The organism is Kitasatospora sp. NPDC096204, assembly GCF_044763205.1.
Lineage (GTDB): Bacteria > Actinomycetota > Actinomycetes > Streptomycetales > Streptomycetaceae > Kitasatospora.
Genome location: NZ_JBIWFT010000004.1, coordinates 283523 through 339439 on the forward strand (window position 1 = coordinate 283523; position 55917 = coordinate 339439).

General features: G+C 74.5%; 51 protein-coding genes and 1 pseudogene (1 of these 52 running past the window's edge). 28 read left to right on the forward strand and 24 right to left on the reverse strand.

Annotated features, from left to right (window positions below):
- The 5 genes from ACIQ87_RS06665 to ACIQ87_RS06685 all read left to right on the forward strand — a co-directional run.
- A protein-coding gene (locus tag ACIQ87_RS06665) for an ATP-binding cassette domain-containing protein (RefSeq protein WP_402402542.1) crosses the window boundary here: on the forward strand, positions 1–934 show its 3' portion. Its footprint begins 20 nt before the window's first position; only the last 934 of its 954 coding nucleotides appear in the window; its start codon lies off the left edge, out of view; it ends in the stop codon at positions 932–934.
- Positions 931–1779: an ABC transporter permease gene (locus tag ACIQ87_RS06670; RefSeq protein ID WP_402402545.1), complete on the forward strand. Its 849-nt coding sequence runs from the start codon at positions 931–933 to the stop codon at positions 1777–1779. The genes ACIQ87_RS06665 and ACIQ87_RS06670 overlap by 4 nt, the downstream gene beginning before the upstream one ends.
- 205 nt (positions 1780–1984) lie before the next feature.
- Positions 1985–3394 carry a histidine kinase gene (locus tag ACIQ87_RS06675; protein WP_402402743.1) on the forward strand — a complete coding sequence of 470 codons (1410 nt, stop codon included), beginning with the start codon at positions 1985–1987 and terminating at the stop codon, positions 3392–3394.
- Complete coding sequence (locus ACIQ87_RS06680) at positions 3391–4068, forward strand: response regulator (protein ID WP_402402547.1); 678 nt, start codon at positions 3391–3393, stop codon at positions 4066–4068. Before ACIQ87_RS06675 ends, ACIQ87_RS06680 begins: the two co-directional genes overlap by 4 nt.
- Positions 4069–4224: 156 nt before the next feature.
- Positions 4225–6285 carry an ATP-binding protein gene (locus tag ACIQ87_RS06685; protein WP_402402549.1) on the forward strand — a complete coding sequence of 687 codons (2061 nt, stop codon included), beginning with the start codon at positions 4225–4227 and terminating at the stop codon, positions 6283–6285.
- Between the two features lie 111 nt (positions 6286–6396).
- Here the strand turns inward: ACIQ87_RS06685 and ACIQ87_RS06690 are convergent, their stop codons facing one another.
- A complete protein-coding gene (locus tag ACIQ87_RS06690; RefSeq protein WP_402402552.1) occupies positions 6397–6591 on the reverse strand; it encodes a hypothetical protein in 195 nt (64 codons plus the stop codon).
- Between the two features lie 337 nt (positions 6592–6928).
- Between ACIQ87_RS06690 and ACIQ87_RS06695 the strand changes: the two genes are divergently transcribed.
- Positions 6929–7546, forward strand: a complete 618-nt coding sequence (locus ACIQ87_RS06695) for a TetR-like C-terminal domain-containing protein (RefSeq protein ID WP_402402554.1) — start codon at positions 6929–6931, stop codon at positions 7544–7546.
- Positions 7547–7709: 163 nt separating this feature from the next.
- Here the strand turns inward: ACIQ87_RS06695 and ACIQ87_RS06700 are convergent, their stop codons facing one another.
- The 3 genes from ACIQ87_RS06700 to ACIQ87_RS06710 all read right to left on the reverse strand — a co-directional run bounded on the left by ACIQ87_RS06700 (position 7710) and on the right by ACIQ87_RS06710 (position 11650).
- Positions 7710–9074, reverse strand: coding sequence for an FAD-dependent oxidoreductase (locus tag ACIQ87_RS06700; protein ID WP_402402557.1), 1365 nt, complete (start codon positions 9072–9074; stop codon positions 7710–7712).
- Between the two features lie 114 nt (positions 9075–9188).
- Positions 9189–9959, reverse strand: a complete 771-nt coding sequence (locus ACIQ87_RS06705) for a slipin family protein (protein ID WP_402402746.1) — start codon at positions 9957–9959, stop codon at positions 9189–9191.
- A 188-nt stretch (positions 9960–10147) separates the two neighbouring features.
- Complete coding sequence (locus tag ACIQ87_RS06710) at positions 10148–11650, reverse strand: FAD-binding oxidoreductase (RefSeq protein ID WP_402402559.1); 1503 nt, start codon at positions 11648–11650, stop codon at positions 10148–10150.
- Positions 11651–11981: 331 nt separating this feature from the next.
- Here ACIQ87_RS06710 and ACIQ87_RS06715 point away from each other — a divergent pair, with 331 nt between their 5' ends.
- From ACIQ87_RS06715 to lanL, 6 genes are all read left to right on the forward strand, one after another.
- Complete coding sequence (locus ACIQ87_RS06715) at positions 11982–12632, forward strand: pyridoxamine 5'-phosphate oxidase family protein (RefSeq protein WP_402402561.1); 651 nt, start codon at positions 11982–11984, stop codon at positions 12630–12632.
- Positions 12633–12786: 154 nt separating this feature from the next.
- Positions 12787–14037, forward strand: coding sequence for a styrene monooxygenase/indole monooxygenase family protein (locus tag ACIQ87_RS06720; protein ID WP_402402563.1), 1251 nt, complete (start codon positions 12787–12789; stop codon positions 14035–14037).
- A gap of 152 nt (positions 14038–14189) precedes the next feature.
- Positions 14190–14714: a hypothetical protein gene (locus ACIQ87_RS06725; RefSeq protein WP_402402566.1), complete on the forward strand. Its 525-nt coding sequence runs from the start codon at positions 14190–14192 to the stop codon at positions 14712–14714.
- A 90-nt stretch (positions 14715–14804) separates the two neighbouring features.
- Positions 14805–15716 (forward strand): phytoene/squalene synthase family protein, encoded by a 912-nt coding sequence (locus tag ACIQ87_RS06730; RefSeq protein WP_402402568.1) that lies wholly within the window; start codon positions 14805–14807, stop codon positions 15714–15716.
- 188 nt (positions 15717–15904) lie between these two features.
- Positions 15905–16072 (forward strand): SflA family class IV lanthipeptide, encoded by a 168-nt coding sequence (locus ACIQ87_RS06735; protein WP_392877140.1) that lies wholly within the window; start codon positions 15905–15907, stop codon positions 16070–16072.
- A gap of 55 nt (positions 16073–16127) precedes the next feature.
- Positions 16128–18683 carry a class IV lanthionine synthetase LanL gene (lanL, locus tag ACIQ87_RS06740; RefSeq protein ID WP_402402571.1) on the forward strand — a complete coding sequence of 852 codons (2556 nt, stop codon included), beginning with the start codon at positions 16128–16130 and terminating at the stop codon, positions 18681–18683.
- A 42-nt stretch (positions 18684–18725) separates the two neighbouring features.
- On the opposite strand, the gene ACIQ87_RS06745 is transcribed toward lanL, so the two are convergent.
- The 4 genes from ACIQ87_RS06745 to ACIQ87_RS06760 all read right to left on the reverse strand — a co-directional run bounded on the left by ACIQ87_RS06745 (position 18726) and on the right by ACIQ87_RS06760 (position 21358).
- On the reverse strand, positions 18726–19088 hold the full coding sequence (locus ACIQ87_RS06745; protein ID WP_402402574.1) for a S26 family signal peptidase: 363 nt from the start codon (positions 19086–19088) through the stop codon (positions 18726–18728).
- Positions 19089–19257: 169 nt separating this feature from the next.
- Positions 19258–19605, reverse strand: coding sequence for a nuclear transport factor 2 family protein (locus tag ACIQ87_RS06750; RefSeq protein ID WP_402402576.1), 348 nt, complete (start codon positions 19603–19605; stop codon positions 19258–19260).
- A gap of 20 nt (positions 19606–19625) precedes the next feature.
- Positions 19626–20369: an SOS response-associated peptidase gene (locus ACIQ87_RS06755; protein ID WP_402402579.1), complete on the reverse strand. Its 744-nt coding sequence runs from the start codon at positions 20367–20369 to the stop codon at positions 19626–19628.
- Positions 20370–20509: 140 nt separating this feature from the next.
- A complete protein-coding gene (locus ACIQ87_RS06760) occupies positions 20510–21358 on the reverse strand; it encodes a PaaX family transcriptional regulator C-terminal domain-containing protein (protein ID WP_402402581.1) in 849 nt (282 codons plus the stop codon).
- Between the two features lie 69 nt (positions 21359–21427).
- Between ACIQ87_RS06760 and ACIQ87_RS06765 the strand changes: the two genes are divergently transcribed.
- Together ACIQ87_RS06765 and ACIQ87_RS06770 are read left to right on the forward strand one after the other, a co-directional pair.
- A complete protein-coding gene (locus ACIQ87_RS06765; protein ID WP_402402748.1) occupies positions 21428–22465 on the forward strand; it encodes an alpha/beta hydrolase family protein in 1038 nt (345 codons plus the stop codon).
- 6 nt (positions 22466–22471) lie between these two features.
- On the forward strand, positions 22472–23644 hold the full coding sequence (locus tag ACIQ87_RS06770; protein ID WP_402402583.1) for a saccharopine dehydrogenase family protein: 1173 nt from the start codon (positions 22472–22474) through the stop codon (positions 23642–23644).
- A 13-nt stretch (positions 23645–23657) separates the two neighbouring features.
- Here ACIQ87_RS06770 and sigJ read toward each other — a convergent pair whose 3' ends face one another.
- Positions 23658–24566, reverse strand: a complete 909-nt coding sequence (gene sigJ / locus ACIQ87_RS06775) for an RNA polymerase sigma factor SigJ (protein ID WP_402402585.1) — start codon at positions 24564–24566, stop codon at positions 23658–23660.
- Between the two features lie 180 nt (positions 24567–24746).
- Here sigJ and ACIQ87_RS06780 point away from each other — a divergent pair, with 180 nt between their 5' ends.
- Positions 24747–25187, forward strand: coding sequence for a hypothetical protein (locus ACIQ87_RS06780; RefSeq protein ID WP_402402588.1), 441 nt, complete (start codon positions 24747–24749; stop codon positions 25185–25187).
- 1 nt (position 25188) lies between these two features.
- Here the strand turns inward: ACIQ87_RS06780 and ACIQ87_RS06785 are convergent, their stop codons facing one another.
- From ACIQ87_RS06785 to ACIQ87_RS06805, 5 genes are all read right to left on the reverse strand, one after another.
- Positions 25189–27276, reverse strand: a complete 2088-nt coding sequence (locus ACIQ87_RS06785; protein ID WP_402402590.1) for an alpha-galactosidase — start codon at positions 27274–27276, stop codon at positions 25189–25191.
- A 108-nt stretch (positions 27277–27384) separates the two neighbouring features.
- Positions 27385–29808: an RICIN domain-containing protein gene (locus ACIQ87_RS06790; protein WP_402402593.1), complete on the reverse strand. Its 2424-nt coding sequence runs from the start codon at positions 29806–29808 to the stop codon at positions 27385–27387.
- A 248-nt stretch (positions 29809–30056) separates the two neighbouring features.
- Positions 30057–30623, reverse strand: coding sequence for a rhodanese-like domain-containing protein (locus tag ACIQ87_RS06795; RefSeq protein WP_402402596.1), 567 nt, complete (start codon positions 30621–30623; stop codon positions 30057–30059).
- A 109-nt stretch (positions 30624–30732) separates the two neighbouring features.
- Positions 30733–31482: a sulfite exporter TauE/SafE family protein gene (locus ACIQ87_RS06800; RefSeq protein WP_402402599.1), complete on the reverse strand. Its 750-nt coding sequence runs from the start codon at positions 31480–31482 to the stop codon at positions 30733–30735.
- Complete coding sequence (locus ACIQ87_RS06805) at positions 31479–31868, reverse strand: rhodanese-like domain-containing protein (protein ID WP_402402601.1); 390 nt, start codon at positions 31866–31868, stop codon at positions 31479–31481. The genes ACIQ87_RS06800 and ACIQ87_RS06805 overlap by 4 nt, the downstream gene beginning before the upstream one ends.
- Positions 31869–32301: 433 nt before the next feature.
- Between ACIQ87_RS06805 and ACIQ87_RS06810 the strand changes: the two genes are divergently transcribed.
- The 5 genes from ACIQ87_RS06810 to ACIQ87_RS06830 all read left to right on the forward strand — a co-directional run bounded on the left by ACIQ87_RS06810 (position 32302) and on the right by ACIQ87_RS06830 (position 38110).
- The gene (locus ACIQ87_RS06810; protein WP_402402604.1) at positions 32302–33687 is read left to right on the forward strand and encodes a rhodanese-like domain-containing protein; all 1386 of its coding nucleotides are present in this window, start codon (positions 32302–32304) and stop codon (positions 33685–33687) included.
- Positions 33688–34043: 356 nt separating this feature from the next.
- On the forward strand, positions 34044–34655 hold the full coding sequence (locus ACIQ87_RS06815; protein ID WP_402402607.1) for a hypothetical protein: 612 nt from the start codon (positions 34044–34046) through the stop codon (positions 34653–34655).
- Between the two features lie 100 nt (positions 34656–34755).
- Positions 34756–35685 carry a peptidase gene (locus ACIQ87_RS06820; RefSeq protein ID WP_402402609.1) on the forward strand — a complete coding sequence of 310 codons (930 nt, stop codon included), beginning with the start codon at positions 34756–34758 and terminating at the stop codon, positions 35683–35685.
- 338 nt (positions 35686–36023) lie between these two features.
- On the forward strand, positions 36024–36686 hold the full coding sequence (locus ACIQ87_RS06825; protein WP_402402612.1) for a hypothetical protein: 663 nt from the start codon (positions 36024–36026) through the stop codon (positions 36684–36686).
- Between the two features lie 869 nt (positions 36687–37555).
- Positions 37556–38110, forward strand: coding sequence for a hypothetical protein (locus ACIQ87_RS06830; protein ID WP_402402615.1), 555 nt, complete (start codon positions 37556–37558; stop codon positions 38108–38110).
- 194 nt (positions 38111–38304) lie between these two features.
- Here ACIQ87_RS06830 and ACIQ87_RS06835 read toward each other — a convergent pair whose 3' ends face one another.
- The 3 genes from ACIQ87_RS06835 to ACIQ87_RS06845 form a co-directional block, all read right to left on the reverse strand.
- The gene (locus ACIQ87_RS06835) at positions 38305–38793 is read right to left on the reverse strand and encodes a universal stress protein (protein ID WP_402402617.1); all 489 of its coding nucleotides are present in this window, start codon (positions 38791–38793) and stop codon (positions 38305–38307) included.
- Between the two features lie 4 nt (positions 38794–38797).
- The gene (locus tag ACIQ87_RS06840; protein WP_402402751.1) at positions 38798–40054 is read right to left on the reverse strand and encodes an SLC13 family permease; all 1257 of its coding nucleotides are present in this window, start codon (positions 40052–40054) and stop codon (positions 38798–38800) included.
- A 558-nt stretch (positions 40055–40612) separates the two neighbouring features.
- The gene (locus ACIQ87_RS06845) at positions 40613–41431 is read right to left on the reverse strand and encodes a class I SAM-dependent methyltransferase (RefSeq protein WP_402402620.1); all 819 of its coding nucleotides are present in this window, start codon (positions 41429–41431) and stop codon (positions 40613–40615) included.
- A gap of 210 nt (positions 41432–41641) precedes the next feature.
- On the opposite strand from ACIQ87_RS06845, the gene ACIQ87_RS06850 reads away from it, so the two are divergent.
- Complete coding sequence (locus ACIQ87_RS06850) at positions 41642–42583, forward strand: TIGR01777 family oxidoreductase (RefSeq protein ID WP_402402623.1); 942 nt, start codon at positions 41642–41644, stop codon at positions 42581–42583.
- Between the two features lie 153 nt (positions 42584–42736).
- Positions 42737–43597 carry a PH domain-containing protein gene (locus tag ACIQ87_RS06855; RefSeq protein ID WP_402402626.1) on the forward strand — a complete coding sequence of 287 codons (861 nt, stop codon included), beginning with the start codon at positions 42737–42739 and terminating at the stop codon, positions 43595–43597.
- Positions 43598–43667: 70 nt separating this feature from the next.
- On the opposite strand, the gene ACIQ87_RS06860 is transcribed toward ACIQ87_RS06855, so the two are convergent.
- Positions 43668–44708: an SDR family oxidoreductase gene (locus ACIQ87_RS06860; protein ID WP_402402629.1), complete on the reverse strand. Its 1041-nt coding sequence runs from the start codon at positions 44706–44708 to the stop codon at positions 43668–43670.
- Complete coding sequence (locus tag ACIQ87_RS06865; RefSeq protein WP_402402631.1) at positions 44705–45301, reverse strand: DUF6328 family protein; 597 nt, start codon at positions 45299–45301, stop codon at positions 44705–44707. The genes ACIQ87_RS06860 and ACIQ87_RS06865 overlap by 4 nt, the downstream gene beginning before the upstream one ends.
- Positions 45302–45487: 186 nt before the next feature.
- On the opposite strand from ACIQ87_RS06865, the gene ACIQ87_RS06870 reads away from it, so the two are divergent.
- The 4 genes and pseudogenes from ACIQ87_RS06870 (at position 45488) to ACIQ87_RS06885 (ending at position 50014) form a co-directional block, all read left to right on the forward strand.
- Positions 45488–47293 (forward strand): thiamine pyrophosphate-requiring protein, encoded by a 1806-nt coding sequence (locus ACIQ87_RS06870; protein WP_402402634.1) that lies wholly within the window; start codon positions 45488–45490, stop codon positions 47291–47293.
- Positions 47280–47738, forward strand: a complete 459-nt coding sequence (locus tag ACIQ87_RS06875) for a hypothetical protein (RefSeq protein WP_402402637.1) — start codon at positions 47280–47282, stop codon at positions 47736–47738. The genes ACIQ87_RS06870 and ACIQ87_RS06875 overlap by 14 nt, the downstream gene beginning before the upstream one ends.
- Positions 47731–49329: pseudogene (locus ACIQ87_RS06880) on the forward strand (gluconate 2-dehydrogenase subunit 3 family protein); the annotation flags it as partial. The gene ACIQ87_RS06875 and the pseudogene ACIQ87_RS06880, both read left to right, overlap by 8 nt.
- A gap of 421 nt (positions 49330–49750) precedes the next feature.
- The gene (locus ACIQ87_RS06885; protein ID WP_402402753.1) at positions 49751–50014 is read left to right on the forward strand and encodes an HAD family hydrolase; all 264 of its coding nucleotides are present in this window, start codon (positions 49751–49753) and stop codon (positions 50012–50014) included.
- Between the two features lie 15 nt (positions 50015–50029).
- On the opposite strand, the gene ACIQ87_RS06890 is transcribed toward ACIQ87_RS06885, so the two are convergent.
- Positions 50030–51793 (reverse strand): glycoside hydrolase family 15 protein, encoded by a 1764-nt coding sequence (locus tag ACIQ87_RS06890; RefSeq protein ID WP_402402639.1) that lies wholly within the window; start codon positions 51791–51793, stop codon positions 50030–50032.
- Between the two features lie 17 nt (positions 51794–51810).
- Entirely contained in the window at positions 51811–52764 is a 954-nt protein-coding gene (locus tag ACIQ87_RS06895; RefSeq protein WP_402402642.1) for a TIGR03557 family F420-dependent LLM class oxidoreductase, read from the reverse strand.
- A gap of 139 nt (positions 52765–52903) precedes the next feature.
- Between ACIQ87_RS06895 and ACIQ87_RS06900 the strand changes: the two genes are divergently transcribed.
- Together ACIQ87_RS06900 and ACIQ87_RS06905 are read left to right on the forward strand one after the other, a co-directional pair.
- A complete protein-coding gene (locus ACIQ87_RS06900; RefSeq protein ID WP_402402645.1) occupies positions 52904–53320 on the forward strand; it encodes a hypothetical protein in 417 nt (138 codons plus the stop codon).
- 204 nt (positions 53321–53524) lie between these two features.
- Positions 53525–53887 carry a cupin domain-containing protein gene (locus ACIQ87_RS06905; RefSeq protein WP_402402648.1) on the forward strand — a complete coding sequence of 121 codons (363 nt, stop codon included), beginning with the start codon at positions 53525–53527 and terminating at the stop codon, positions 53885–53887.
- A 23-nt stretch (positions 53888–53910) separates the two neighbouring features.
- On the opposite strand, the gene ACIQ87_RS06910 is transcribed toward ACIQ87_RS06905, so the two are convergent.
- The 3 genes from ACIQ87_RS06910 to ACIQ87_RS06920 all read right to left on the reverse strand — a co-directional run bounded on the left by ACIQ87_RS06910 (position 53911) and on the right by ACIQ87_RS06920 (position 55821).
- Entirely contained in the window at positions 53911–54375 is a 465-nt protein-coding gene (locus tag ACIQ87_RS06910) for an SRPBCC family protein (RefSeq protein WP_402402651.1), read from the reverse strand.
- A gap of 124 nt (positions 54376–54499) precedes the next feature.
- Entirely contained in the window at positions 54500–55147 is a 648-nt protein-coding gene (locus ACIQ87_RS06915) for an RICIN domain-containing protein (protein ID WP_402402654.1), read from the reverse strand.
- 32 nt (positions 55148–55179) lie between these two features.
- Complete coding sequence (locus ACIQ87_RS06920; protein WP_402402657.1) at positions 55180–55821, reverse strand: hypothetical protein; 642 nt, start codon at positions 55819–55821, stop codon at positions 55180–55182.
- Positions 55822–55917 lie beyond the last annotated feature (96 nt).

Here is a 55917-nt window from a genome sequence, read left to right on the forward strand (position 1 = left end):
GACGAAGCGGTACGGGGAGAAGACGGCCGTGGACCAGCTGGACTTCACGGTCCGGCCGGGGACGGTGACGGGCTTCCTCGGGCCGAACGGCGCGGGCAAGTCCACCACGATGCGGATGATCGTCGGGCTGGACGCGCCCACCAGCGGCTCGGTGCGGGTGAACGGCCGCCGTTACGCCGAGCACGCGGCACCGCTCCAGGAGGTCGGCGCGCTGCTGGAGGCCAAGTCGATCCACCCGGGCCGCTCCGCCTTCAACCACCTGATGGCCCAGGCCCACACCCACGGCATCCCGCGCCGCCGGGTCGAGGAGGTCATCGAGCTGACGGGCCTCTCCTCGGTGGCCCGCAAGCGCGCCGGGGCGTTCTCGCTCGGCATGGGCCAGCGGCTCGGGATCGCCTCGGCCCTGCTGGGGGATCCGGCCACGGTGATGCTGGACGAACCGGTCAACGGCCTCGACCCCGAGGGCGTGCTGTGGATCCGCAACCTGCTCACCTCGCTCGCCGCCGAGGGCCGCACCGTCTTCGTCTCCTCGCACCTGATGAGCGAGATGGCCCTGGTCGCCGACCACCTGATCGTCGTCGGCCGCGGCCGGCTGCTGGCCGACACGACGGTGCAGGACCTGGTCCGCCAGGCCGGCGGCGACGTGGTCAAGGTCGTCAGCGCCGACCCGGCCCGGCTGCGCGCCGCGCTGGCCGGCCCCGGCGTGGAGGTCACCGGCCGGGCGGGCTCGGAGGAGCTGCTGGTCACCGGCCGCACGGCCCGCGAGATCGGCCTGGCCGCCGCCGAGCAGGGCATCGCGCTGTTCGAGCTCACCCCCCGGGCGGTCTCCCTGGAGGAGGCGTTCATGGACCTGACCCGCGACGCCGTCGAGTACCACGGCACGATCACCACCGCCGACGGCACCGCCGCCGAGACTTCGAGGAGTGTGGCATGAGCACCATCGCACCGAGCCCGGTCCCCGCCCCCGGTGGCGTGCGGCCCGCCCGCCCCGCGTACCGGGTGACGCCCCTGCGGGTGCTGCGTTCCGAGTGGGCGAAGCTGTGGTCGCTGCGCTCCAGCTGGATCACCCTCGGGCTGGCACTGCTCTTCCTGGTCGCCTTCGGCCTGATCGCCGCCTACCAGTTCAAGTCGCGGATGTCCTCCGGCCGCCCGATGGACCGGGACTTCGCGGGCGCGAGCGCGCTGAGCCTGTCCCTGTTCGGCACCAACTTCGCCCAGCTGGCACTCGGCATCCTCGGCGTGCTGGTCGCCGCCGGGGAGTACTCCACCGGCATGATCCGCTCGACGCTGGCCGCCGTGCCGCGCCGCCTCCCGGTGCTCTGGTCCAAGGCCGCCGTGTACGGGCTGATCGCGCTGGTGCTCGGCACCGTCGGGGTGTTCGCGGTTTTCGGCGCCGATACCCGGGTGCTGTCCGGCACCCGCGTGGCGATGAGCTTCTCCGACGCCGGGGTGGTCCGCGGACTGCTGGGGGCCGGGCTCTACCTCGCGCTGGTCGGCGTGATCGGCGTCGCGCTCGGCGCGCTGCTGCGCTCGGTGGCCGGCGGCATCGCGGTGCTGGTGGCCACGCTGATGCTGATCCCGGGGCTCACCTCGCTGCTGCCCAGCTCCTGGCAGAGCCACCTCAGCCCCTACCTGCCCAGCCACGCGGGCGAGGCGATGTTCGCCCTGCACCACGACTCGACCACGCTCTCGCCGACGGTGGGGCTGGCCGTCTTCCTCGGCTGGACGGTCCTCGCCCTCGGGGCGGCGGCCGTGCGGCTGGTACGCACCGACGCCTGAGAGACTCGGGAGGAGTCCATCCACCGCGGCGCCGGGAGCCACCGGCGCCGCGGACACGACCACGACAGCCCGGCCGACCAGGGAGGTGCCACCGGTGAGCGACCCCGCCACCACCACGACGAGCCCGTTCGCGGCCGCGGGCACCCCGGCCGCGGGCACCCCGGCCGCCGACCCGCGGACCGCCGACACCCCCGCCGGCGACCTCCTGTCCGGGCACCCGCTGTTCGCCCGCCTGGCCCGGATCGGCCAGCGGCTGCGGCAGGCGGACCGCGACCACCCGTGGGCGCTCGACGCCGCGGTGGTGGCCGCCGTCTTCCTGCTGTTCTGCCTGCCCGACCTCTTCCCCGGCCACGTCGACGGCGGCCCGCGCGAGCACCGGATCGTGCTCACCCGGCTGCCGCTGCCGCAGACCCTCGCCCTCCAGGCCGGCCTGGTGCTGCCGCTGCTGTGGCGCCGGCGCCGGCCCACGGCGGCCTTCGCCGCGATCATGGCCGTCTTCGTCCTGCAGTGGTCGCTGGACGTCGGGCTGCGCGCCGACGCCGCCCTGCTGGTCGCCCTCTACAGCCTGGCGCTGCACGGCCGGCTGCGGCACCTGGCGTGGTCCTGCGCCGCCATGACGGTGGCCGTCGCGCCGGTCGCGGTGGCCGTCTCCGGCGGCGGGCTGCCGGTCGGCGACGCCCTGTTCTTCCTGTTCAGCGCCGCGACGGCGGCCGTGGCCCTGGGCATCGCGGTGCGGGTCCGGCGCGCCCAGCTCGCCGGGCTGCGGGAGCGGGCCGCCCGGCTGGAGGTAGAGCGCGACCAGCGCAGCCGGCTGGCCGCCGCCACCGAACGCGCCCGTATGGCCAGGGAGATGCACGACATCATCGGCCACAACCTGTCCGTCATCGTCACCCTGGCCGACGGCGGCGCGTACGCCGCGCAGGCCACCCCCGAACGCGGTCGGGAGGCCCTGCTGCTGATCGGGGACACCAGCCGGCAGGCGCTCGGCGAACTGCGGCGGATGCTCGGCGTGCTGCGCGACCAGGGGGACCAGACCGCCGAGTACACCCCGCAGCCCGGCATCGCCGACCTCGACGGGCTCTGCGCCCGCATCCGCGCCGCCGGACCGCAGGTGGTCTACACGGCCGCCGGCGCCCTGGGCCGCCTGGACCGCGGCGTCCAGCTGATGGCGTACCGCATCGTGCAGGAGGCGCTCACCAACACCCTCAAGCACGCGGGGCCCGAGACCCGCGCCCATGTGACGCTCACCGTCGACGCCGAGCGCCTGCGGGTCCGCGTCGAGGACACCGGTTCGCCCGGCGGCTCCCGCTGGCACGGGCGCACCCACGGGTACGGCCACGGCCTGGCCGGGATGCGCGAACGCGCGGCCCTGTACGGCGGCACCGTCACGGCGGGCCCCACCCCCGGCGCGGGATGGGCCGTGGAGGCCGTCCTGGACCTCACCCCCGGGCCGGGCGCCGAACCCACGCCGAACCCGGGCCCCGGGCCGGACGCCGAACCCACGCCGAACCCCGGCGCCGTCCCGGACACCGAACCCACGCCGGGCCTCACCGCCGGCCCGGACCTCACCGCAGGCCCTCAGCCCACCCCCGACCCGACAGGCGGCCCGACGTGACCACCGTCCTCATCGTGGACGACCAGCCCTTGCAGCGCTACGGCTTCCGCATGCTGCTGGAGAGCCAGCCCGACACCGAGGTGGTCGGCGAGGCGGCCCACGGCGGCGAGGCCGTCCGGCTGGCCGCCGACCTGCGCCCCGACGTCGTCCTGATGGACATCCGGATGCCCGGCATGGACGGCATCGAGGCGACCCGCCGCATCGTCGCCACCGGAGGGCGCTCCCGCATCCTGGTGCTGACCACCTTCGACCTCGACGAGTACGCGCACGCCGCGCTGCGCGCCGGTGCCAGCGGCTTCCTGCTCAAGGACGCCCGGCCCGAGGAGCTGCTGTCCGGCATCCGCGCGGTCTCCGAGGGCGACGCCGTGGTCGCCCCGGCCGTCACCCGGCGACTGCTCGACGCCTACGCCCACCGCCTGCCGGTCCGTCCGCCCGGCGCCGTGCCGGCCGCGGATCCGCGGCTGGACGCCCTGACCGACCGCGAGCGGGAGATCCTGGTCGCCATCGCCCACGGCTGGTCCAACAGCGAGATCGCCCAGCGCCTGGTCCTGGCGGAGTCGACGGTCAAGACGCACGTCAGCCGGGTGCTGTCGAAGATCGGCGCCCGGGACCGCGTCCAGGCCGTGATCTTCGCCTACGACCGCGGGCTGACCCGCCCCAACCCGCCGGTCTGACCACCCCGGCGGGCCCGCCCCTCCGCCTCCCAGGCCCGCTCCTTCCCCCTCCGGGCCCGCCGTGAAGTCCGGCGGGGCCGCTGCCTCATGCGCCCGGGACAACAGGTGGCGCAGACTTCAGGGATCCGGAGGTGCCCGGCGAGGGAAAGGGCGGACATGGCTGCGGAGAGCACGCGAAGAGCCGGATGGCGGCCACAGTCCGGCCCGGCCGAGCGGCAACTCGCCGCGGCCGGGCTGTGCGCGCTCGTCTGCCTGGTGGCCGGCGGCCTGTGGGCCGGGTACGTGGTGAGCCACCTGGGCGTGCCCGGGCTCTCGGTGCCCGCCCACCACCTCACGGTGCTCGGCACCGGCCTCGCCGCCGTCGCCGGAGGGGTGCTGCTGCACGCCCACCGACCCGGGAACCAGCTCGGCTGGGTGCTGCTCGCGTACGGGACGGCGCTGATCCTCCCGTACGCGGCACAGGCCCCGCTCTGGGGCGAGGTGAGGGACCCGCGTGCGGTCGGGGCCGTGGTGGTCCTGGAGGTGGTGGGCTACGTCGTCAGCGGCACCGTCTGGCTGGCTCTTCCACTGTGGCTGCCGTACGGGACGCTGCCGAGCAGACGGTGGTGGTTCGCGATCGTCGCCGTGGGGCTGTGGGAGCTGCCCCAGGCCTGCTACGACGTCTACCAGCCCACCGTCTTCGGCCAGCCGAACCCGCTGGCCGGCAGCACCGTCGCGAGTTGGCTGCGGGACTTCGACCACCGGATGCACATCACCCAACTCGTCGTGTACGTCGCCATGGTCGTGCTGGTGGTACTCGTTCCGCTCGCCCGCACCCGAGGGGTGTCCCGGCGGCGGCGCCAGAACGTGTTGATCGCCCTCGGCGTCTACCTGCTGTGGGGCGGGGCCGAACTCGCCTACTACTTCGACGACCAGCGTGCGCCCTCGTACGTCGCGCTCGCGGTCACCTCGGCGCTGTGGACGGTCGCCCTGGCCGTCGTCGTCGTCCGGGACGGTTCCTGGCGGCTGGACCGGGCGGCCAGGAGGGTCCTGGTCGGCCTGTTGGTGGCAGCCGGGCTGGCCGTGGTCTTCGTGGTGGTGGCCTGTCTGCTCTCCACCATGCTGATCCCCGGTCGCGGCCCCGGGGCGCTGCTGGTCGTCGCCGCGGTCTTCCTGCTCGCGGTCGGCCTGCCCAGGGGCGTGCGCTGGGCCTCCGGCATCGTCGACCGCTGGTACTACGGCTCGCGCGCGCAGCCGTACCAGGTGTTGCGCAGCCTGGCCGGGCGGGTCAGCCAGACCGTCGACCCGCAGGAGGTACCGGACGTGCTGTGTCGCACCGTCGCCGACGAACTGCGGCTTCCCGGTGTGGAGTTGACCGTCTCAACGCGGAGCGGCGAACGATCGCTGGCCGCAGTCGGGGAGCTCTCCGGCAGCGGCGAGGGCTTTCCCCTGGTGCATCGCGGGGACCAGATCGGACGGCTCACCGCCGCCCCGCGCGAGGGCCAGCGGGTGCTCGACAACAGTGACCGCGACATCCTGCGCTCGCTCGCCGACCAGGCCGCGCCCGCCGTCGCCTCGCTCCAGCTGGCGGAGGACCTGCGGGCCAGCCGCGAGCGGATCGTCGCGGCCCGTGAGGAGGAGCGCCGCCAGCTGCGCCGGGACATCCACGACGGCCTCGGCCCGATGCTGGCCGGGCTGCGCCTGCGCCTCCAGGCCGCCGCCGCGGTCGACGACCCGGCGCTCTTCTCCTCCGTGCTGGACCGGGTCGCGGACGACCTCGCCTCGGCGGTCCGGGAGGTCCGGCGGATCACCGACCGCCTGGGCCCCACCGCGTTGGGGGACTACGGCCTCTCCCTGGCGCTGAGCCGGCTCGCCGAGACCTTCAGCGGCCCGGACCTCGCCGTCGCGACCCGGCTGGAGCCCGACCCGTTGCCCGCGCTGCCCGCCGCCGTCGAGGTCGCGGTCTACCGGATCACCGCGGAGGCGCTCAACAACGTGCTGCGCCACGCCCGGGCGACCAGTGTCACGGTGTCCGTCAGGGTCGACGCCGGGAAGCTGGAACTCAACGTCGAGGACGACGGGAAGGGCCCGGGCAGCGGGCTCCCCGAGCACCCGGGAGTGGGGCTGCTGTCGATGTCCGAGCGGGCCGCGGAGATCGGCGGCAGCTGCACCGTGAACGCGCTGCGGCACGGCACCCGGGTGCACGCGGTGCTGCCGCGCCGCCCCGCCGACGGCTGATGCCCGGTCCCCGCCACCGGGGCGGGCCCTCCCGAAGCCTCGAACGGGCCCAGGCCGACCTGAGGCGCCCCCGGCGCCGGGCGGCGGCCGGGGGCTGGGGCTGGGCTGCGTCTAGCAGAAGGGCGGGTTGGCGCAGGAAGGGGTGATGATCGGGGGGCCGGGGCGGTGGCGCTTGGTCCCGGAGGTGACTTCGCTGCCGCGCGTCGGGCACCTGCACGCCCGGACGGCGGCGGCGACGGCCACCGCGGCGAAGACCGCGGCGACACCGGCGGCCATCAATGCGGTGCCGGCCGTTCTGTCGGTCATGGGGTCCTCCACGGGAATCCACAGGCAGGTCCGCTTCGACCTGCTCCTCCATGCCACCCCTGTCGCCGCCCCAGCCGCATGAGGCCACGGTCCCGTCCCGGTCCCGCCGCGCGGGAAGGTCCGCCGCGAAGCGCGTCTCCGGGTGACGACCGGAATGCGGCGGGAACGGGTTCGTTCACTAACATCGACAGTAGCCCCCGGTGATGTCCGGGCGGTGGGAAGTTCCGGGGGCGAAATGCTTCACCGGCGACGCGCCCGGCCCGGGATCTCCCGGAGATCCGCGGTGGACGTGTGGAGCGACGAACTGACGAAAGGCGACTGAAGAAGGTGCGCAACCATGACCGCTGACACGGCTGCCGGGCACGGACCGGTGACGGGCGCCCCGCTGCGGCGGCGGGGCGAGGCGCTGGAGAGCGCCATCTACGAGGCGGTCCTCCAACAGCTCACCACCGACGGCTACGCCGGGCTGACCATGGAGGGGGTGGCCGCCGCCGCGCAGACCGGCAAGGCCGCGCTCTACCGCCGCTGGTCCTCCAAGGAGGAGCTGGTCAAGGACGCGCTGCGGGCCAGCCTGCCGGCGTCCGGACCGGCCCCCGACACCGGCAGCCTGCGCGGGGACCTGCTGGAGGTGGTCACCAGGCTGCGCGCCGCCATGGTCAGCGAGCTGGGCGCCGCCGTGCGGGCCATCATGAGCGAACTCGACCACCAGCGGGCGCACGCCTTCGTGGAGATCGTGCTGGAGCGGGTGGTGGAGCCGACGACGGCGTTGATCGCCGAGGTGTTGGACCGCGGCACCGCGCGCGGCGAGGTCCGCCCCGGGGCCGTCACCCCGCTGGTCACCGACCTGGTGCCGGCGCTGATGCTGTACCGGATCAAGATGTGCGGCGGGGATCCGGTCCAGCTCGATCCGGCGGAGATCGTGGACGAGTTGCTGCTGCCGATCGTCCGCCCCTGACGAGGCGTCGCGAGGGGTGTGGCAGGACGATCGGCAGCGGCACCCGGATTTCCCGGCGCGGAAATCGGCCGGGAATCCCGCGGGCGCGGTGGTGAACCCCGCGGGGTTCCGGAGGGAATTCCCGCGGGATCCGGCGGCGGCGCCTCCGCGCTCGGGTCGCGGCTCAGGCCCCGCTGTGGCGGAGCATGGACTCGCGCTCGACGACCTTGACCCGCTCGCGCTGCTCGGCCTCGCCGAGCGCGCGCTCGTGGGCGTCCAGCAGCTGCCAGCCCGCCCAGGTGGTGAAGCGGACGCCCTGCGCGCGCAGGTGCTCCTCGACGGCCGCCGGGTCCGGGTCGACGGCGCCGGGCAGGCGGTCCGCGGCATGGTCGTCCAGCAGGCAGGCGACGGTCTCGTTGGCGTCGCCCTTGGTGTGGCCGATCAGGCCGACCGGGCCGCGCTTGATCCAGCCGGTGACGTAGGTGGCGGTGCGGTGCGAGCCGTCGCCGTCCAGGACCCGCCCGGCCCGGTGCGGGACGGTGCCCGAGACCGGGTCGAAGGGCAGCTTGGGCAGCTCGTCGGAGTAGTAGCCGACGGCGCGGTAGACCGACTGCACGTCCCAGTCGGTGAAGGCGCCGGTGCCGCGCACGTTGCCGGTGCCGTCCAGCTCGGTGCGCTCGGTGCGCAGGCCGACGACCCGGCCGTCCTCGCCGAGGACCTCCACCGGGGACTCGAAGAAGTGCAGGTACACCCGGTGGGGGCGGTCGCCGACGTCGCGGATCGCCCAGTTCTCCAGCGTCGAGGCGACCAGGTCGACGTGCTTGACCGCGCGGCGCTCGGCGATCGAGCCCTCGTCGTACTCGATGTCCTCGGGGGCGACGATCACCTCGATGGTGGGGGAGTGGTCCAGTTCGCGCAGCTCCATCGGGCTGAACTTGGCCTGGGCGGGGCCGCGGCGGCCGAAGACGTGTACCTCGACGGCCCGGTTGCGCTTCAGGCCCTCGTGGACGTTCGGCGGGATCTCGGTGGGCAGCAGCTCCTCGGCGGTCTTGGCGAGGATCCGGGCGACGTCCAGGGCGACGTTGCCGACGCCGAGGACGGCGACCTTCTCGGCCTCCAGCGGCCAGGTCCGGGGCACGTCCGGGTGGCCGTCGTACCAGGAGACGAAGTCGGCCGCGCCGTAGGAGCCGTCGAGGTGGATGCCGGGTATGTCCAGGGCGCGGTCGGCCGTCGCGCCGGTGGAGAACACCACGGCGTCGTAGAAGCGGTGCAGGTCGTCGAGGCCGAGGTCGTTCGGGTAGTCGACGTTGCCGAACAGCCGGACCTGGGGCTTGTCGAGCACCTGGTGCAGGGCCGTGACGATGCCCTTGATGCGCGGGTGGTCGGGCGCGACCCCGTAGCGGATCAGGCCGAACGGCGCGGGCATCCGCTCGAACAGGTCGATCGAGACACCGGGCTCCTGGGCGGCGTCGGACTTCAGCAGGGCGTCCGCGGCGTAGATGCCGGCGGGGCCGGCTCCGACGATCGCGACTCGGATCGGGCGGGGCATGACGAGTGGTCCTCCGGTCGGGCGCGGCGCAAAGGTGGTCTGAACCTTTGTAGCAAACCCTACGGATGACCTGGAAAGTAGGAGGTGGTGATCTATGGGGGCCATAGGCCCGGCCTATGCCTCCGGATCGGCGGCCCGGGCCGCCGAGGCCTCGAAGAAGCGCAGCAGTTCCACCGGGAACGGCAGCACCAGCGTCGAGTTCTTCTCCGCCGCGACCTCGACCACGGTCTGGAGCAGCCGCAGCTGCATCGCCGCCGGGGTCTCGCTCATCTTGCCCGCCGCCTCGGCGAGCTTCGCGGCGGCCTGGAACTCGCCGTCGGCGGTGATGATCCGGGCCCGCCGCTCGCGGTCCGCCTCGGCCTGGCGGGCCATCGAGCGCTTCATCGAGTCCGGCAGACTGACGTCCTTGATCTCCACCCGGTCGATCTGCACGCCCCAGCCGGTGGCCGGGCTCTCCAGCATTACCTCCAGGCCCTGGTGGAGGTTCTCCCGGCCGGAGAGCAGGTCGTCCAGCTCGCTCTTGCCGATGATGGAGCGCAGCGAGGTCTGGGCGACCTGGAGCATCGCGAAGGAGTAGTTCTGGACGTCCACGGTGGCCTTGACCGGGTCCATCACCCGGAAGTACAGCACCGCGTCGACGCTCACCGAGACGTTGTCCTTGGTGATGCCCTCCTGCGCGGGCACCGGCATGGTGACGACCTGGACGTTGACCTTGCGCATCCGGTCCGCGACCGGTATCAGCAGGCTCACCCCCGGCTCGCGGACCTGCCCGCTGACCCGGCCGAGCCGGAACACCACACCGCGCTCGTACTGCTGTACCACCCGCACGCCGGTCACCAGCCAGAGCAGGAGCAGCGCGGCGACGATCACGACAGCTGCCACGATCTCGACCCCCCCGTCACGGCGCAACCGGGCCGGGGACCGGAGTGGCCCCGTCGCCCGCTGCGAGCCGCGCAGGCCAGTATGCGCTCGGGCGGCGGCGGTGGACAGGGGCGTGCGCGGGCATTGTGACGTGGCAACGGCCCGGCCGGGACCGCCGGCCGGAACGGCGTGAGACGGGTGCGGGGGCAGGGTCAGGCGGCGGCCACGGACTGGGGGAAGGCGAAGACCCCGTCCGGGTCGTAGCGGCGGGCCACGTCCTTCAGCCGGGGCAGGTTCCCGCCGTAGTAGGCACGGCCCCAGTCGGGCAGCGTGCCGTCGATGTAGTTGACGTACGCGCCGCGCGCGCCGAGACCGGCCAGCCCGTCGCGGATCCCGTTCACGGTGCTCCGGACCCGGTCCTCGTTGAGCGGCGTGGCGCCGGCGTAGACCTGGGCGCCGGCGAGCGAGTCGCGGTGCGGGAAGGCGGTGGCGCCGGCGGCGAGCGCGCCGACCGCGCCGCCCAGGGAGTCGAACAGCAGGCTGACGCCGGTGCGGCCGGCCATCAGCGCCGTGACCTTCGCCGGATCGAGCGCGGCCGGTCCCAGCATCCGGGAGACCGCGACGAAGCCGGCCCGGGGCAGGACGCCGCCCTCCCAGGTGGGGTGGCACTGGGCGAGGGTGTCGTGCGAGCAGCCCGCCATGAAGTTCATGGCGCCGAGGTAGTCCTCGGGGGAGACGGTGCGTGAGCTCGGGGCGGTGCCGGCCGCCGTCACCAGGTGGTCGATCAGGGGGTTGGCGCCGCCCGGGTCGCCCACGTAGCAGCCGACGATCCGACAGCCGGGCGGGGTGCCGCCGGAGATCTGACAGGTGGCCCAGAGTTCGGGAGGGGCACCGGCCACCCACTGCTGCCAGGCGCCCAGGACCTGGGTCACCGAGCCGGCCGGGAAGCCGAGCACGAAGACGGTCAGGCCGGGCGCGGGGGCGGTGGCGAAGGTGAAACGGGTGACGACGCCGAAGTTGCCGCCACCGCCGCCGCGCAGCGCCCAGTACAGGTCGGGCTCCACCGCGGGCGAGGCGGTGAGCAGGCGCGAGTCGGCGGTCACCAGCTCGGCCGCGGCCAGCCGGTCACAGGTGAGACCGTAGGCGCGGGTCAGCACGCCGATGCCGCCACCCAGGGCCAGGCCGCTGATCCCCACGGTCGGGCAGCTGCCGCCCGGGAGCAGCCGGCCCGCCTGGGCGAGCGCCGTGTACACCTCGATCAGGCGGGCGCCGGCGCCGACCTCGGCGGTTCCGTCGGGGCGCACCACGACGTCGGCCATCCGGCGCAGGTCGATCACCAGGCCCTGGGCGGGGATGCCGTACCCCAGGTAGCCGTGGCCGCCGGAGCGGGCCGCGATCGGGATCCCGTGCCCGCGCGCCACGTCCAGACAGGCCCGCACGTCGTCGGCCGACACGCACTGCGCCACGGCGGCGGGGCGCTGACCGTCGTTCAGCGTGTTGTAGCCGAGCCGGGCGGTCCCGTAGCCGGGGTCGGCCGGGAGCACCAGCCGGGTGCCCAGGCGGTCCCGCAGCGACCGCCAGTCGGGCGGCGCGGCGGCCCAGCCGCGGCTGCGGGCCGGGAAGGCGACCAGTGCCCGGGCGGGAGCGCCGCCGGCAGCGGCCAGCGCGGCGGCGGTGCCGAGGGTCGTGAGGAATCGTCGTCGGTCCATGGTCATGGCGCGCCCTTCTCCCGGCGACCGGCGCGCGGGTGCTGTCCCGCCGATCGTCACGCGGCGGTGCCGCGCGGGCCCGTGGAGCTGCGCCTTCCGGCGCAGCGGCGGGCGGCAGACGCGGCGGCGCGCCGGACGGCGTCGGGTCGGACGGCGTCGGGTCGGACGGGCGAGAGCCGGACGGGGCGGTGCGGCGTCCGCGATCGGCCGACCGTACCGACACGCACGGGGCCCGGCCGTTGCTCGACTTGCCGCAGGCCGGACGCTTGGATGGGTCCGGCCTGGTCAACGCCCGGGCGCGGCCGGACGGCCCCCGGCAAGCCGAGGAGTCACCACTGTGAACGACACCGCCGACCCCGCCGTCGTGGCCCGTCGGATCACCGAGCGGCGCGAGCAGCTGGACCTCAGCGAGGAGGCGCTGGCCAACCGCGCGGCGATGGCGCCCCGCTACCTGAGGTGCCTGCTGGAGGCCGGACCCGGCTTCGACCCGGGGGGCTTCGTGCGGATCGCCGCCGCCCTCGACAGCACCCCCGAAGAGCTGCGGTCCGGCCGCGCCGAGGCCCCGCCCGGCCAGGGCGGCCCCGGTCCGCGCCCCCGGCTGCTCGACCTCACCGAGCAGGACTGCTGGAGGCTGGTCGGCGGCCACGGCATCGGCCGGATCGCCCTGCCGGTCGAGCCCGGGCCTGTGGTGCTGCCGGTCAACTACGTGGTGGACGAGGGCTCCTTCGCCTACCGCACCGGCGCGCACGGCGCCGCCGCCCCGGAGGAGGGCACCGCGGTCTCCTTCCAGGTCGACCACATCGACGAGTACCTCGGCCGCGGCTGGAGCGTGCTCGCCCTCGGCCCGGCCCACTACGTGGAGGACCCCGCCGAGCTGGAACGGCTGGCCGGCCTGCCCGGCGCGGCCCCCTGGGCGGGCGGGGACCGGCCGCGCTGGGTGCGGATCCGCCCGGAGGAGATCACCGGCCGCAAGCTGGACTCCGGGTGAGGGCCGGCGGTGCGGTGCGGTGCGGGCGCACGGCTCGTGGACGGGCACGGCGACGACTGGTAAGCAGGCCGGAGGCGGCCGTGCCGAGCGGGCCGAACCGGGCCGAGCGGGCCGCCGTCCGGGACGTATCCACTCCACCAGGAGGGCAGGGGCGATGCGCGGAATTCTGATCGTCGGCGCGGGGCAGGCCGGACTCCAACTGGCCCTGGGGCTGCAGGCCCACGGCTACGACGTGACGGTGCTGACCGACCGCGGCCCGGAGGAGGTGCGCGGCGGGCGGGTGATGTCCAGCCAGTGCATGTTCGACTCCGCGCTGCGCACCGAGCGGGCCCTCGGCCTGGACCTGTGGGCCGACCGGGCGCCGCAGATCGAGGGCCTCGGGGTGTCGGTCGCCGGGCCGGAGTCGGAGCGGACGATCGACTGGGTCGCGCGGCTGGACGGCTGTGCGCAGTCCGTCGACCAGCGGCTGAAGATGTCCACCTGGCTGGAGCTGTTCGCCGAGCGCGGCGGCCGGGTGGAGCTGCGCCAGGTGACCCCGGCCGATCTGCAGAACCTGGCCGGCTCGTACGACCTGGTGCTGGTCGCCTCCGGAAAGGGCGCCCTGGCCTCGCTGTTCGAGCGCGACCACGAGCGCTCCCCGTACGAGCGGCCGCAGCGCGCGCTGGCGGCCGCCTATGTGCACGGGCTCGGGCCGCGCCCCGAGTACGACTACCCGGCGGTGCGCTGCAACCTGGTGCCGGACGTCGGCGAGCTCTTCATGGTGCCGGCGCTGACCGAGGCCGGGCCCTGCGACATCCTGGCCTGGGAGGCCCTGCCCGGCGGCCCGGCGGACACCTTCGACGGGATCCGCGATCCGGCCGAACACCTGCGGGTGACACTGGAGTTGATGAAGACCTTCACACCCTGGGAGTACGACCGCACCCGCTCCGGCGTCGAACTCACCGACGCCGGAGGGACGCTGGCCGGACGCCTCGCCCCGGCCGTGCGCCGTCCGATCGGTGAACTGCCGGGCGGCGGAGCCGTGTTGGGGGTCGCGGACGTGGTCGTGCTCAACGACCCGATCGCCGGCCAGGGCTCCAACAACGCCGCCAAGTGCGCGGCCGGCTACCTGGAGGCGATCCTCGCCCACGGCGACAGGCCCTTCGACCGGGCCTTCCAGCAGGCGGCCTTCGACGGGTTCTGGCGGATCGCCGCCCCCTCCACCCTCTGGAGCAACGAACTGCTCGCCCCGCCGCCCCCGCATGTCCTCCGGATCCTCGACGCCGGGGTCTCGCAGCCCGCCGTGGCCCACCGGTTCGCCAACGCCTTCGACGTCCCGGCGGACCTGGAGGAGTGGTACTTCGACCCGGTGAAGACGGCCGCCTACCTGGAGTCGGTCGCCGCGGACGGCTCGACGCACGACTGAAGGTCAAGCTCTTCCCAAGTCCCGTACAAGAGCGCATCGTTCATGGTGGGTTCTTCTCGCCCCCGGAAACGGGGGACGTCCGGCCCGGAGCGCGGGCCGGACGGGTGGCGCGGACAACAGGGGGAAGAGCAGTGGCGGTCGACGGGGGCAACATGGCCCAGGCTGTGATCGACACGGCGTACAACGAGCGCAAACGGCTGCACACCGGCCGCAGCCGGACCGTCGCCGTGGTCGTGTTCGGCCTGCTGATCGCCCTCGGGTTCTTCCTGGCCCTGGTGGTCGGCAAGTCGGACCCGGACACCCCGCCGACCTGCGACGGCAAGACCATGACCCGGCACAGCGAGTGCCGGATCTGGTCCAGCCGCGGCGGCGGGGGCACCTACTCCTACGACGAGATGATCGACCGCCGGGAGTCCTCGAACGGGATGTGGCGGGTGGTCGGCTTCGGCGGCGCGGGCCTGGCCGCCGTCCTGATGGTGGTCTCGATCGCCAAGCTCAACCCGAACCGCCCGTGGGGCACGCCGGTCGGCGCCGCCTGTCCGCGCTGCCGTGAGCCCAACCTGCGGGAGAAGTACACCATGCACAGCGTCACCCGGGGTCGCACCACCCACCGCTACAGCGGCATCGTCACCCTCTGCACCCCGGCCTGCGGCTTCTCCGCGATCCGCCCGCGCTGACCGGCGGGGTGGAGGCCGGGGGCCGAACAGGTCCGCCCGCCGCCACCGGCTACGCTCGGTTCCCGTCGAACGAACGATGGGGTGGACCGAGTGGGCAGGTGGGAGCGGGCGCTGGACGCGGCCGGGGTGCGGGAGGCCGGGCTGCGGGCCGACTACGGCCGGCAGCGGCAACAGATGGCCCGGTACCGGCGGGAGGCCGCGCTCGCCACCGAACTGCTGCTGCCCGCCCGGATGGTCCCGCACGTGATCGCCGCCGCCGCCTTCATGCACCGCACCGACACCCTGCTCGACAGCGGCCCGCTCGCCGAACGCCGGACGGCGTCCGCCCGCTGGCAGCGGCAGGTCACCGACGGCCTCGCCGCCGGCCGCACCGACGACCCCGAGCTGCGCCCGCTGCTGCACAGCGTCGACGCCCACCCCGTCCTGCGGGAGCGGGTGCTGGACTTCCTCGCCGCGACCGGGGCCGACCTGGACTTCACCGGCTTCGCCACCGAGGACGACTACCAGGCCTATGTCGACGGGTACTCGCTGCCCGGCTTCATGGTGGTCGCCGGCCTGATCGGCCCGGACGGCGACCAGCGCGACTACCGCGCCGCCTGCCGCACCTTCATCGACGGCAGCCAGCGGCTCGACTTCGTCAACGACCTCGCCGAGGACCTCGCGGACGGCCGGCTGAACATCCCCGAGCGGACCCTCGAGGAGCACGGCGTCACCCGCGCCGACCTGGAGCGGGCCCGCGACCTGCCCACCGTCCGGGCCCTGCTCACGGACCTGCTCGACCGGGCCGACCGCACCCTCGCCGAGGGCAGGGCCGTCATCGACCGGGTGCCGCCCGCCCACCGGCCGATGGTCAGCTGCATCGTCGGCGTGGAGCGGCTCACCAGCGCCGCCGCCCGCGCCGACCTCGGCGCCCTGCTGCGCCGCTCGGCGAGCCCGGCCAAGCCCGCCGCGCTGCGGCTGCTGGCCCGCGAGTTCCTCCGGGCCCGCCGCCTGCGGGGCTGACCTGGTGCGGGCGGCGTCTGTGTCGCGCCGGTGACGGCGGGCGGAGGCGGCGTCCACAAACGGAACCTCCCTTTGTCGTAGTCGATTCGGCAGGTCTGTCAGCACTCTGTCCCGGGTCCGGGCGCCTGGCTAGCATGAGCCCCGCTCAGCGCGCTGGACCCACCAACCCCAATCATTGGGAGGACCCCATGAGTGCCCTGATGACCGACATCCGCGACGCGGGCCCGCTGGAGATCGACGAGGACGCCATCCTCTTCGAGGACGAGTTCGACGCCGACCTCACCCCGGTCGCCTGCCTCGCCGACCCGTGGGTGACCTACGTCCCGACCCGCTTCCCCTGTGAGTTCAACTCCTGATCCAGCCGGATCACGGCGACCGGCGGACCACGACGGACCGGGGAAGGACGGAACCATGAGCACACCGCCCGACCCCGGCTCCGCCGAGGTCCGCCGGTCGGACCCACCGGACGAGGAACTGCGGCGCAGGGCCGAGGAGTTGGAGGCACGGGCGCCAGGGCCGCACCGCCCGCTGCGCACCGACGGCCACTGGTGGTACCTCCGGGACCCCCGGATGCCGGACCTCGCCCACGGCTGGAAGCTGCACCTGTCCGCCCGGCCCGAGGGCTTCGCCGCCCTGCTGGACACGGCGCTCCCGATCCTGCTCGGCCGGGTCTGCGACGTGAAGTTCGCGGTGAGCACGGCGGCGCTGTGGGAGCTCAACAGCGGCCGGCACGGCGCCGCCGCCGTGGGCAAGGCCGTCACGGTCTACCCCCGGCCGGAGGAAGTCCGCGCCCTGGGGCTGGAGTTGGCGCAGGCGCTGGCCGGCTGGGAGGGCCCCGCCGTCATCAGCGACCGCCCCGTCCGGCCGGACGCCCCGGTGCACTACCGCTACGGGCCGTTCCGCGTCACCGACGACGAGGCGCGGGCCGGCATGGCGGGCCCGGACGGCACGCTCTTCCCCGGCCTGGCCGAGGCCCGCTACCGCCGGCCGCCCTGGGCGGACGACCCGTTCGAGGCGCCCGACGCCCCCGCCCGTCCGGCGACCACCCGGGTCGGCGCCGGCCGTTACCGGATCACCGCCGGCATCACCCGCGCCGCGAGCGGCCACGTCTACCGCGCGGTCGAACTCGCCACCGGGCGCGAGGTGGTGGTCAAACAGGCCCGGGCCTTCGTCGCCGAGGACGGCTCGGGCACCGACGCGCGCGGCCGGCTGCGGCACGAGCAGCGGGTGCTCGACGCGCTCACCGGGGTTCCCGGCGTGCCCGCGCTGGTCGACTACTTCCGGCACGGCACCGACGAGTACCTGGTCAGCGCCGCCTGCGGGCGGATCGACCTGCGCCGCGAGGTGCTCACCTCCGGCCCGTACGGCGCCGACGCCGGTGCCGGCGGCGGGCGGGACTGGTGGACGCTCGGGCGCGGACTGCTGCGGGTGCTGGACGCGGTGCACGCGCGCGGCGTGGTGGTCTGCGACCTCAAGCCCGCGAACGTGGTGCTCGACCGGGACGGCCGGCCCGCGCTGGTCGACTTCGGGGTGAGCGCCCTGGCCGGCGACCGCCCGCCGGGCGCCACCGCCGGCTACGGCCTGCCGGGCGCCGGCGGCGAGGACCCCACCGAGGACCACTACGCGCTGGGCGCCACCCTGCACCACGCCCTCACCGGCCTCGACCCGGTGGTGATCGACCCGGACCCGGCGACCAACCGCGACCGCACCCTCGCCTGCCTGCGCGCCGCCCTCCCCGAGCCCCGGCACCCCGCGGCGGAACTCATCGCGGGCCTGCTCAGCTTCGACCCGGCGCACCGCGCCGCCGCGGCGGCGCGACTGCGGGAAGGGCCCGCGCCGGCGCGGCGCGGCGCCCCCGGCGACCGAGACAGCGGACGGGCCGGCGGCCGGGCCGCCGAGGCGCTCGACCACACCGTCACCACCTGCGTCCGGATGGCCCGCGAACTGGCCGCCGCCGGCCCCGGCACGGAACAGCCCCGCACCCTGCTCTCGCTGTACGACGGCGCGGCGGGCCTCGGCCTCGAACTGCTCCAGCACCCGGACCGCCCGGACGCCCGGGCCGCCGCCGCCGAACTGGCCCGCTGGACGGCCGTCCACCCGGCCCTCGACCACCTCGACGGCTCGCTCTACCAGGGCCGAACCGGCGTCGACCTGTTCCTCGCCGAGGCGGCCGCCGCGCTCGGCACCGAGCCCCCGGCACACCGCCGGTACGAGGGGACGGGCGTGGACCAGATCGCCGGCACCGCCGGGATCGGCACCGGACACCTGCTGCTCGCCGCCCGCGGCCCGGCGGCCGCGGCGCACCGCGCGGCCGCCGCCGACTGCGCCGCCCGGCTGGCCGGCCGGCCACTGGACGACCTCGGGGAGGAGCCCAACCCCGGCACCGCGGCCCTCGCCGAGGGCTTCGCGCACGGCCGCGCCGGCGTCGCCCACTTCCTGCTGGCGATGCCCGACGAGGCGTCCCGGCACGCCGCCCGCGAGATCGTGGACGAACTCGCCGCCGACCTCCCCGGCATCCTGGCCGCCGCCCGCACACCCGGGGCCACCCGCCGCTACCTCTCCTGGTGCCGGGGGCTCGCCGGGCTCGGCACCCTGCTGGTCCAGGCCGGCCGGCAGTACGGCGACGACGCGCTGCTCGCCCTGGCCGCCGACGCCGCCGACACCTGCCGGACGCTCGCCCCGAGGACCGCCCAGGTCTTCCGCTGTTGCGGACTCGCGGGCGTCGGGGACCTCTGCGTGGACCTCGCGGTGGCCACCGGCGAGGCCCGGCACTGGGCGGCCGCCGAGGACGTGGCGGCGCTGATCCTCACCCGGGCCGGCGGCCCGCCCGCCCGGCCGCTGCTGCCCGGCCGCCGCCCCGACACGGAAGCCCGCGCCTGGGCCGTCGGCACCCCCGGCGTCACCACCTTCCTGCGCCGCCTCACCCGCCGCGGCGGCCCGGTGCCGGGGCAGCTGCCGCCGCACTGAGCGAGCCCGGGCGCGGGCGTGGATCAGCCGGTCGCGCACACATCAGGGTCGGGCGGTGGAGGCCGCCGGTACCTTGTCGGCCGCGCCGGCCCGGGGCGTTCCTTCGACGGCGACGCAGATGCCGAAGACGCGCTCGTGGCTGGTCCAGCCGTTGACACGACCCCGGTTGTTGCTGATCTGCACGCGTCGCCTAGCCCGGTCGAGGGCCGACACCAGGTGCAGGTACACGGTCCCGGCGACCCGGGCGAGGACGATGTCGCCGACCTCCAGCCCGGCCGGGTCGACCGGGGCGACGGCCACCAGCTGCCGGCTGCGGATCAGCGGGACCATCGAGGAGCCGCTCGGCCTGAACTCCACGGTGGCTCCGGCGGCCACTGCGGCCGCCACTCCGTCCAATGCACCCATCCGGCGATCGTGGCAGATCCGCCCCGGCCGTCCAACGGATTTTTCGCGCCCCGCACCCGCCGGCCCGGAGAACCGTGTCCGCCGCGTGGGCGGCGCCGAGTTCCTGATCACCCGGCCCGATCGCCCCGAGGTCAGGACGGCGGTCGAGCAGGCCGGTGGAGGGCCGGGTTCACGGCCCCGGCTGCCGGCCGCCGAAGAAGACCTGGACCTCCCGGATCAGCCCGTCCCGGACGGTGATCGCCTCGACGTTGCGGTAGCGGTCGCCGGAGGCCAGCTCGTACTCGTAGTAGGCGAAGACGAGTTCCTCGCCGGCGGGCGCCACCCGAAGCATCCGCTGCTCCGTGAACCGGTCGGCGGTGGGGAAGCACCGCCGGAAGAACGCCTCCTTGCCGATGCGGTCGTCCTGGGGGCTGGTGAACGTGAAGTCCTCCGCGTACAGCGGCAGGGCCGCCTCCCGGTCCTGCGACCGGTAGTGGCGGAACGCCGCCTCGACGAGGCTCGCGGGGGTGCCGTTCATGTGGTCTCCGGGGTTCGGCCTCAGTCCGCCAGGCCCAGCGGGTCCGGGGCGCTGGCCAGCAGTTCGGGGCCGTTGTTGCGGACGCTGTTGACGGTGGTGGGGACGGCGCGCACGCGCAGGTCGCCGTCGGCGGGGCGGCGCAGCAGGTGGTGGAGTTCGGTGCGGTCGGTGTGGGCGGGGGAGAGCCAGGTGGCGAGGTCGTCGGGGGCGATGGTGAGGGGCATCCGGTCGTGGACGCGGCCGGCGGAGTCGCTGGCGTCGGTGGTGATGACGGTGGCGGTGGCCAGCCAGGCGAGCGGGTCGTCCTCGGGGCGGGTGCTGTCGCGCCAGAACTCGTACAGGCCGGCCATCAGCATCACGCCGCCGGTGCTGAGGAAGTACGGCTGCTTGTACTTCTTCGTCCCGGCGCCGGCGGGGACCTCGCGCCACTCGAAGTAGCCGTCGGCGGGGATCACGCAGCGGCGGGCGGTGAACGCCTTGCGGAAGGCGGGTTTGGTGTCCACGGTCTCCGAGCGGGCGTTGATCATGCGGGCGCCGCCGGAGGGGTCCTTGGACCAGGACGGGACCAGGCCCCAGCGCAGCGGGCGCAGTTGGCGCAGTATCTCGCCGGTCTCCCGGTCGACGCGCTCCAGAACGGCGGGGACCGGGTCGGTCGGGGCGACGTTCCAGCTCGGGGCGAAGGTCTCGGCCGGGTCCCACCGGAGTTCCCCGAGCAGGGAGACCAGGTCCTGGGGCGTGGTGGTGGAGACGAATCGACCGCACATGCCCCCAGCCTCCCACACCGTACGGGCGGCGGGCGTCCAACTCGGCCTCCGTGCGCCCGTCGTGTGCCCGCCGTGTGCCCGAAGGGGCCACGGCACCCCGGGCCGGTCGGGGTCGGGGTCGGGGTCGGGGTCGGCGCCGGTCAGCCGGTGACCGCCGCGACGACCTCCGCGTAGGCGTCGAACAGCCGGGGCGCCCCCGGCCGGGGGTCGGCGAGCAGCAGGGCCCAGCAGCGGGCGACCAGCGCCCGGGCTTCGGCGCCGGGCCAGGGCTGGGGCAGCAGCTCCGGGGGCAGCAGCGGGTCGGGCTCGCTCGCCTCGGTGAAGGCGGCGGCCAACTCGACGGCCACGGTGAGAAGTTCGGTCTCCGAGAGGCCGCCCGCGGTGAGCCGGGCGAGCTGCCCGGCGGCGAGGGCGGCCAGCCGCCGGTGGCCCTCGGCCAGCTCGTCCAGCGGCCACCAGTGGCGGGCGAGTTCGCGGGGCTCGGCGGTGTCGCCGGTGTGCAGGTCGCGGGTGCTCAGCAGAGTGAGGTTGCCGAGGACGCCCAGGGCGCCGGCCGCCTCCCGGACGTCCGGCTCCCAGGGGTGCGGCGAGACGTAGAGCCCGTTCTGCACGGGGGCGCCGCCGAGCCGCAGCAGCGTCTCGCGCAGTCCGTCGCGGGCGGTGCGGTCGCGTTCGGGGACGGCGAATCCGGCGAGGTGCCAGGTGCCGTCCCAGGGGGCCTCGCCGCGGTCCTGGGCGTACATCAGGGCGAGGTACCCGACGTCCGGCTCGATCTCGCGCCTGGTCGCGGCGGTGGCGCGCAGCAGTGCCCGGCGGCCGCGGCCCTCCTGGACGAAGCGGCCGTCGGCGGTGAGGCGCCTGATGGTCAGCCGCACCTGCTGGTCGCTCATGCCGAGTCGGCCGGCCACGGCGTAGAGGTCGCCGCAGTCGACCGTGCCGTCGGCGCGGACCATCGCGTCCACCAGTACCCGGGTCGGGATCTCCTGCATGACGATCATCCTAGTGCGTTCATATCTGATACGGTCGTTTTAGAAACGATCGATTGATTGGTGAACGATATGAAGCTGCTCGGCAAGCGCCCACGACTCTGGGGATCGCTGCTGACCGTGGCCGCCCTGCTGGCCGGCGCCGGCGGCTGGGTGGTCTACCAGAACGCGTACGACCTCACGGAGGAGCGGGTCACCGTCACCGGCGGCAAACAGCCGCTCCAGGGCGTGCTCGCCCGCCCGGCCGGCGGCCACGGACCGTACGGGCTGGTGGTCTTCGTCCACGGCGACGGACCGACCGACGCCACCCACGACACCTTCTACCGGCCGCTCTGGGAGGCCATGGCGAAGGCCGGGTACGCGACGCTCTCCTGGGACAAGCCCGGCGTGAACAACGCCCCCGGCAACTGGCTGGACCAGAGCATCCAGGACCGCGCCGACGAGACCCTCGCCGCGATCCGCTGGGCCAGGACCCGGCCCGGCATCGACCCGAACCGGATCGGGCTCTGGGGCGCCAGCCAGGCCGGCTGGGTGATGCCCAAGGCCGCCCGGCAGTCCCCGGACGTGAAGTTCGTGATCGCCGTAGCCCCCGCCGTCAACTGGCTCCGGCAGGGCCGCTACAACCTGCTCGCCGAACTCGCGGAACGGCACGCCTCACCCGAGGAGACCGCCGCCGCCGTCGCCCGCAGCGACCGCAACCTGGCCGCCCTGCGGGCCGGTTCGACCTTCGAGCAGTACCGGGCCGCCGGCGGCGACGTCCAGGGACTGACCCCCGAGCGCTGGGCCTTCAACAAGCGAAACCACCTCTCCGACGCCACCGAGGACCTCGCCGCCCTCCGGGTGCCGGTCCAGCTGATCCTCGGCGGCCGGGACGTCAACGTCGACAGCGACGACACCGAGGCCGGCTACCGCCGCCTGATCACCACCCCGGGCCTGCTCCACGTCCTGCGCTTCCCGGACTCGACCCACGACATCGTGCCCAAGGACGTCGAGGACTCCGAACTGCGCAGCACCTTCCTGGCCGTCGCCGCACCACGCTCGCTCTTCACCCCCGGCTACCTCGACGGCATGCGGAACTTCCTGACCTCGCTCGACCACCCGAAGGGCTGACCCGCGATGAGACTGCTCGCCCTCGGCGGCGCCGGCGCGATGGGCCGGGCCGCCGCCCGGGTCGCCGCCGCACTGCCCGACGTCCACGAGCTGGTGGTCGCCGACCTGGACCTCGACGCCGCCCGCCGCGCCGCCGCCGCACTGTCCGCCGACGCACCGGTGCCCGTCCGCGCCGCCCGGGTCGACGTCACGGAGCAACGGGCCCTGCACGCCGCCCTCGCGGACGCCGACGCCGTGCTCAACACCGTCGGCCCGTACTACCGCTACGGCCTCGACGTGCTGCGCGCCGCGATCCGCACCGGCACCCACTACCTGGACATCTGCGACGACTGGGAACCCACCCTCGCCATGCTGGACCTGGACGACCGGGCCCGCGCCGCCGGAGTGCGCGCGCTGCTCGGGATGGGGGCCAGCCCAGGCGTCAGCAACCTGCTCGCGGCCCGGGCCGCCGCCCGCCTCGACACCCTGACCGACGTGTACACCGCCTGGCCGGTCGACGTCGGCCCGGAGCCGGACGCCTCGCTGAGCGACCCCGACGGAGCGGTCTCGGCCGCCGCCGTGCACTGGATGCAGCAGATCAGCGGCACCGTCGCGACGGTGGAGGGCGGCCGGCTGGTCCGGCGGCCCCCGCTGCGCCCGGTCACCCTCGACCTGCCCGGCGGCCACCACGGCACCGCCTACACCGTCGGCCACCCGGAGCCCGTCACCCTGCACCGCAGCCTGCGGCCCGGCGGCGACGCGGCCAACCTCATGGTGGTCAGGGCCGGTACGGCCGCCTACCTGGACGTGCTGCGCGCCGACCTCGACGCCGGACGGCTGACCAACGAGACCGCCGCCGCCGACCTCGACCACCCCACCGTGCGCCGCACCCTGCGCGCCGCCGCCCGCGCCCCGCGGCTGCGCGGCCCGGGCACCCTCCCGCCGTTCTTCGCCGCCGCCACCGGAACGCGCGACGGCCGCCCGGCCGCCGCCCTCGCCCACCTGCGCGGAGCGGAAGCGCTGCTGGCCGACATGGCGCGGGCCACGGGCGTCCCGGCGGCGCTCGGGCTGGCACAGCTGCTGGACGGGACGGTGCGGCCGGCCGGGGTGCACCCGCCGGAGGCGGTGGTCGACGGGGAGCGGTTCTTCGCCGACCTGGCGCGGGAGTGCCCGGGCGTGGAGGTGGTGGAGGAGCTGTAGGACGGGGACCCACTCAGGGCGTGTCGCCCTCCGTCCACGGGCGCAGCTTCTCCGGGTTGCGGACCGCCCAGATGCGGGCGATCCGGCCGTCCGCCGGCTCGAACGCGGCCACGGTCGCGGTGAGTCCGCCGTGCCGGGCGACCAGCCCGGGGCGGCCGTTGACGGTCCGTTCCAGGAGCGTGAGCCCGGGCGCCTTGTCGGCGATGTGGATCAGGTACTGGGCGATCCGCTCGCTGCCCCGCACCGGTCGGAGCGCGGCGCCGGCCAGGCCGCCGCCGTCGGCGGTCATCGTGGCGTCGGGGGCGAGCAGGGCGATCAGGGCCGTGATGTCCCGGGCCTCCCAGGCCTCCTTGAAGCGCCGCACCAGACCGGCCTGCGCGCCCGTCGGCGTCAGTGGGGCCCGCGCGGCCCCGATCCGGCGGCGGGCGGAGGTGGCCAGCTGCCGGCAGGCCGCCGGGGTGCGGCCGACGATCTCGGCGACCTCGGGGAACGGGTAGCGGAAGACGTCGTGCAGGACGAACGCCACCCGCTCGGCCGGGGTCATCGCCTCCAGCACCACCAGGAAGGCCATGTTCACCGACTCGTCCAGGGTGACCCAGTCCGCCGGATCGGCCGGTCCGCCGCCGCCGGCCCATTCCGTACGGTCGGGCAGCGGCTCGGGTATCCACTCGCCCACGTAGCGCTCCCGCCGCACCCGCGCCGACCCGAGCAGGTCCAGACAGACCCGGGTGGCCACCGTGGTCAGCCAGGCGCCCGGCGAGACGATCGCCTCCTGCTGCCGCCGCGACAGCCCGTACCAGCGGGCGTACGTCTCCTGCACCGCGTCCTCGGCCTCGGCCAGCGAACCCAGCAGCCGGTAGGCGAGGTTGATCAGCTGCCGCCGCTCGCCGACGATCACGCTCAGGTCCGGTTCGGTGCTCATGGTCGGGGCCGCTCCCTGGTTCGTCTCGTCCGTCCGGGTCCGAGTCCGGGTCGGAGGGTGAGTCCGGGCCGGAGCGTGAGCCCGGAGGGGAACCCCGCCTCACACTTCGCCGGCCTGCGTCGTCGGATGACCGGGACAGTACCGACCGACCGCCGCGAGGCAGAAGAGGGGGAACGCATCATGGCCGTCCACACCACGGCAGGTGCTCCGGTGGAGACGACGTCAGGGGCGGCGGTGGAACAGCGCACCCGGACCTTCCTGCGGGTCTCCGTCGCCCTCCAGACCGCGACCGTCCTCCTCCAGGCGGTCTCGGCCGGCCTGCTGCTCTCCACCTCCTACGGCGAGTCGGTGCACGGCGTCGGCGCCCGGGTGATGTACGGCGCCTCGATGCTGTACGTGCTCGCCGCCGTGCTGGCCTGGCGGCCCGGCGGCGGCTCGCCCCGCCCGATCCTGTACGCCACCGGCTTCCTCGTGCTGGCCTCGGCACAGGTCGTCCTCGGCATCGCGCACGTGCCGTCGGTCCACGTCCCACTGGGCGTGCTGATCTTCGGCCTGAGCGTGGCGGTGCTGGTCCGGATGCCGGCCGCCCGCGCCGTGCGGACGGTCGGCACCCGGCAGTGACTCAGGAACCCAGGCCCCAGCTCTGGCCCGAGGCCGGGCGGGTGGTGACGTAGGACCCGGCGGTGCCGGCACCCGCGTCCAGGACCAGGCCGGTGGCCACGTTGGTGACGGTGACGGTGCCGGCGGCCGGGCCCTGGGTCAGCTTCCACTCCTGCCAGGGGTTGCCGGGCGCCAGGTCGAGCAGGTAGGCGCTGTCGCCGGCGGACGCCCCGGCCGAGAGCACGGTGTGCCGGTGGGCGGCGGTGTCGCAGTTGTCGCTGATCCGGACGGTGCCGTCGGGGTTGGTGGTGAACGTCCACTGCTGCGCCGGGTCACCGGCGCGCTGCGCCTCCAGGTCGGTGATCGAGCCGATCGGCGCGGTGCAGGAGCCGAGCAGCGACAGCGCGAGGCCGTTGCCCGTCAGCGCGTGGTACTTCCCGTCGTCGACCACGCCCGACGGTCCGCCCGCCGACTTCGGGGTGAGCCGGTAGAGGGCCGCCCCGTGCGCCGGGAGCGAGGCGCTCAGCGGGCCCGTGACGGTCGAACTCGCGCCCGTCCACAGCTCCTTGGCCTGGTAGCCGGAGCCGCCGAGGCCGAGTTCGGCGAGGCTGGTGGCGACGGTGCGGCCGGCCGACGGGTCCTGGTTGACCAGCAGCACGGCGGTGTCACCGTTGGCGAGCTGCCGCTTGAGGACCACCGGCGCGCGCCCGTCGGCCGGCCGGGCGCCGACCAGGGTGGCGGGCTTGGCCAGGCCGTCCTGGTCGACGGCGATCACCTCGCGGTTCTTCAGGATCGCCAGGCTCGCGTCGTTGATCCCGGTGGACCAGGTGTAGCCGCGGTCGCTGTGCTGGGACTGCGCGGCGGTGCGCAGGTCGGCGCCGGAGATCAGCGGTGCGGCGAGCATGGCGAGGACGGACGTCTCCGTTCGCGACTCGTCGTCGGTGAACGGCTTGTGGCAGACGCAGGTGTCGGTGGTGCCCCACAGGCCGTAGACGTCCTGCCAGCCGGTGAACATCATGTCGAGGTCGTTCCAGCTGCCCGGGCGGACGTTGCCCGGGTACTCCAGCGCGGTGCTCAACTGCCCGTTCCAGAGCACCCCGTCGAGCTCGCTGTCCCGGTCGCCGCCGATCCGGCACAGGTTGGCGACCTGGCCGCACCAGATGCCGGTGGGCGCGTAGCCGGGGGCGTGGAACGGGGCCGTCCCGGCGGCCTGGACCACCGGGTCGGTGCGGGCCGGGTCGTCCGCGGCGAGCAGGTACGGCAGGCCGGTGTGGACGGGCTGGGCGGAGACGCTGAGGGTGACCTTGGGCCTGCCCTGGGCGGCCGAGGCGGCGTCCAGGGCGCGCTGGAAGGTCTGCACCCGGGCGTAGATCGAGCGGGTCAGCTCCCTGCCCTCGCCCTGGGTCCCGTAGTTGTGCCCGTCCGGGCCGGTGATCGCCGGGCCGTACGGGCAGTCGTCGTACTTGACGAAGTCGACGCCCCAGGAGACGAAGTCGGCCGCGTCGGTGGACTCGTGGCCGAGGCTGCCGGGGTGCATCTGGCAGGTGAGGTAGGTGTCGGTGGCGTAGAGGCCGAACTTCATGCCCTTGCTGTGCGCGTACTGGGCGAGGTAGGCGATGCCGTTGACGGTGCGCCCGCCGACGGTCCGGTCGGGGAAGTGGTCGGGGCGCGGGATCAGGTGGCCGGAGGTGGGGTCGTTGCCGGTGCCGTCGGTGCCGCTGACCGGCTTCCCCGCGGCGTCGTACAGCTGCAGGCCGCCGTCGGCGTTGCGGACCAGGTCGGTGCTCTGGCCGTCGCGGTGCCAGAGCGACCAGCCGTCGTCGATGGTGACGGTGCCGTAGCCGGCCGCCACCAGGCCGTTGGCGGTCATGAAGTCGATGGTCTGGACGACCTGGTCCTGGCTGACCTCGGTGCCGAGGGAGTTCCAGGAGTTCCAGCCCATCGGCGGGGTCAGGGCGTTGCCGTTGCCGAGCGCGGTGGCCGGGGCGAGGCCGACGGCTCCGAGCGCGGCGGCCGGGGCGGCCGCGCCGAGGCCGACGGTTCCGAGGCCGGCGGTGGCGAGGGCGAGGGAGAGCAGGGATGCCGCGACGCGGCGGCGGGTTCGGCTCATGTGCGCACTCCTGAGGATGTGGGGGACGTGGCGGATCGTCAGGATGGTCCAGGGGAGGACGCGGCCGGCCGGGTGGGGCCGGCCGGCCGCGGTGGTGCGGTGTGGGGGTCAGTCGGTGACGGTCGCGGTCGCGGAGCGGCCGGGGGCGAGGGTCACGGTGGCGGTGGTGTAGGTCACGCCGTCGACGGTCGCGACGCGGGCCTCGCGCTGCTCGCCGTCGACGGTGACCCGGGCGTGCCGCCCGGGGAAGCGGGCCTCCCAAGTGAGCTGCCCGGTACCGGTGTTGGTGACGGTGCTGCGCTGCGCGCCGTCGTGGCGGACGGTCACCGTGCCGTCGCCCACCGGGATGCCCGCGACCTGGAGCCAGCCCATCGAGGCGGGCAGCTGCGGGGTGGTGGTGATCGTGTGCCCGGCGGCGTCGGGAGTGACGCCGAGCAGTCCCTGGACGGTCTGGGACAGCAGGGTGAACGGGACCTCGGGGTAGTCGCCGTTCAGCATCGCGCCGCTGGTGTGCGGCTCGCCGGTGCTCTCGTAGACGTGCCGCATCCACTTCCAGGCGGTGGTGGCGTCGTGGCCCGCGAAGAAGGCGTCCGGCAGGTAGGTGTAGGCCTCCAGGTTGGCGGAGCGCTCCGGGCCGGAGTCGGCGGCGTCGATGGCGGCCAGCTGGGCGTCCCGGCGCGGGCCCGGATCGAGCAGCCGCTTGACCGGCATCAGCACGCTCGCCTCGTAGCCCCAGCCGGTGATCGGCTTGCCGGTGGTGTCGTAGCCGTGCACGACCTCGCCGGGCTGTGAACCGTCCACGCTCCAGGTGGAGTTGACGTAGCCGCGCAGCCGCTCGGCGGCCGTCCGGTAGTCGGTGGCGGCAGCGGCGTCGCCCCGGGCGTCGGCCAGCGTGGCGGCGGCGAGGTAGGCCTGGTACTGGGAGCCGACCGCGTCGCCCGCCTCGGCGTAGGTGCGGGTGGCGTTCTCGGCGTAGCTGGCGGTGCCGGCGAAGATGGAGCGGCTGGTGGCCTGGGGGATCGGCACCCCGCCGTTGTCGACCGGGCCGGGGTGGCCGGCGACGAACGGGCCGAGGGTGTTGCGGACGTACCGGCCGAGGCCCGGGTCCTCGGCGTAGTCGCGGTCGCCGGTCCAGCGGTAGGCCTCGCCGGCCTGCTGGACGAGTTCGAACGGCGCGGGCAGCTCGCGGACGAAGCGGTCCGGGCCGCGGTAGTCGATGGCGGCGTAGTTGCGGGCGTCGAGGTTGAGCGCCCAGACCGGGTAGAGCCGGTTGGCCTCGGTGGCGGAGGCGGCGAAGCCGCGCAGCATGGTCTTGTTCTCGGCGTCCAGGCCGAGCAGGTGGGCGCCGGTCAGCTGGTGGGCGAAGTCGCGGCTGTAGAAGGCGGATCGGAACGGGTAGCCGGCCCAGTAGGTGGCGTCGTAGGTGGTGGTGCCGGTGCCGCCGGGGTGGTTCTCGTCCTGGTCGCGGACGCCGGTGGTGCCGGCCTGCTGCACCCAGCTGTTGGCCTTGGTCTTGGCCCAGTCGAAGAGGGCGACGACCTCGGGGTCGGAGGAGCTGATCACCGGGTCGTTGGGGGCGGACGGCGCGACGGCGGCGTCGTCCACGTTGACCCAGCCGGTGGGGGAGGAGCCGATGGTGAGGGTCAGTCGGTCACCGGGGGCGACCGGCACCCGGGGGAGGGTGTACTTCGCGTAGGTGGACTGCTCGGGCAGCGGGAGGGAGCGCACCACGGCGCCGTTGACGCTCACCGAGAGGCTGCCGCCGGCGCCGCCCGTCGCGATCCAGGCGGACAGGTCGTAGGAGCCCGCGGTGACGGCGGTCACCTGCTGGCTCACCGCGTAGCCGGGGCCGGCGTCGAGGTAGGCGAGGCGGCTGCCGCCGTGGGGGTTGTTGGTGGCGGTGCCGGTGTGGGCGGTGAAGGTCCAGCCGCCGGTGGCCGCGCCGGTGGCCGCGCCGTCGGTCGCGGCGCCGTCGGCGGTCCCGCCCTGGCGGCTCTGCTCGAAGCCGGGGTCGGCGAGCACCAGCGGCTCGGTGCGGGTGAGTGTCCAGCGGTGGGCGGGGCGGTGGTCGCAGTGGTGGTCCACCGGGGCCGGGTCGGCGGTCAGGCAGGCACCGGTGCCGCGGGCGGTGAGGGTGTAGGTGCCCTGCGGCGCGCGGGAGACGGTGAAGCGCTCGGCCTCGGGGGAGGTGCCGCAGTCGGCGGTGGCGGGCCGGCGGTCCGCGCCGCCGAGAGTGAGGCAGCGGCCGTCGGCGGCGTTGACCAGCAGGTAGTCGCCGCCGGTGCGGTGCAGCTGCCAGCGCTGGCTGAGCAGTCGCCCGCAGGCCGCGCCGACCACCGGGGTGCCGGGGGCGGCCTGGGCGTACTGCGGGCCGAGGCAGGAGCCGTCCAGGGCGGATCCGAGGAGGTAGCTCCCGCCGTCGACGAGCGGCGTGCCGGTGGCCGCCGGGGCAGGGGCGGCGCCGAGGGCCTGGGCGGTGAGGACGGCCAGGAGGACGAGACCGGTGGGTAAGGCGCGGGGGCGGGGCGGCATGGCGGAGCTACCTCCGGTCGGTGGGTGGGCGATCGTCTTTGAACGTTCAAATCTGCCAGGGTCGCGAGCTATGATGCATCGCATGTGATGGGTGACATTTCACATGGTTGGCCCGGTCGCGTCAACGGGATGTGCGGTGACGACTTCCTGGAGACGGGTGGCGGCTTCCGGGAGGTGACCGGGAGAAGAGGTGAAGGCCCCTGCCCGGCGGGGGTGGGCAGGGGCCTTCACGTGCGAGGGGGCAGGGGTCAGCGCTTCAGCTTCGCGAGCGTCTGGTCCAGGGTCGGCGCGCCCGGCCGGGGCCGGTTGAACGGGAGCTTGGAGAGCATCGAGCCCATCGCGCAGGTGTTGGTCAGCGCGGAGAACGCCAGCCCGCCGCCGACGGCCGCGGAGACCCAGCGGGCGCCCGGCAGGGCGAGGTCGACCAGCACACCGGCTATCACCAGCGAGCCGGCCACCATGCGGACCTGGCGGTCCAGCGACCACACCCGGCGGGCGCCCGCCACCTGGTCCAGCGGCCGGCCGGCGGTCGCCCAGGCGTTGGTGCCGCCGGTCAGGGTGAGGGTCGGGATGCCGGCGTCGGCCAGCTGCCGGCAGGCGTTGTCGGCGCGCGGCCCGGCGGCGCAGACCACGGCGATCTCGCCCTGCCCGGCGGCCTCGCGCAGCGCGGGCAGGGCGCGGTCGAGCTGGTCGAGCGGGACGTTCAGGGCGCCGGGGATGTGGCCGGCGGCGTACTCGCCGGGGGAGCGGACGTCGATGAGGGTGAGCTCCCCGAGGCGGGGCTGGAACTGTTCGACGGTCAGCGGCGTGGTCATGGGGATGCGGGGTCCTCTCGGGTGGGGGGATATGCGGTGGGATTGAGGTCGGGAGGGTGCTCGGCGCTGTGGCCGGGCTCGGCGTTGCGGCCGGGGTCGGCGCCGCGGCTCAGGTCAGCGTGGTGATCAGCATCAGCGCGGCGACGCCGAGCAGGGCGACGGCGAAGGCCCTCTGGAGGGTGCGCCCGCTGAGCTTGTCGGCCAGCCGCTTGCCGTCCCAGGCGCCGAGGATCGCGGCACCGGTGAAGGGCGCGGCGACGGCCCAGTCGATGGCGCCGGTCGCCCCGAGACGGGGCAGCAGGGCGGCGAGCGAGTTGGCGCTGATGACCAGCAGGCTGGTGCCGACCGCCTCGGCCATGGTGAAGGCGAGCACCGAGACCAGGGCCGGGACGGCGAGGAAGCCGCCGCCGACGCCGAGCAGTCCGGTGACGGCGCCGAGCCCGGCGCCCGCCGCCGTGGAGCGGCCGACTCCTGCGGCGGAACGTTCCTGCGCCTGGGCCTTGGGCGGCATCAGCATCCGCCAGGCCGCGAGCGCCGCCAGCACCGCGAAGGCGCCGGTCAGCAAGGCGCCCGGCAGATGGGCGGACAGCGCCCCGGCGGCCATGGCGAGGGGCAGTCCGGCGGCGGCGAACAGCGCGCCGGTGCGCCAGCGGACCCGGCCCGCCCGGGCGTGGGCGAGCAGCCCGGTGAGCGAGGTCGCGGCGACGATCACCAGGCTGGCCGTGGTGGCCAGCGCCGGGCTGAAGCCCAGCAGGTAGACCAGGGCGGGGACGGCGAGCATGCTGCCGCCGCCGCCCAGCCCGCCCAGCGCGAGCCCGACCACCGCACCGGCGGCGAGCGCCAGGAGCAGCGTGGTCATATCACGTGCCCGGCATCGCCGCCGGGCGTGGTGACCGGCAGCCCGGCCAGCGCCCAGGCGTTCATGCCGCCGGCCACGTTCAGCACCCGGACGCCGCGCTGCGCGAGCAGCTCCGCCGCCCGCTGGGAGCGGTTGCCGGAGCGGCAGATCGCCAGCACGGTCCGACCGGCCGCCTCGGACGGCAGTGGAACACCGGCGACCAGCCCGATCAGCGGCTGGTGCAGTGAGCCGGGGGCGTGTCCGGCGGTGAACTCGGCGGCCTCCCGGACGTCGAGCAGCACGGCGGCGCCGGTGCGGGCGAGCTCGTGGGCCTCCGCGGGGGTGGTCTGCCCGGGGGTGCTGTGTCCGTGGGCGTCGGACCCGTGGGCGTGCGGCAGCAAAGACATGGGGTTCTCCAGTGGTGCAGACCGGACCGCGTGGTCCGGCGGATCAGGGGCGGCGCGGGCGTCCGTACGGGCCCGGTGGCCCGGTGCGGCGGTATGACCGGCGCGTCCTCGGCCCCGCCCGACCCGGCTCGATGCCCGGGTGCGACGGCGGCCGTTCTCCCTCGATGTCTCCACCATAGTACCCCGGGGGGTATTATCGAAATCGTTCGGCATACCCCCGCCGGTATCGGCTCCCGAAGCCGTATGCTCGGGAATATACCGTGGGGGGTATCGAGAGGGCACTGTGGCGCCAGGCGGTTCGGTCGCACCGCCGCCGCGTGACAGGGCACAGGAGGCGGGCGCTTCGAGTAGGTTCGTCCGTCGGAATAAATACCCCCCTGGGTATGCTGGAGTGTGTGGCCGGCTGCTCGGACCCCAACGAAGGAGACACCCCGTGATCTTCAGCCAGTACTACCTCGACTGTCTCTCCCAGGCGTCCTACCTGATCGCCGACGAGACCAGTGGCCAGGCCGTGATCGTCGACCCCCGCCGGGACGTCGACGAGTACCTCGCCGACGCCCGGGCGCGAGGCCTGACCGTCGTCGGTGTCATCAACACCCACTTCCACGCGGACTTCCTGGCCGGCCACCTCGAACTGGCCGACCGCACCGGCGCGTGGATCGGGTACGGGCAGCGGGCGGAGACCGAGTACGCCATCCGCAAGCTCGCCGACGGCGAGCGGATCGAGCTGGGCGACGTCACGCTGGAGATCATGGAGACCCCCGGGCACACCCCCGAGTCGATCAGCATCCTGGTCTTCGAGCGGCCCGACGACAGCGTCCCGTACGGCGTGCTCACCGGCGACGCGCTGTTCATCGGTGACGTCGGCCGCCCCGACCTGCTCGCCTCGGCCGGCGTCACCGCCGAGGAGCTCGGCGCCATGCTCTACGACAGCGTGCACCGCAAGCTGATGGGCCTGCCCGACGAGACCCTGGTCTTCCCCGCCCACGGCGCCGGCTCGGCCTGCGGCAAGAACCTCTCCAGCGAGAAGCGGTCCACGATCGGCGCGCAGCGCCTGACCAACTACGCCTGCCAGCCCATGGACCAGGACACCTTCGTCCGCATCGTCACCGCCGGCCAGTCCGCCGCCCCCGCCTACTTCGGCCATGACGCCGACCTCAACCGCCGCGAGCGCGAGCTCTTCGACCGCACCAGCGCCGCCCGTCCGCTGTGCCCCGAGGGCTTCAGGGAGGCCCGCGCCGCGGGCGCCGTCGTCCTCGACGCCCGCAGCCCCGAGGAGTTCGGCGCGGGACACGTCCGCGGCGCCGTCAACGTCCCCCTCGACGGCCGCTTCGCCGAACAGGCCGGCACCGTCCTCACCCCTGACAGCACCATCGCGATCATCGCGCCGCAGGACCGCGAGGACGAGGTCGTCGTCCGCCTCGCCCGCATCGGCTTCGACCACATCGCCGGCTACCTGCGCAACCCCGGCAGCGCCCTGCCCACCCTCGCCGACGACCTCACCCCCGCCAGCCGCCTCACCGCCGACCAGCTCCGCACCGCACTGGCCGGCGAGCAGCCCCCCACCGTCCTGGACGTGCGCACCTGCGGCGAACGCGAAGCGGGCTTCGTCGAAGGATCCCTGCACATCGCGCTGGCCGAACTCCCCGCCCGCCTGGACGAGATCCCCACCGACCGCCCCCTGGTCATCCACTGCGCCGGCGGCCACCGCTCCTCCATCGCCGCCAGCCTGCTCCGCCACCACGGCCACACCGACGTCTCCGACCTCCTCGGCGGCTACGGCGCCTGGGATGCCCTCACCCACTCCGCCCGGGCCTGAACCCAACCGTCCCGACCCGCCTCCGGCCCGAGCCACAGGGATTCCTGACGGTCGTTCCCGCGGCGCGCCCCCTGGGCACCAACCCATCGCGCGCCGCTCGGGGCGGGGGCGCGGCCGCGGCGGACGCGAACCGGACGTCCCATCGGTCCGCGAGCGGCGACACGAGGTGGAGACCGCGGCCGCCATCCTCCGCGGCCCGGGCATGGAGGAAGTCGGGACTTGGAGGCTTTGCCGTCGCTGACCTCCAGCCACCCGGGCGGGGCGAAGGCGTCCCGGCCGGCGCTGACTCGTGAGGGCGGCAGCGAGGCGGGCCGGGCTTCGATCCGGCTGAAATGCGGTCATTCGTGTGGCGGAGCGTGGCGCGCGTCGGCTTGCGTGACCAGGGCCGCGCCCGGTTCCCTGACGCCACGTCTGCCAGTGTCCGCCAGCGAGCGGCTACTTCGGGAGCTATTGTGCGCGCACGAATCATGTCCATCGCGGCCGCAGCCGTGACTCTCGTCGCGGTCCAGCCGGGCCTCGCTGTCGCGGCGGCCGACCCCAGCACCACCGTCACGTTCACCGTCACGTCCGGCGCGTTGACGCTGTCGGTACCGGCCAGTGCCAACCTCGGCTCGGGAGCGCCCGGCACCGTCATCAGCGCGCCGATCGGGCCCTGTACCGTCACCGACGATCGCGCCCTCCTCTCGGCCTCCTGGACGGTGACCGCGGCGGAGACGGACTTCACGAACGGTGTGTCGACGATCGCCGCCACCGACGCCACCTACACGGTCGGGACGGTGACGACGACCGGTACCATCACCGTCACTCCGACGAACGTGACGCTGAGCAACTCCGCGCAGACGGTGCTCACCGGGAGCAGCGGTGTCGGAGACAACACCGCGTCCTGGAACCCGACAATCTCGGTCAACGTGCCCGCCGGCGCCGTCTCCGGGACCTACACCGGAACGCTGACCCAGTCCGTTGCCTGATGGAATGAAGGGGGCGCGCCGGTGCGGGGTTCTGCTGCTGGCGCTGGCCCTCGTACAGGCGGCGGGGGTAATGCCGGCGGCGGGGCATGCGGCGCCCGGGTTGTCCTCCCCCCGGGACCCGGCCGCGGGGAAGAGCATCGGCATCAAGCTGCTCGACGCTCCGGAAAGCCGCCGTGCGGATCCCAGGGCGCACGCCTACATCGTCGACCACGTCGTGCCCGGCTCGACCATCGAGCGGCGGGTGGAGGTCACCAACGAGTCGTCCACGCCGATGCACGTCACCGTCTACGCGGCGGCGGCCACCATCGCGAAGGGTGAGTTCGCCTTCGCGCCGGAGCGCACCCCCAACGAGCTGACCGGCTGGACGTCACTCGACACGGCGGACCTAGAGCTGGCGGCCTCCGAAACGGCGCGGGTACGCACCACCATCCGGGTGCCCGGGGACGCCGCCGCCGGGGAGCGATACGGCGTCATCTGGGCGCAGACGGAGACCCCCACGGACCGCTCGCACAATGTGACGTTCCTGGGCCGGGTGGGCGTCCGCATGTACATCGACGTCGGTCCCGGTGGTGAGCCACCCTCGGACTTCGAGATCGAGCGGCTCTATCCGGCCCGAGCCCGCGACGGGCGGGCGGAGGTTCACGCCCGGATCCACAACACGGGGGGCCGTGCCCTGGACATCGGCGGGGCGCTCTCCGTCTTCGACGGGTCGGGCGGACTGCGCGTCGGACCGTTCCCGGCCAGGACGGGCACCACGCTGGCTCCGGGGGACGCCGCGGACGTCGTCGTCCCGTTGGACGCACAGCTGCCGGACGGCTCGTCGACCGTGGAGCTCGCGCTCAGGAGCGGCCTGGTCGAGCACACCACGCGTGCCACCGTCACCTTCCCCACGACTCCCGGCAGCACCGGAGCAGTCGTCGCGTCGGCCGCCCGGCAAGGGCACTTTCCCTCCCCTGTGCTCGCCGGGCTTTCGGCCCTCGTCGCCGCCCTGTGCCTTCTGCGCCTCAAGTTCCTCCGGCGCCGCCGGTGACCACTGCTAGCGCCCCTTTCGCGCCGGCGTCATCCTCGTCGGCGCTCTGTGGCGCGCCACTGGCCCACCCGCTGCGTTCGTCGGGTCTCGTGTGCTCCCCGCGATCACCACCGTGTTGTCTTCGCGAGCCCACTCACCGAAGCGCAAAGAGATATTCAGTTCACGAACAGTAGCGTCTTGTTGTCGGCGGTTTGGAAGCGGAGATGTCGGTGTCCAGGCAAGGGAGAGGGCGGGCTGAAGCAAGCCGCGGCCCGGGAGGAATGGGCGGCATGTTTCGACGGTGGCTGAGGGTGCGGGTCCGCAAGACGGGGGCGGTCATGACGGCCGGGGCGGCCGTCATGGCGATCGTCCTGGCCACAGTCTGGACCGCCACGGCTCAGCGCGCCTCCGTCGCCCAGGTCAACGGCCGCACGGTGCCGGTGATCGACACCGCCACCAACGGCCTCGCCGAATCCAGTGGCGGCGCCCCCACTGGCCCCGGCGGCGCAGACAGTGCCGCCGGCACCGGCAGTACCGGCCTCACATTCACGGTATTCGGTCCCTCCCTGACCATCGCCAAGAGTCACACGGACCCCTTCGTCCGGGGCGAGGACGGCGTCTACACCATTACTGTGGGCAATGCCGCAGCGGCCGGCCCGACCGATGGCACCACGGTCACCGTCCACGACACCCTCCCCGCAGGTCTCCGGGCCGACCGGATCACCGGGAAGGGATGGCACTGCGTTCTGGCCACCCTCACCTGTACCCGCGGCGACGTCCTGCCTGCCGGGCAGGACTACCCGCCCATCACCCTGAAGGTCGACGTCTCCTGCGACGCCCCTGCGCAGGTCACCAACACCGCTACCGTCACCGGAGGCGGTGACACCACCCTTCGCACCGCCGACGACACCACCACGATCAAGCACCACGAGCACCATGGGCACCACGGGCATGACGGCGACGGGCATGACGGCGACGGGCACGACGGGGGTCATGACCACTGCGATCGCCACGACCGCTGAACTCAGCCTGCGCGGGCGTAGCGGAAGGCGTGCCGGTCCGCCGTCTCCGCGTTGGTCGCGGAGCGCTCCTCGGCCTCGCCGGTGGATAGCTCCGGTTACCCAGGCCCCGCTGGAAGCGGTGGGTCCTCGGCACCCGGGGTTTGGAGGCGGCCGCCGCCCGCGCGGCCACCAGCTCGCCGCCGGCAGGTCCCGCTGATCGGCCGCGAGTTCCGAGGCCGCAGCGGACACGGCTCGGACATGACGCGTCTGGGGTGTGGTCAGTCCGGCAGATGCCAGGCGTCGGCCGCTTGCCGGGACCCAGGGCGCACCCGGGTGGTCGTTTCGGACAAGGAACTCGCGCTGCCCCGGCCGACGATGTGGACCTCGGCGTGGTCTCGCAACCAGTCCCCGAAGGCGCTCGCAGGCCGGTGTGCGGCTACGTCGATCGGCGGCGGGTGTTCATCCCCTCGGTGAGGGTTCCCCGCTGCCTCGCGGCGGTGGGAAGACCGGGGGTGGGCGGCCAGGGCTGGGTGACCCTGGACCATTCCGGCCGTCGCCACCGCGTCGAGTTGCTGTCGGCGCGTACGCGGACCGGTATGCCGAGGGCGTCGTTCAGGGTGAACGTGAAGTCCTCGGGGTTCGGGGGAGGGGGAATCGCCAGGCGAGCGAGCCTGCCGCAGTGGTGGGGCGCTCTCTGCGGTCGGCGGCCCGTGCGGGCGGCTCCGAAGGAAGGCGGCCAGGAGTGATCGGGATGGATCGAAGCCTTTGGTGCGCGGTGGCTGGTGCGCGCCGCCTCGAACTGCGGGGCGCACCGGTTGTCGCGCGGCCTTGACAGTGCGTCACGGGCTCAGAACCCTGGTTCCGTACTCCAGGAAGGCGAGGAACACGGCATGCCATGGGTTCACGAGAGTGGACGCCACCGGGGTTTCCCGGTGGCGGTGTTGGCGGACGGCAGCGAGCCGGCGCCGTTGCCGGACGGGCGCACCACCTGGTGGCTCTACAACGGTGCGGATGGTCCTCGGGCTGTTGCGGTGCGCGGTGGTTGCAGCTGTGGCTGGCGGGGTGAGCGGGTGCACCCGTTGGACTTCGGTGACGACGAAGCGACCCAGGCGGTGGGCGAGGCCACCGGGCCGTTCGCGGACTGGGAGTGGCACGTCGACCAGGCCGAGGGTGTGGTGCCGCGCGAGGTCGAGGAGCTGGTCGCGGCGCTGGTGGACCGGATCTGCGACCTGACGGAGAGCAGGCCGTACGCCGCCGCCCGTGCGGCTGCCCGGTTCGAGCGCGCCGCCGGTTCGACCGCGCTGCTGGCCGGCCGCAGGGCTCGCAGCAGCATGATGACCTGGGAGTACATCGGCCGCGCCTTCGGCTGCGGGCCGGAGGAGGCGCTGGAGCGGTTCGGCGAGACGCCGTACGACGCCGACCGGGGTGATGAGGACGAGCTCTGAGGTGTCAGTGCCCCCGGCGGGATCGGTGCGTCTGGTGCGTTCTGACCGTCGTCGGTCGGCTCGGCAGGACGACTTCGTCCTCGCCCGACCGGAGGCGTGAGATGGGGCCCCAGGCCTGCGGTCGACAGCTCCGAAAGTCATGCCCCGGCCCGGCCGTCGGGCACTGGCCCGCCGTCACGGCCCCGGAGGCGCCGCTACCGCCCGTCGGGCGGGGGAGGGATCGTGGCGGTGCCCGGTGCCGGTTCCGGCCAGACCAGCAGCACCGGGCAGGGCGCGTGGTCGACGACGAAACGGGACGCGGGGCCGAGGCTGTGGGGTCCCAGCCGGGTGCGGTCGCCGTCGCGGGCGAGGACGAGCAGCGCCGCGCCCTCGGCCGCCGCGACGACCTCGCGCTCGACCCGTCCGGTGCGCTCCACCCGGGTGCAGGGCCGTCCGAGACGCTCGGCCGCGGCGTCCAGGAGCTCCCGGGCGGAGGCCGCCGCCAGGCCCTCCACCCGGGTGCCGGGGTCGCGCTCGCGGTGGCCGCGGCCGAGCAGCCCGGCGAACGCGCCGTGCGCGACGCCGGGGATCTCCTGGCCGCTGACGTGGAGCAGGACGACCTCACCGTCGCGGGGAGCGTGGGCGCGGGCGGCGTCCACGCAGGCGGGCCAGGTGCCTTCGGTGATCCAGACGACGACGGTCACGCGATCAGCCTCCGATGATGTGCAGGGACCCCCACAGTGCCACCACGGCCACTGCCAGGGCGGCGGGTACGACGAGCAGTCCGAGCCGGGTGAACTCGCCCAGGCCGACCTCGGTGTCGTGCTCGCGCACGATGCGCCGCCACAGCAGGGTGGCCAGCGAGCCGGCGTAGGTGAGGTTGGGGCCGATGTTGACCCCGAGCAGCACCGCCAGCACGGCCCCGGAACCCGATGGCACGGCCAGCGGGAGCAGGACGAGGGTGGCCGGCAGGTTGTTGATGACGTTTGCGAGCACCGCGGCCAGCGCCGCGATGCCGAGCAGCGCGGGCAGCGAGGAGCCGTGGGGCACGAGGTGCCCGAGCGCGGAGGCCAGCCCGTTGTCGACCACGGCCCGGACCACGATGCCGAGCGCCAGGACGAAGGCCAGGAACGGTACGGCGGCCGAGCGCACGATCGCCACCGGGGTGGTGCGACGCCGGATGAGGGCCCGGGCGGCGAGGACCAGCGCGCCGGCCAGGGCCGCCCAGGCCGGATCGACGCCGACGATCGAGGTCAGGACGAATCCGGCCAGCGTGCAGGCGACGGTGACGAGCGCGAACAGCGGCGTCTCCGGCGCCTCCGCCTCGCCCGCGGCCGGGGCACCCGCCGCCAGATCGGCGGCGAAGAAGCGGCGCAGCACCACGTACTCCACGGCGATGGCCGCCAGCCACGGCAGCGCCATCAAGGCGGCGAACCGGGTGAAGCTCAGCCCGCTGGCGGCGAACGCGAGCAGGTTGGTGAGGTTGGAGACCGGCAGCAGCAGCGAGGCGGTGTTCGACAGGTGGGTACAGGCGTACAGATGCGGCTTGGGGCGCGCGCCCAGCCGGGCCGCGGTGACGAACACCACCGGCGTCAGCAGCACCACGGTGGCGTCCAGGCTGAGCGCCGCCGTGACCACCGAGGCGACCACGAACACCTGCACCAGCAGCCGCCGCGGACTCCCGGCCGACGTCCGGGCCATCCACGCCCCGCAGGCACGGAACAGGCCCTCGTCGTCACACAGTTGCGCCAGCACCAGCACGGCCGCCAGGAACCCGATCACCGGCCCGAGCCGCTGCGCCTCGGCCACCGCCTGATCCCAGGAGATCGCGCCTGTGGCGATCACCAGCCCGGCCGCCGGCACCGCGACCACGGCCTCCGGCCAGCCCCACGGCCGTACCACCGCGCAGACCAGGACCAGCGCCAGCAGCCCGACGGACAGCGCTTCGGCGGATGACGTACTCAGGGTTCGCTCCTCGCAGGTGACGGTGGCCACCCACCCGGTCCGGAAACACGCAGGTGAGCCGGTAGGAAATGTACCGGTCGGCCTCCGCGCCGCCGGCGTCGACGCGGGAAGGCACTCGCCCCGGTGATCCTCGCCGGGGCGGTCCTCGCGCTCGGCCACACCGGGTGGCCGCTCCTCGGCGCGCTCTTCGCGGCTGTCGGCGCGGCAGGGCCGCCGGTGGCCGCGTGGGCCGAGCGGACCCGCCCCGGGAAACCGGGTGCCGAACCCGCCGCGGAGCGCCCGCGAGGTGGATCCCCGCTGCCGCAGGCCGAACAGCGATATCGAATCGGCGACAGGACCGGTGGTGCCGCGGGGTGAATTCGTCTTTTCCGGGCCTGAAGTGCCGTGTGAGGAAAAAGCTGGGGCCGGAATTCCGCCATCCGTTGCCAGGTGTCGATCAACGGCGACCTGCGAGTCCACGGGGCCTTCCGTGCCGACAAGTGACGCCGGCTTGACGGGGTGACAGCGGCCCTCGTTCCCCGTTCGTCCGGGGAGCGAGGGCCGCTGTCCGTGAGAAGGTCACATCCGGCGGACCCGCAGCACGCTGGTGAGCATCGGGAGGGTGAACTCGCCGGCGCCGGTCTCCGGCCGGTCGGCGAGGTAGGCGCGGGTGGCGTCCAGCAGGGCCTTCCGTTCCTGCTCCGGCATGACCAGGACGCCCGCCTTCGTCGAGAGGGTGGCGACGAGGGAGTCGGCGGTCCGCCGCTGCCCGTGGGGGAACTGCGCCTGCTCGGGCGAGTCGAACCGGGCGTCCCCGCCGGACTCGGGGAGGTGCATCCGTGCCGTCTCGACGCGCCAGCCGGCGGGCACGTCGCGCGGGCCGACGGCGGCGGGGCCGGTGACGCGGGCGAGGCCGGCCACCCAGTCGACCCGGTCGTCGAAGACGTTCCACAGGCCGGCCAGCACACCGCCGGGGGCGAGGACCCTGGCGATCTCCGGCCCCGCGACGTCCATGTCGAACCAGTGCATGGCGTTGCCGGACACCACGGCGTCGACGGAGCCGTCCGGCAGCGGGATCGCCTCCGCTCGTCCCGGCAACGCGCGGACGGTCGGCAGCGCGGCACGCAGTTCGGCCAGCATCGCCGGGTCGGGTTCGACCGAGACGACGTCGTGGCCCAGGGCGACCAGCGCGGCGGTGAGCTTGCCCGTCCCGGCGCCGAGGTCGAGCACCCGCGGGCCGGGCGCGGCCTCGAGGGCCCAGCGCACCGCGGCCAGGGCGTAGTCCGGGCGGTGTTCGGCGTAGGCGCCCGCCGCCCGGCCGAACGACGAGCTGTGCAGCCGCCGTTCGTCCTGCGCCGACCCCTGGTGGTGCTGTGTGTCGTCCTTGGTTCCCGTCATCGAAGCCCCCGCTGATCGGCAGTCTGACCCCGGCTCGATATATCGAACCGATACATCGAGACGATAGGTACCGGAGTGCTTCAGTGCAAGGTCCACTTCTTCCGGTCGACGGTCAGGACCGGTGCCCGACGGGGCGAACGATGAAACTGAACGTGTTCAGATTTCTGGGCTACGATGGGTCCCGAGGAACCGAGGCAAGAGGGGGAGCCCATGAAGGTCGTCATCGCCGGTGGATCCGGCGAGCTCGGGACGCTGCTCGACCGGCGCCTGACCGCCGCCGGGCACCAGGTCGTCGTGCTCGGCCGCAGGCCCGCCGGGCCCCGGCAGGTCGGTTGGGACGGACGGACCCTCGGCGCCTGGGCGGCCGAGATCGACGGCGCCGACGTCGTGCTCAACCTCGCCGGGCGCAGCGTCAACTGCCGCTACACCGAGGCGAACCGGCAGGAGATGATGGACTCGCGGGTGCAGTCCACCCGGGTCGTCGGCGAGGCCGTCGCCGCTGCCCGCCGCCCGCCCGCGTGCTGGCTCCAGATGAGCACCGCCACGGTCTACGCCCACCGCCACGACGCCCCCAACGACGAGCGGGACGGCCTGATCGGCGGCAGCGAGCCCGACGCCCCGCCCGCCTGGCGGTACAGCATCGACGTCGCCCAGGCCTGGGAGCGCACCCTGGCGGAGGCCGACACCCCGCACACCCGCCGGGTCGCGCTGCGTACCGCCGCCGTCCTCGGCCCCGAGCGCGGCGGCTCGCTCGACGCGCTCTCCTGGCTGGCCCGGCTCGGCGTCGGCGGGCCGGTCGCGGGCGGCGCCCAGTACGTCTCCTGGATCCACGAGCGGGACTTCGCCCGCGCCGTCGAGTTCCTGATCGCCCGCGAGGACCTCACCGGGCCGGTCAACCTCGCCGCCCCGAACCCGCTGCCCCAGCGCGAGTTCATGCGCGAGCTGCGCACCGCCTGGGGCATGCCGCTGGCCCTGCCCGCCACCCGCTGGATGGCCGAACTGGGCGCCTTCGCGATGCGCTCCGACACCGAGCTGCTGCTGAAGAGCCGCCGCGTCGTCCCGACCCGCCTGCTCGACGCGGGCTTCGCCTTCGACCACCCGAGCTGGCCGGAGGCCGCCCGCGACCTCGTCCGGCGGCTGCGCGGGCGGTAGCGCGCCGCTTCGACGGCCGCCGTGTGGCGGGTTCGTCACGGGGCCGTCACAGCTCCCCGTCGGCGCTTGCCCGGGCCCGGCGGTCCCGGGGACCGTGGAGGCAACACGCGCGGTCGATCAGGGGGCGGGATGCGGACGGTACGGCTGTCGTTCATGCGGCAGTGGGGAAGCAACATCGGGATCGGCTGCGCCGTGGCGGTGGCGACGATGTTCGCGCTCGGCGGGTCCGGGGCCACCGGCGCCGGGACGGCCACCTTCATCGGCGTGCTGATCGGCGGCGCGGCTGCCGCCGGGGTGCCGCACACCTTCCGGCTGCGGGAGGACGAGGACGGCCTCACCCTGGTCCGGCTGCTGGCCACGCGCCGCTACGCCTGGTCGGAGATCAGCGGCCTGGCCATGGAGTTCGGCGAGGAGGTCGAGACCAGCGGCCACCACGTGACCCTGCGCCTGCGCCTGGTGGACCCGCCGGGCCGGTTCTGGGGCCCGCAGCTCGGCCGGATCGACGTCACCGAGGACGACCGGCCACGCGGCGTCGAACCGCGCGCCCTGGCCGAGCTGTTCGCGGTCTTCGGCCGGCACGGGGTGCCCGTCGACCAGCCGGAGTTCGCGAACGCCGTGCTCCACGTCTACGGCCTGCCGCCGCTGCCGCCCCAGCCGGTGCGGCAGGTGCCGGCCGGCCCGGTGCCCACGGCGGCGGAGGCCTACGCGGACGCCCCGGACGTCGCGCAGGAGGAGAAGGACCTGGCCGCCCGCCGGAGCACCGTCAAGAGTCCGCCCCGCAAGCGGCGCGAGCACCTGCTGCGCGCCGCCGCCCGGGCCGACCGCATCGCCCTGGCGGGCGACGACGGCGACCCGCACGAGGTGGTGCGGGCGCGGATAGCGGCCGGGGAGCTGACCGAACACGACCGCGTCACCGCCGACGGCGACGGCGCGCGTCGGTACGTCCGCCAGCAGTACCTGGACTGGCGCCGGACCACCGCCGAGCCGCGGCGGGGCCGGAGGACGGCTCGCTGACGGGTCGAGCGCTGCGGGCTGTGCCTCGGACCACCCGCGTGCCGACATCGGGCACCGGCGCCCCCGACGGTCAGCCCGGCCCCGGCGGCCCGGACCGTGACCCGCGTACGAGCCCTCGCGCCGCCGCACCGAGCAGGGCGGCGCCACCGACGGCGAGCAGGCCGTGGTGCTGGGAGGCCCACAGCTGGGTGCTGCGCTCCCTGGCCTCGTCGTCGAAGCGGCCGTGCGCACCGTGGTCGTGGGAAGTGTCCGACGGCGTCCAGAGGTTGGCGAGGCCGTCCGCCCGCCGGGGGCCGTCCTCCTGCTGGGCGTCGATGCCGGTCCGGGCGAGGTAACGGTCGAGCAGGCCGGGGGCGAGCGCGTTGGCGACCAGGGTGCCGACGGTGCTGCCGCCCACCCAGTACTCCCGCCGCCCGGGGTGGTCGGCGGCGAACCGCACGGCGCGGGCGGCGAGTTCGGGCTGGTACACGGGTGCGACGGGGCGGGGGCGGCCACGCAGCCGGTTGAGCACCCAGTCGAACTGCGGGGTGTTGACGGCGGGCATCTGGACCATCGTCACCCGCACCGCCGTTCCGCTGGCGAGCAGTTCGCAGCGCAGCGCCTCGTGCCAGCCCTGGAGGGCGTGCTTGGCGCCGCTGTAGGCGGTCTGCAGCGGGATGCCCCGGTAGGCGATCGCCGAGCCGACCTGCACGATCGTGCCGTGGTCGCGCGGCAGCATCCGGCGCAGCGCGGCGCGGGTGGCGTTGACGTACCCGAGGTAGGTGACGTCGGTGACCCGGCGGAACTCGGCCGGGCTGATCTCGGTGAAGGGCGCGAAGACCGAGGCGAAGGCGTCGTTGACCCAGACGTCGATCGGCCCGAACTCGGCCTCGGCACGGGCGGCGACGGCCTCGCAGGCCTGCGGGTCGGCCACGTCGGCCGGCACGGTGCGCACCGGCGAGCCGGCGGCCCGGGCCTCGGCCGAGGCGGCGCGCAGTCCGGCCGGGCCCCGGGCGACCAGCACCAGCCGGTGGCCCCCGGTGGCGAAGGCGCGGACGCAGGCCCGACCGATTCCGGCGGTCGCGCCGGTGATGACGACGGTGCGGGGTTTCGAACGGCTGAGGATCCTCATGGTGGGCGTCTGGCCGGACCGTCCCCGCCGAAACCCGACGGGCGGGAGCCGGGGTCGGGATCGTCCTGCGGCGGCCCGGTGCACCCGTCGTCGTGCCGGCGCAGGTGCCGGACGGGGATCAGCAGCCAGCAGCAGACGAACCAGAGCATGACCGCCGCGGTGATCCAGCCCGCCGCCGCCGAGCCGGTGGCCGTCCGCAGCAGGAGCAGCAGGGCGGAGCCGATGGTCGGCGCGAGCAGCAGCAGGCCGACGGCCACCAGCCGGGCCGCCGCGTTCACCAGCTCGGGCTTCAGCCGGTGGCCGGCGAAGATCCGGTGGTAGGCCACCGGGGCCGCCAGCGAGCCGGTCGCCAGTGCCCCGAGGACGACGGTGACCACGTACAGGCCCCGGTCGAAGCCGCCGAGCTGGGCGAAGCGCGGCATGAAGACGACGCTCAGCAGGAACCCGAACAGCACCTGGGAGCCGGTCTGGGCCACCCGCACCTCCTGGAGCAGGTCGCTCCAGCGCCGGTCCGCCCGTTCGTCGGGGGTCTCCCGCCGTCCCGTCCGGTGGTGGGGTGCGCGGGTCTCAGGGTCGGTGCCCGGTGCCGCCACGGTGATCGCCTCGCCTCCTGTTCGTCGGCGCGTCTAGCCACAGCCCGCCCGGTCAAACGCGGGTCGGGCGGGCGGTCGGGCGGAGGGACCGGCCCGACTTTTCCTCCGCGCGGCGTTTCCGGGTCCCCGCAGTGGTTAGCCGCGCTGCGGGGGGCCGGGCCGTGAAGGACGTGAAGGAGGAACACCGTGTCCCCGAAGGTTTCCGACCAGATCCTGGAACGACTGCGCGACTGGGACGTCGAGTACGTCTTCGGCTACCCCGGCGACGGCATCAACGGGCTGCTCGCGGCCTGGGGCCGGGCCGACAACCGTCCGGTGTTCATCCAGGCCCGGCACGAGGAGATGGCCGCGTTCGAGGCCGTCGGCTACGCCAAGTTCTCCGGGCGCACCGGTGTGTGCGCGGCGACGTCCGGGCCGGGCGCGATCCACCTGCTCAACGGGCTGTACGACGCCAAGCTGGACCACGTGCCGGTGGTCGCGATCGTCGGGCAGACCGACCGCAGCGCGATGGGCGGCTCCTACCAGCAGGAGGTGGACCTGCTCAGCCTGTACAAGGACGTCGCCGCCGAGTACTGCCAGATGGTGACCGTCCCCGAGCAGCTGCCCAACGTGCTGGACCGGGCGATGCGCACCGCCGCCGCCCGGCGCACGGTGACCGCCGTGATCGTGCCCGCCGACGTCCAGGAGCTGGACTACAGCCCGCCGGAGCACGCGTTCAAGATGGTGCCCTCCAGCCTGGGCGATCCGCGGTGGACGGTCGTGCCGCAGGAGGAGGAACTGCAGCGTGCCGCCGAGGTGCTGAACTCCGGGCGGAAGGTCGCGATGCTGGTCGGCCAGGGCGCCCGTGGCGCCCGCCGACAGGTCGAGGAGGTCGCCGAACTGCTCGGCGCGGGCGTGGCCAAGGCGCTGCTCGGCAAGGACGCGCTGCCCGACGTGCTGCCGTACGTGACCGGGTCGATCGGCCTGCTGGGCACCCGCCCCTCGTACGAGCTGATGCGGGACTGCGACACCCTGCTCACCGTCGGCTCCAGCCTCCCCTACACCCAGTTCCTGCCCGGGTTCGAGCAGGCCAGGGGCGTACAGATCGACCTCGACCCGTTCATGGTCGGGCTGCGCTACCCGTACGAGGTCAACCTCGTCGGCGACGCCGCCCGCACCCTGGACGCGCTGCTGCCGCTGCTGGTCCGCAAGGAGGACCGGGACTGGCAGCGCACCGTGTGCGACAACACCGAGCGCTGGTGGGAGGTGATGGAGCGGCGGGCCGGGGTCGAGGCGGACCCGATCAACCCCGAGTACGCGGTCCACGCCCTGGACCACCTGCTGCCCGACGACGCCATGGTCGCCGCCGACTCCGGCTCCGCCGCCAACTGGTACGCCCGCCACCTGCGCTTCCGCGGCCGGATGCGCGGCTCGCTGTCCGGCACCCTGGCGACCATGGGCCCGGGCGTGCCGTACGCGATCGGCGCCAAGTTCGCCCACCCGGACCGGCCCGCGATCGCCATCGTCGGCGACGGCGCCATGCAGATGAACGGCCTCGCCGAACTGATCACCGTCGCCAAGTACTGGCAGCGGTGGGACGACCCGCGTCTGGTGGTGGCGGTGCTCAACAACCGCGACCTCAACCAGGTCACCTGGGAGATGCGGGCGATGCAGGGCGCGCCGAGCTTCCTGCCCTCGCAGCAGCTCCCGGACGTCGACTACGCCGGCTTCGCCCGCGGCCTCGGCCTCGGCGGCGAGTGCGCCGACCAGCCCGGGCAGGTGCCCGACGGCTGGCAGCGCGCCCTGGCCGCCGACCGCCCGTACGTGCTGGAGCTGGTCACCGACCCGGCCGTCCCGCCGATCCCGCCGCACGCCACCTGGGACCAGATCCAGGCCGCCGCCGAGTCCGTGCTACGCGGTGACGCCGACCGCGCCGCGATGGTCCGCCAGGGCTTCCGGGCCAAGCTCCAGGAGCTCCTGCCCTCCTTCGGAGGCCGCCATGGGCGCCACTGACCCGGCCCGGCGCGGCATCGACCTCGTGGTGCGCAACATCCGCACCGGCCGCTTCCAGCGCTCGCTGGCCCTGGCCACCGCCGGCGGCTCGGTGATCACCGCCGCCGAGATCTACCTGGAGCACGACCGGGCCGGCTTCGGCAACCGCGTCATGTGGTGGCCGGTGTGGCTGGGCCCGGTCGGCGCGGCCGCCGGGGTGGCCGGGGCGTGCAGCCCGCGCGCGGCGCACACGCTGCTGCCGGTCGCCTCCGCCGCGATCACCGCCAACGGTCTGCAGGGCACCTGGCTGCACGTGCGGGGCATCGCCGAGAAGCCCGGCGGCTGGGCGATGGCCCGCTACAACGTGGAGATGGGCCCGCCGCTGTTCGCACCGCTGCTGATGAGCCTGGTCGGAGGGATGGGACTGCTCGCCGCCGTCCTGCGCCGGGAGTCGCGCGATGCCTGAACCCCGACGCGAACCGCGCTTCCCCGGCTACGACGTGCTCGGCCAGCTGCGGCACTGGGACCCGCAGACCGTCGCCGTCGTGCTCTCCCGCACCGGCCCGCAGCCGCCGCTGCGCTTCTTCACCCCCGCCGAGGAGGCCACCGCCCGCGCCCTGCTCGACCAGCTGCTCGACCACCCGGCCGTCCCGCTGCTCGGGATGATCGACGCCCGCCTCGCCGAGCGGCAGACCGACGGCTGGCACCACGGCGACATGCCCGAGGACGACGAGGCCTGGCGCCGCACCCTGCGCGCACTCGACGAGGACGCCGACGGCCCCTTCGCCGACCTCACCGACACCCAGCAGCGGGCACTGATCGGCCGGGTCCAGGAGACGGGGGACGCGCGCTGGCACGGCCTGCCCGCGCGGCACGTGTGGAGCCTGTGGACCCGCTACGCCTGCACCGCCTACTACGCCACCCCCACCGCCTGGAACGAGATCGGCTTCGGCGGCCCCGCCCACCCCCGCGGCTACCTGCGCCTCGGCATCGGCCTGCGCGAGCCCTGGGAGGTCCCCGACGCCCACTCCCGGCCACCCCGCCCACCCGACCGGCGCCCGCCCGGCCCGGTGCCGCCCGCCACCGACCCCGGCCGGCACTCCCGGCTGCGCGCCGCCGCCGAGACCGTACGGGCCAACGCCGCCGCCGAACGCGAGGTCCGCCGCACCAACGCCTCCGCCTGGCTGCTGCCGTCCGACGGCCACGGCTTCGACCACACCCTGGTGCGCGACATGCGCCGCTACGAAGACGCCGACGAGGTCGACCTGCTGATCGTCGGCTGCGGCGCGGGCGGCTCCACCCTCGCCCAGCGGATGGCCCGCCGGGGCTGGCGCGTCGTCGTGCTGGAGGCCGGGCCGTTCTGGGACCCGTCGGCCGACTGGGTCAGCGACGAGGCCGGCTCCCACCACCTGTACTGGACCGAGCCGCGGGTCATCAGCGGCACCGACCCGGTGCCGCTGGGATCCAACAACTCCGGCCGTGGCGTGGGCGGTTCGATGGTCCACTTCGCCGGGTACGCGCCCCGCTTCCACCCCTCCGACTTCCACACCCACACCGTCGACGGCGTCGGCGCCGACTGGCCGATCGACTACACCGACCTGCGGGAGTCCTACCGCCGGCTGGAGTACGAGCTGCCCGTCGCCGGCCAGTACTGGCCCTGGGGCGAACCCCACCCCTACCCGCACCCGCCGCACCCCGTCGGCGGCAACGGCGAGGTCTTCCTGCGCGGCGCCGCCGCCCTCGGCATCCAGGCCAGGGTCGGCCCCGTCGCCATCACCAACGGTCGCTTCGGCCGCCGCCCGCACTGCGTCTACCGGGGCTTCTGCCTCCAGGGCTGCAAGGTCAACGCCAAGGCCTCCCCGCTGATCACCCACGTCCCCGACGCCCTCGCGCACGGCGCCGAGATCCGCGCCGACTGCACCGCCACCGCCGTCGAACTCGACCACGACGGACTCGCCCGCGGCGTCCGCTACTTCCACCACGGCCGCGAACACCTCCAGCGCGCCCGCACCGTCGCCGTCGCCGGGTACGCCATCGAGACCCCGCGCCTGCTGCTCAACTCCGCCTGCCCGCGTTTCCCCGACGGCCTGTGCAACGACCACGACCTGGTCGGCCGCTACGTCATGGTGCAGGGCGCCCCGCAGACCTCCGGCCGCTTCGAGGAGGAGATCCGCGCCTACAAGGCCCCACCGCCCGAGGTCTCCACCGAGCAGTACTACGAGACCGACCCGCACCAGCCCTACAAGCGCGGCTTCACCATCCAGAACATCTCCCCGCTGCCCATCACCTGGGCCGAACACGTCGTCGCCCAGGGCCACTGGGGCGCCGACCTGCGCACCTACCTGTCCGACTACGTCCACTGGGCCACCCTCGGCGCCATGGCCGAACTGCTGCCCCAACCGGACAACCGGGTCACCCTCGCCGAGGAGACCGACCGCCGCGGACGACGTGATCGCCGCGGCCACCTCCGCCGAGGACGTGTCCGCGACCAAACCGGCGCCCGACCTGGTCCGGGCCGCCCTGGAGCGCGCGGGCACCGGGCCCGAACACGCGGTCTTCGTCGGCGACACCGTCTGGGACGTCACGGCGGCGAACCGGGCACGGGTGGCGTGCGTCGCCGTGGAGAGCGGAGGCTTCGCCGCCCAGGAACTCCTCGGCGCCGGCGCCGCCGAGGTCCACCGCGACACCGGCGAACTGTTGGCCGACCTCGACCGCGGCCTGCTCGCCCGGCCCCCGGGCTGAGCCCCGCCGCGGCTGTCACCCGTCGGGCGGCCCGGCCAGGCGGGCCGCGCACTCCAGCAGCATGGCGTGCACGAACGCCTGCGGCAGGTTGCCCCGCTGCCGGCGCTGGGCGATGTCGTACTCCTCCGAGAACAGGCCCGCCGAGCCGCACAGCCCACGGGTGGCCTCGAACCAGCGGGCCGCCTCGACCGGGTCGCCCTGCTGGTGCTGGGCCAGTGCCATCAGGAAGCCGCACAGTACGAAGGCGCCCTCGGCCTCGGCGAGCGGGCGTTCGTCGTGCCGGAACCGGTAGGCGTAGTGCCCGTCGGTGAGTTCTCGGCGGCAGGCCCGCAGCGTGGCGACCGTGCGCGGGTCGTCGGCGGCCGGGGTGCCGCGGACGGGCGGGAGCAGCAGTGCGAGGTCGGGTGCCGGGTCGCCGGGGGAGCGCTGCCAGCGGCCCGAGGGATGCCGGGCGTGGCGGGAGGTGTGGGCGAGGATCCGGTCGGCCAGCGCGCTCCAGTCCGCGGCGAGCCCGTCCGGGACGCCGGCCGGTCCGGCGGCCCCGGGGCGGGCGATCGCGCGCAGTCCGGCGGCGCAGATCAGCCGGCTGTGGGTCCAGGCGCGCTCCTCCAACTCCCATATCCCGGCGTCCGGTTCGCGCCACCGCCGGGCGATGGTGGTGGCGGCGGTGCGCACCGCCGCGCGGGCGGAGGGGTCCAGCCGGTCGTGCTCGGCGGCGGCCGCGTACAGCAGCAGGGCCTCGCCGAAGACGTCCAGCTGGAACTGCCGGGTGATGTGGTTGCCGACCCGGTCGTGGCCGCCGGGGTAGCCGGGCAGGTCGACCGTGCGCTGGTCGGGCACGGGACCGCCGGTCACGGTGTACGCGGGGGCCAGCCGGGGGCCGTGCTCGTCGAGCCGCGAGGTGGTGAACCGCACCGCCTCGTCGAGGAGTCCGTACGGCCCGCAGGCGGCCACGGCCTGGCCGGCCAGGCACTGGTCGCGGATCCAGACGTAGCGGTAGTCGTAGTTGCGGCCGGCCGCGGCCCGTTCGGGCAGGCTGGTGGTCGCCGCGGCGACCATGCCGCCGCCGGTGGGGGAGGTGAGCCCGCGCAGCACGGCGTAGGAGAAGCGGGCGTCCCGGCCGTCGAGGGTGTGGCCGAGGTCGGGCACGGCCGCCCGCCAGGCCTGCTCGGTGGACCGCCAGGTGCGTTCCGGGTCCGGCGGCGGGCCGTCGAGGCGGTGGTCGGCGGCCTCCAGGACGAGGTCCAGCCGCTCGCCCGGGTGCAGGACGGTCTCGGCGGTGAGCCGGCCGTCCGGTGACGGGCGGGCCGCGTCGGCGCCCGTCCAGCGCAGCCGCAGCCTCCCGGTGCGCAGTCGCCAGCCGTCCGCCGTCCGGCGGGGTTCGCGGGTACGGCGTGGCCCGAAACCGGTCCCCGGCTCCAGGACCATCCGGAACCGGACCGGCGCGTACTCGACGGTCAGCCGGCGCAGCAGCACCAGCCGGTGCGGGTCCGCGGGCAGGGCCAGCGCCTCCCGGCACTCCAGGACGCCGTCCACGGTGATCCACCGGCCGCGGCGGACCAGCCCGCCGTCCTCGTAGTGGCCGCCCGGCACGAACCGGCCGACGGGCGTCACCGCGTACACGCCGCTGCCGCCGATCAGCCCGGCGAACAGCGGCTCGGAGTCCCAGCGGGGCGCACACAGCCAGGCGACCTCGCCGAACGGGCCCACCAGCGCGCCGCGCTCGCCGTCGGCGAGCAGGGCGTACTCGCGCAGGTTCCAGGGCGGGAAGGCCTTCACGGTGCACCGCCCGGGGCTCAGGCCACCTGCGGCAGGATCTGCTCGCGGTAGTAGTCGAAGAACCCCTCCTGCTCCTGGCCGATCTGGCCGACGTACACCTCGTCGAAGCCCGCGCCGACGTAGGCGCGCAGCCGGTCGGCGTGCTGCCGAGGATCGTCGCCGCAGACCACCGAGCGGGCCACCATCTCCTCGGTCACCAGCTCGGTGGCCTGCTCGAAGTGGCGGGGCGTGGGCAGCACCTGGGCGAGTTCGCCGGGCAGCAGTTCCGTCGGCCAGAGCCGGTGGACGGTCTTGACCGCCCGCTCACGCTCCTCCGACCAGCACACCTTCACCCCGCCGAGCACCGGCCCGGTGCCGCCGGCCGCACGGTAGCGGCCGACCAGTTCGGTGTCCGGGCTCATGGTGACCAGGCCGTCCGCGAACTCCGCGGCCCGTTCGGCCGCCCTCGGGCCGAAGGCCGAGACGTACACCGGCAGCCGTTCCGCCTTCGGGGGCGTGTAGAGCCGGGCGTTCTCCACCGTGTAGTGCGTGCCGTGGTGGGACACCGTGTCACCGGTGAACAGCTCACGCATCACCTCGACGGCCTCCTCCAGCATCTCCGCACGCACCGCGAACGGCGGCCAGCGGTCGCCCAGGACGTGCTCGTTGAGTGCCTCGCCGGTGCCGACGCCGAGCCGCAGCCCGCCCGCGAGCTGCACGTCCGCGGTGGCCGCGGCCTGCGCCGTCACGGCGGGGTGCAGCCGCACCGTGGGGCAGGTGACCAGGGTGGTCACCGGCAGCCGGACCACCTGTGACAGCGCGCCGATCACGCCCCAGACGAACGGGGCGTTGCCCTGGGCGTCGTTCCACGGGTGGTAGTGGTCGGAGATCGCCAGCCGGGTGAAACCGGCCCGCTCCGCCAGCCGGGCCTGATCGACCAGCTGGGCGGGGGTGAACTCCTCGCAGGACAGGAAGTAGCCGAACGCGGTCATGGCAGCCTCGGTTCGTCGGTCGGCCTGTGTCGGAGCGGCTTTCCGGACGGCGCGCCGCGAAACCTTGGCGTCGCGCGCGTGGTGGCCCCACCGGCCCGAGGGGCCGGTTGGCCCCGGCCGCGCGGGGTAGGCGCGCGGCATGGAGGACATCGGACCCCCGCCTGACGATCACGCCGCCGACGACGTGGACTCCCTCGACCTGTGCGACCACTGCGGACGCGCCGTCGCCCGCACCGAGCTGCTCGGTGCCCTGGTGCCGGACTCCTCCGCCCTGCACTCCACCCAACCCGAGCTGGACGGGAAGCGGGTCGTCCTGGCCTGTTCCGCGGAGCACCTGACCACCCTGATCGCGGACTACCGCCGCCGCCCCTTCGTCCCCGAGGAACAGTGGGCCGCCAAGGTCTGCCGCACCCTCGCCGGGTGCGACGAGCCCGTGCCGCTGAGCGTGGTCGCCCGCCTGAGCGGCCTCTCCGAGCGCCAGGCCGTGGAGGGCGTGGAGTGGCACAACGCCCGCGCCCGGGAGTGGCGGCGGCGCTACGGCGGCCGGGGCGACTGACCGGACGGCCCTTTTCCGCACGCAGTCTGGACAGGCTGTGCCCACCGAAATTCAGTGAGTTTCGAGCCTGCTACTGCAGGAATACCGAGGGGGCGGAAAGCGCGAAACGGCGGCTACGATGCCGCCGCCCTTGTCGGCCCCGCCGGAAGGCACTCGCGCGGGCGGACGACGGCGCCCCCGTCGGCCGCTGCGATGATGGTGCGCATGACCGACTCGGACACCCAGGGTGACGGCGTGCACCTGGACGACCTGCTGCGGGACGCCACCGGCACCGGAGCGCTGTGGCGGTTGACGGGCACCGAGCGCCAGCTCGACGCCAACGTGGTGCGGCTGCGGCCGGGCGCCTCCGTGGCCGACCACGTGGAACCCGACCTGGATGTCCTGGTGCTGGGTGTCGAGGGGGAGGGCACGCTGCGCTGCGAGGGCGTCGCGTACGACCTGCGCCCGGGCGACCTGCGGATGCTGCCGCACGGCGCCGCCCGGGGTGTGGCCGCCGGGCCCGAGGGCGTCGTCTACCTGACGGTGCACCGCCGACGCCCGGGGATGACCATCCGCCCGCGGCCCTGAGACTCGGGCACCCAGCCGAGCGGCTACGGCTCCAGCAGGTGGTCCAGGATCCGGCCGAAGACCACCCGCCCCGCCCGGGCGAGGACGGGGTCGAGCAGCCCGGGCAGGCCGGCGACCGTCAGCTCCTCCGTCCAGACCGCCGCACTGCCGCCGCCCACCGCCCGGACCCGCAGCTCGGCCCAGCCGCGCACCGGCCGGCCGCGCTTCACCAGCCGGCACAGCCCGTCCTGACCGGCGACCGGGCCGGATCCGGGCGCGGGTCCGGATCCGGGGACGACCAGTTCGGCGATCTCCATCGGATCGTCGAAGCGCAGCGGCCCGAGCGCTGTCCGGGCCAGGACGACGTCACCCACCTCCCGGCCGCTGCCCCGGACCACGGAGACCCGGGTGAACGGCACCCGATCCCCGTGCCGGGGCCAGGCCGTCAGCCGCTCCCAGCTCTCGGCGGGCGGCAGCGGCGTACGGCGGGTCAGGACGAAGCGGGCCATGGCCGCCACCCTAGAGCTTCCTCTGGCCGGCCGCCCGAGACTTCCCCGGCCGACCAGGCGCACGTCCGACGTCTTCCGGAAGTCGGCCGACCAGGCGCACGTCCGACGTCTTCCGGAAGTCGGCCTAGCCCAGCCACTCCAGGGTGAACTGGGTGGCGCGGTAGGAGTACTGGGCCACCACGGCGTCCCGCTCCCCGGGAGCCGAGACCGCGACGAAGTTGCCCGAGTGCTTCAGCTGGAGCAGCACGCGGTTGCGGTCGGCCGGGTCGCGGATGATCGAGAACTGCTGGTGGTCGGGGGGCGGGGAGCCGCAGTCGAAGGCGGCGAGCCACGAGGCGTCAAGCCGGCCGGCGTCCCCGATGCCCATGCAGAGGCGGCCGTTCCTGCGGTTCACCAGGGCGAAGGAGGCCGTGCTCCCCGAGCCGATGTAGCACAGGCCCCACTGCTGGTTGCTGCCGGTGTTCCATTCGTGCTGGATGATGATTCCGGGCATTGGGGTGGCCAGGCTCATGTCGAGGACGTTGTCGCTGCCCTGCGGGGTCGAGAACGGAGTCCTGATCCGGTAGTAGCCGTTCACGCAGACCCAGTCCTTCCGGCCCTCCCAATCATGGGTGTTCGTCTCCGGATCGAAGCCGGTCACCGTGGGGGCGGAGGCCGACGCGGAGGCCGACGCGGGGGCGGCGAGGACGGTGAGGGCGGCCGACGAGGCCAGGGCGGCGACGCCGAGGGCGCGCAGGGCCCTGGCGGCCGTTCGTCGCAGCGGGGTGGTCATGGGTTCCTCCGTCGGGATGCGGGCGGGCACGGTCAGCAGCCGACGAGGGTCTGGACGATCCGGCGTGCCGTTCCGGCGGGTTCGGGATAGGCGCAGGCGACCGAGCCGATCTCCGGGACCTCGTAGGTGGTGAACGTCCCGGGGCCGCTCGGCAGGGCGTTGACCCAGATGCCGGTGGTGGGGCCGGTCTCGGCGCAGATGAACTTGACGTACTGGCCCGTGACCTTGCGGGTCGCCCGGTAGAGGCCGTACTTCCCGGGGTCGTTGAAGTTCCAGGTGTTCGTCACGGTGGTCGACCTGGTGCTGGAGGTCGTCTTCGAGACCGAGAATCCGACCTTCGCCTCGACCTTGCCGAACAGGACGTTGGCGGAGGCGGTGATCTCGGTCTTGTTGTCGACGGTGGTGGTCACCGAGTCGATCTGGGTCAGGGTCTCGGAGCGCTGTCCGGTGGTACCCGGGGCGACGTAGACGCCGAGGTAGTCGGTGACCGTGGGGGTGACCTGCGAGGCGGTGATGTCCACCCAGGGCTGGTCCGTCGCCGGGTTGCACGTCGGTGTCGGCGGCCGGGAGTCGGCGTGGGCGGGGGCGGTGCCGAAGCCGAGCAGGCCCACGGCGAGCGCGGCGGTCGCCGTGGCGGCGAGCGTGCGCCGGCGGGCGGTGCGGGGGTCGGTCATCTGTTCTCCTCCGTGGTCCGGTCGATGGGCCGTGCGGGTGCGGGGGCGGGGCGCGGTGGAGGCCGCCCGGCCCGGTTGACGATCCTGCGCGAGGCC

Excerpts from the sequence above, each read along its gene's own strand:
- ACIQ87_RS06710 (WP_402402559.1), bottom strand. The coding sequence starts at position 11,650 with ATGACCATGGACCGACGACGATTCCTCACGACCCTCGGCACCGCCGCC.
- ACIQ87_RS06735 (WP_392877140.1), top strand. The coding sequence starts at position 15,905 with ATGAGTGCCCTGATGACCGACATCCGCGACGCGGGCCCGCTGGAGATC.
- ACIQ87_RS06825 (WP_402402612.1), top strand. The coding sequence starts at position 36,024 with ATGGCGATCGTCCTGGCCACAGTCTGGACCGCCACGGCTCAGCGCGCC.
- ACIQ87_RS06720 (WP_402402563.1), top strand. The coding sequence starts at position 12,787 with ATGCGCGGAATTCTGATCGTCGGCGCGGGGCAGGCCGGACTCCAACTG.
- ACIQ87_RS06920 (WP_402402657.1), bottom strand. The coding sequence starts at position 55,821 with ATGACCGACCCCCGCACCGCCCGCCGGCGCACGCTCGCCGCCACGGCG.
- ACIQ87_RS06800 (WP_402402599.1), bottom strand. The coding sequence starts at position 31,482 with ATGACCACGCTGCTCCTGGCGCTCGCCGCCGGTGCGGTGGTCGGGCTC.
- ACIQ87_RS06845 (WP_402402620.1), bottom strand. The coding sequence starts at position 41,431 with ATGACGGGAACCAAGGACGACACACAGCACCACCAGGGGTCGGCGCAG.
- ACIQ87_RS06760 (WP_402402581.1), bottom strand. The coding sequence starts at position 21,358 with ATGCAGGAGATCCCGACCCGGGTACTGGTGGACGCGATGGTCCGCGCC.
- ACIQ87_RS06780 (WP_402402588.1), top strand. The coding sequence starts at position 24,747 with ATGGCCGTCCACACCACGGCAGGTGCTCCGGTGGAGACGACGTCAGGG.
- ACIQ87_RS06690 (WP_402402552.1), bottom strand. The coding sequence starts at position 6,591 with ATGACCGACAGAACGGCCGGCACCGCATTGATGGCCGCCGGTGTCGCC.
- ACIQ87_RS06910 (WP_402402651.1), bottom strand. The coding sequence starts at position 54,375 with ATGGCCCGCTTCGTCCTGACCCGCCGTACGCCGCTGCCGCCCGCCGAG.
- ACIQ87_RS06795 (WP_402402596.1), bottom strand. The coding sequence starts at position 30,623 with ATGACCACGCCGCTGACCGTCGAACAGTTCCAGCCCCGCCTCGGGGAG.
- ACIQ87_RS06755 (WP_402402579.1), bottom strand. The coding sequence starts at position 20,369 with ATGTGCGGTCGATTCGTCTCCACCACCACGCCCCAGGACCTGGTCTCC.
- ACIQ87_RS06805 (WP_402402601.1), bottom strand. The coding sequence starts at position 31,868 with ATGTCTTTGCTGCCGCACGCCCACGGGTCCGACGCCCACGGACACAGC.
- ACIQ87_RS06670 (WP_402402545.1), top strand. The coding sequence starts at position 931 with ATGAGCACCATCGCACCGAGCCCGGTCCCCGCCCCCGGTGGCGTGCGG.
- ACIQ87_RS06850 (WP_402402623.1), top strand. The coding sequence starts at position 41,642 with ATGAAGGTCGTCATCGCCGGTGGATCCGGCGAGCTCGGGACGCTGCTC.
- ACIQ87_RS06765 (WP_402402748.1), top strand. The coding sequence starts at position 21,428 with ATGAAGCTGCTCGGCAAGCGCCCACGACTCTGGGGATCGCTGCTGACC.
- ACIQ87_RS06860 (WP_402402629.1), bottom strand. The coding sequence starts at position 44,708 with ATGAGGATCCTCAGCCGTTCGAAACCCCGCACCGTCGTCATCACCGGC.
- ACIQ87_RS06900 (WP_402402645.1), top strand. The coding sequence starts at position 52,904 with ATGGAGGACATCGGACCCCCGCCTGACGATCACGCCGCCGACGACGTG.
- ACIQ87_RS06855 (WP_402402626.1), top strand. The coding sequence starts at position 42,737 with ATGCGGCAGTGGGGAAGCAACATCGGGATCGGCTGCGCCGTGGCGGTG.
- ACIQ87_RS06875 (WP_402402637.1), top strand. The coding sequence starts at position 47,280 with ATGGGCGCCACTGACCCGGCCCGGCGCGGCATCGACCTCGTGGTGCGC.
- ACIQ87_RS06905 (WP_402402648.1), top strand. The coding sequence starts at position 53,525 with ATGACCGACTCGGACACCCAGGGTGACGGCGTGCACCTGGACGACCTG.
- ACIQ87_RS06725 (WP_402402566.1), top strand. The coding sequence starts at position 14,190 with ATGGCCCAGGCTGTGATCGACACGGCGTACAACGAGCGCAAACGGCTG.
- ACIQ87_RS06745 (WP_402402574.1), bottom strand. The coding sequence starts at position 19,088 with ATGGGTGCATTGGACGGAGTGGCGGCCGCAGTGGCCGCCGGAGCCACC.
- ACIQ87_RS06685 (WP_402402549.1), top strand. The coding sequence starts at position 4,225 with ATGGCTGCGGAGAGCACGCGAAGAGCCGGATGGCGGCCACAGTCCGGC.
- ACIQ87_RS06915 (WP_402402654.1), bottom strand. The coding sequence starts at position 55,147 with ATGACCACCCCGCTGCGACGAACGGCCGCCAGGGCCCTGCGCGCCCTC.
- lanL (WP_402402571.1), top strand. The coding sequence starts at position 16,128 with ATGAGCACACCGCCCGACCCCGGCTCCGCCGAGGTCCGCCGGTCGGAC.
- ACIQ87_RS06830 (WP_402402615.1), top strand. The coding sequence starts at position 37,556 with ATGCCATGGGTTCACGAGAGTGGACGCCACCGGGGTTTCCCGGTGGCG.
- ACIQ87_RS06895 (WP_402402642.1), bottom strand. The coding sequence starts at position 52,764 with ATGACCGCGTTCGGCTACTTCCTGTCCTGCGAGGAGTTCACCCCCGCC.
- ACIQ87_RS06790 (WP_402402593.1), bottom strand. The coding sequence starts at position 29,808 with ATGCCGCCCCGCCCCCGCGCCTTACCCACCGGTCTCGTCCTCCTGGCC.
- ACIQ87_RS06770 (WP_402402583.1), top strand. The coding sequence starts at position 22,472 with ATGAGACTGCTCGCCCTCGGCGGCGCCGGCGCGATGGGCCGGGCCGCC.
- ACIQ87_RS06750 (WP_402402576.1), bottom strand. The coding sequence starts at position 19,605 with ATGAACGGCACCCCCGCGAGCCTCGTCGAGGCGGCGTTCCGCCACTAC.
- ACIQ87_RS06700 (WP_402402557.1), bottom strand. The coding sequence starts at position 9,074 with ATGCCCCGCCCGATCCGAGTCGCGATCGTCGGAGCCGGCCCCGCCGGC.
- ACIQ87_RS06785 (WP_402402590.1), bottom strand. The coding sequence starts at position 27,276 with ATGAGCCGAACCCGCCGCCGCGTCGCGGCATCCCTGCTCTCCCTCGCC.
- ACIQ87_RS06695 (WP_402402554.1), top strand. The coding sequence starts at position 6,929 with ATGACCGCTGACACGGCTGCCGGGCACGGACCGGTGACGGGCGCCCCG.
- sigJ (WP_402402585.1), bottom strand. The coding sequence starts at position 24,566 with ATGAGCACCGAACCGGACCTGAGCGTGATCGTCGGCGAGCGGCGGCAG.